This is a genomic window from Candidatus Kinetoplastibacterium sorsogonicusi, from assembly GCF_003072465.1.
In the GTDB taxonomy this organism is placed as follows: Bacteria; Pseudomonadota; Gammaproteobacteria; order Burkholderiales; family Burkholderiaceae_B; genus Kinetoplastidibacterium; species Kinetoplastidibacterium kentomonadis.
In genome coordinates this window covers 207,501-265,171 of record NZ_CP025628.1, presented here as the reverse complement: position 1 = coordinate 265,171, position 57,671 = coordinate 207,501, and the positions used below count along the sequence as shown (strand labels likewise).

The window sequence follows — 57,671 nt, the reverse complement described above, 5'->3', positions numbered from 1 at the left end:
GTGCACCAGATAAACCTGGTCCTACAGTATATGCTATTAAATCAATATCTGTTATTTTTATATTTGCAATTTTAAGAGATTCTTTTATAGTTGGTATAATATTAATCATGTGATCTCTAGAAGCAAGTTCAGGTACTACACCTCCATATTTACTATGTAAATTAACTTGACTATTTATAACATTAGCTATCACAATATTTTTTTCTGTGCAAAATACAGATATACCAGTTTCATCACAAGAACTTTCAATTCCTAGAATTATCATTTTAAATTTATCAAAAATAATATTATTATAACAAACGAATTTATATTTATTTAAATACAATATATAATTGTTAAAATATATTAATAATTATATAGGATAAATAAAATATTATGGAAAATATAAAAAATTTGGATAAGCAATCATTTGACGAAGTTATCAAAAATAACAATATTGTAATAATAGATTTTTGGGCTCCTTGGTGTAATCCTTGCAAAAATTTTTCGCATATATTTGCACAGGCAAGTATTGAAGAAAAAAATTCAGATATAACATTCTGCAAAGTTAATACAGATACGGAAGTAGAATTATCTATTGAAATGCAAATAAAATCTATCCCAACCATTATAATATTTGTTAATGGAAAAAACATTATATCACGATCTGGTGTATTATCACCATCTCAATTAGATGATTTATTAATAGAATCTAGGAAATATATTTAAATTATTTTTTATATAGACTTTTTTCAAAATTTCTAAAATCATATATTTTAGTTTTTTCAATTTGAATAGTAATATATACCATATTATATTCAAAAATTTTTGATAATATTTTGATATTATTATTTTGAAGCCAGTTTGAAAAATATTTAAAAAAAGAGATATTTAATTTTATATTTAATATCTCATTTATTTCAATTTCTGATTTTTTGCCATTTTTTAAACATTCTGATGTACATGTGAAATAAGCTTTACTTAATTTAGTACCAAGTTTAATCCCACCAAACCAACGAGAGATTAAAATACATATGAAATCAAATTCATGTGCTAAAATTGCATTAAGTATTTGTTTACCTGCTGTTCCGTAAGGTTCATTATCATCAAAAAATTTAATTTTTTCTCCAATACGATATGCCCAACAATTATGTGTAGCTTTATGATTTTTTTTATTTTTTAAAAAAAATATAGCTTGTTCAATATCATGAACATGCTTTGCATGAGTTATAAAAATACTATTTTTTATACATTTTTTATATTCTATTTCAGAATCTATTATATACATAATAATTATTTTATATATTTCTTATTTTTTCTTAATGATTTGAAGAAGTTAATCAAAATTTCACTACATTTACATGATAGAATCCCTCCTTTACTAGTAGCATGATGATTTAATTTTTTTAAAGATATTGCATTTATAACACTACCACAAGCTCCAGTTTTATAATCATATGCACCAAAAAATATAGATTCAATTCTAGAATGAAACAATGCTCCTATACACATTAAACATGGTTCTAAAGTCACATATATATTTAAATTATTCAAACGATAATTAGATATTTGTTTTGCTGCATTTCTAATTGCTACTACCTCTGCATGCGCTGTTGGATCATTATCTATAATAGTCCTATTATATCCTTTTGATATAATCATACCATTAGAGTCAGTAATTATAGCACCGACAGGAATTTCTCCTAATTGCTCTGCAATCTCTGCTTGTTGTAATGCAAATAACATTAAATAGTTATCATCTACCATATTATATTATATTAAATTAAAAATATTTTATTTGCATAACCAGTTTATTTTGAATATTCAGACCAACATGTTGGGGTTTCATATAAAGTTATGCTTTTTAAAAATAAAATATTAGAAAAATGTTTTTCATATAATGGTTCTAATATTTTATATATTTCTTTAGCTAAATTTTCTACAGTTGGTACATTTGATAAAATTACTGTTTTATGGTTAGGTATTGATTTTAAAAAATCTAGTACTAATTGATCTTTTTCATATACTAAAAAAGCATGGTCCCATATATCTAATATATATTTCTGTGCAATATTTTTTATATTAGAAAAATCTATTAACATACCATAATCTGATTCACCAAAATTATCATTTAAAAATCCACTAATAGTTATCTGTAAAATATACCTATGTCCATGTAAATTATTGCACTTACCTTTATGATGAGGAATACGATGTCCTGCATCAAATTCTAATTTTTTAGTGACATTAATCATTGTATACCTATTAATTTATGGGTTTGCAAACTTAATTTCCATTTAGCATTATTCATACAAAAATTTACGGTTAATTCTATATTATTATCAATTTCATTGTTATACATTGGTTGCAAAAAAAAATGTTTAAATTTCAAATTTTCAAATAAACTAGGATGCAAATGATTTTGTGGATAAATTAATTTAATTTCATCTCCACTAGTAACAACTAATTTATCATAAGATTTTGGACTAACACATATCCAATCAATAGATAAATCTATATTAATTGTTCCATTAGTTTCTATAGCTATTTGAAATCCTAAATTTTTTACTGCATTTACTAATGCATGATCTAACTGTAAAAGTGGTTCTCCACCAGTAAAAACTACATATTTATGTATGGATTTATAATCAGATCCCCATTCTTTATTTATTATTTCTGCTAATATTTCAGCATTTTTAAATTTTCCTCCATTTTTTCCATTGGTACCAATAAAATCAGTGTCACAAAAATTACAAATTGCATTTTTTCTATCTTTTTCTCTACCTGACCATAAATTACAACCTGAAAAGCGGCAAAAAACAGCAGTTTTACCAGTTTGAGCTCCTTCACCTTGTAATGTTTTAAAAATTTCTTTCACTGAGTAAGTCATATATAATATTTATAATTAAAAAAGTGATAAATGATTGTATAAATTCTTTTATATAAAAATAAATAATTTTATACTTTAATTTTCATATTATTTTACATAATACTATTTATTTAATAAAAATAATTTATTTAAAAAAATAAGGTTATATCAATGGATAATGAAATACAAAATAATATTATAGAAATGATATATGAATATCAAAAAAGAGAAGCTCTTCTCAGGAGGTATCTTTGACTATGATCAAAAAAAAAATAATCTTAATATAATTAATTTAGAATTAGAAAACCCTGAGATATGGAATAATGTAGAAAAAATTCAAAACCTTTTAAAAGATAAAAAAAATTTAGAAAAAATTGTAAATAAGTTAGATTTTTTAAAAAATAATTTTGAGGATTATAAAGATATTTTTTTATTAGCTCAAAATGATAAAGATTATAATACTATGAATTTAGTTAAAGAGGAAATCAATAAATTTAAGTCTGATATAGAAGAATTAGAATTTAATATGATGTTCACTAATTCTTATGATTCATTAAATTGTTTTATAGATATTCAATCTGGTGCTGGTGGTACTGAATCTCAAGACTGGGCAGCTATGCTTATGAGACAATATATTAGATATGCTGAAAGAAAAAATTTTCAAATAGAAATTTTAGAACAATCTAATGGAGAAATTATTGGAATTAAATCTGCAACATTAAAAATAATGGGAGATTATGCATTTGGCTATCTAAGAACAGAATCTGGAATACATAGACTTGTTAGAAAAAGTCCTTTTGATTCTTCAGGTAATAGACATACATCTTTTGCAAGTATATTTGTTTACCCTGAAATAAATGATTCTATTAATATTAATATTAATATTAGTGATTTAAAAATAGATACTTATCGTGCTAGTGGAGCTGGTGGACAACATATTAATAAAACAGATTCTGCTGTTAGAATAACTCATATACCAACTAACATAGTAGTACAATGTCAAGGAGATCGTTCTCAACATAGAAATAAACAAGAAGCTATGCAAATGCTTAAATCTAAGTTATATGATTTAGAATTAAAAAATCGCAATTTAGAACAAAAAAAGTTAGAAGATTCTAAATCTGAAGTAGCTTGGGGACATCAAATAAGATCTTATGTTTTAGATCAAAGTCGTATAAAAGATTTACGTACTAATATAGAAATATCTGATACACAAAAAGTTCTAGATGGAGATTTAGATATTTTTATTATGGCTAATCTAAAACATAATATATAAATTTTTGTAAAACATAATTCCATTATTTTAAATATTATGAATAATAATCAAACAATTGAAAATATGCACAGATTAATTTCTGAAAGATATGAGAAATTAAAAAAACATAAAAAAACTGAAAATGCTTACCCTAATAATTTTTTTCCAAGCCATAATACAAAAGAATTACATGAAAATTTTAATAATTCTACAAGAGAAGAATTATTAATGAATAATATATTCGTCAAAATATCTGGCAGAATTATGTTAAAACGCATAATGGGTAAAGCTAGCTTTATAAATATTCAAGACGAATCTGGACGTATTCAAATATATATTGAAAAAAACATACTTGGACAAAATGAATATGATAATTTTAAACAACTTGATATTGGAGATATAGTTTATATAACAGGTTATATTTTTAAAACCCATAAAGATGAATTATCTATTAAAGCAGAATTAATAGTTTTGCTTGCAAAATCTTTAAGACCATTACCTGATAAATTTCATGGAATATCTGATAAAGAATTACGCTATAGACAAAGATATTTAGATTTAATTATGCATGAACAAGTTAAAAATATTTTTTTTATTAGAAGTAAAACTATATCTTTGATTAGACAAATTATGACTAGGGAAAAATTTTTAGAAGTAGAAACTCCTATGTTACATATAATTCCTGGTGGAGCAAATGCTAAACCTTTTATAACTCATCATAATGCATTGAATACAGATATGTTTTTACGTATAGCACCAGAGTTATACCTTAAAAAGTTAATAGTAGGTGGTTTTGAAAGAGTATTTGAATTAAATAGAAATTTTAGAAATGAAGGTATTAGTACTAGACATAATCCAGAATTTACAATGATAGAATTTTATGCTGCTTATACAGACTATAATTGGATGATGACATTTACTGAAAATTTAATAAAAGAATTAATGATAACAATCATGGGTTCTTTAAAGATAAAATATCAAGATATTTTATTGGATTTTTCTAAATCTTTCGATAAATTAACTATTTGTGAAGCAATTATTAAATATTCTAATCAATATGATTTTGATAAAATTAATGATATTTCATTTTTGAAAAAAGAAATAAAAAGATTAGATGCAAAATACCAATCAATTTCATTAGAAGAAATGGATATATATTCTTTACAATTAATTTTATTTGAAAATCAAATAGAAGAAAAAATTTATTTTCCAACATTCATCATAGATTATCCACTTGAAATTTCTCCCTTAGCTAAAGCTTCAAAAAACAAACCAAATATAGCAGAAAGATTTGAATTATTTATTGCTGGAAGAGAGTTAGCAAATGGTTTTTCTGAATTAAATGATCCTGAAGAACAATCTTTAAGATTTAAACAGCAAATAGCATCTAAAAGTTTAGCTGATGATGAAAAAATGTTTTACGATGATTCTTATATAAAAGCATTAGAATATGGTATGCCTCCTACAGGAGGATGTGGAATAGGAATAGATAGACTTATTATGTTAATGACAAATAGCCCAAATATAAGAGATGTAATATTTTTTCCACATTTAAGACCAGAAATTTAAAAATTCTTAAAAATTTAAGAAATTTCATCAATCCAAGTCATTTGGATTGATTCTAGTATTTTTTCATTGCAACGGTTTTTATCGCCTTTAAAATTTGGTAAATTCACTATTAATTCACGTAATTTAACAAAACTAATTGTTTTAGGATTTTCATTACTATGTAATTGTATTAATAAATCTACAATTTGATATATATCAATCCAATTAATTTCACTATTCTTTTGCATGATTTATACTATATTTAGGTATTTCTAATATTAAATCTACATTTGGCATTTTAATTTGACAAGCTAATCTGGAAATAGGAGATAAACCCCAAGCTCGATCTAATAAATCTTCTTCATCTTCTTCCATATCTAATAATTCATTATACCCCTCTCTAACTAAAATATGACAAGTTGTACAAGCACAAGACATTTCACATGCATGTTCTATATTTATATGATTTTCAAGTAATATTTTACATATAGAACTACCTACAGGAACATTATCTATTACTTTTCCTGAAGGACATATTTCAATATGTGGTAATACAGTAATTTTAGGCATATTAGTCCTTATAGTTTTTAATCAATATTGTTATTATTTAAATTTTTAATTGAATTATGAAAATTAGAAACAAAAATGTTTTTAGCTAAATTAGATAATTTTTTTGTAATATCCTGAATTATTTCTAAAGAGGAAGAATTTTCTAAAATATCTTTTGCAAAAATAATATATTTATCGATTTCTTGTTTTTGTGTTAAATCATTTTCTAATAATACTTTATCTGAAAGCGAAAATATCAATTTATTGAGATTATTTTTAGCCTCAACAATAGATTTTTTTTGCAAATCCATTTCTTTATTTTCAATACTATCTTTTAATATATTAGATATATCTTTTTTAGATAATCCATATGATGGTTTTACAGAAATATGACATTCTTTTTTTGTAAATTTTTCTATAGCTATAACATCAAGTATACCATCAGCATCTATTTGAAATTTTACTGTAATACGCGGAATACCTGCAGGCATAGGTGGAATATCTAGCTTAAATTTAGCTAAAGATCTACAATTTTCTACAAGCTCTCTTTCACCTTGTACAATATGAATTTCTATTGAGGTTTGCCCATCACGAAATGTAGTAAATTCTTGAGATCTAAAAGTAGGAATCTTACTATTTCTAGGTATAATTTGTTCTACTAAACCTCCAAAAACTTCAATACCTAAAGTTAATGGAGAAACATCTAATAATAACCATTTTTGATCATTATTATTCCCTGATAACAAATCTGCTTGTAATGCTGCACCTAATGCTACTACTTTATCTGGATCAATATCAATAAGTGGAGATTTACTAAAAAAAGATTTAACATTATTATAAATAATTGGCATACGTGTTGCTCCACCAACCATTACTATATCTTTTATATCTTTTATGGTTAAATTAGATTCCTGTAATGCAATTTTAAGATAATTTATAGTGCTTTTAATCAAATTTTGGCTAATATTTTCTAGCCATTCATTATCTATTATTTTATCAATATGTATATTATTGATATTAAATTGAAATTTAAAACAATCTTTTTTTGATAATGTTTCTCTAGCTATTTTTGCTAACATCAACATTTCATGTTTAGAAGTAATTGATATTTCTTTAATAGAATATTCTTGAAGAATATTATTAACTATATTCATATCAAAGTCATTACCACCTAAAGATGTATTTCCTTTTGTAGCAATCACTTCAAATATACCTTTACTTAAACGCAAAATAGATAAGTCAAAAGTACCACCACCTAAATCATATATAGCATATAAACCTTCATAATTTTTTTCTATGCCATATGCTATTGCTGCAGCAGTTGGTTCATTTAAAAGTCTCAAAACATTTATACCAGCTATATTAGCTGCATCACGAGTAGCTTGACGTTGAGAGTCATCAAAATATGCAGGAACTGTAATGACAGCACCAAATATATTTGAACCTAACGTTTTTTTTGCAATATTTTTTAATGTTGATAATATTTCAGATGAAATCTGTATAGGATTAAATACACCATAATCTGTATGTATTTCTAATAGATTATTTTTATTTGTTAATTTACAATGATAATTGTTTAATTCAGATAAGTCTTTGCCTATTAATCTTTTAACAGAAGATATAGTATTTAATGGATCTTTATATTGATTTAATAATGCAAGTTCACCTATTACCATATCTCCACTAGAATTAAAAGATACAATAGATGGCATCATATATTTACCATTAGATATTTCTAATATTTCTGGTTTACCATTTTTTATATAAGCTACTAAAGAATTAGTAGTTCCTAAATCTATACCAATAGTTTTGCGTTTATTATTTTTACTATCAGATTCTGATATTTGTATTAATGACATTATTTTAATTTTTAATAGAATTATTTTCTATTAGTTTAACCTATGAATAATTTTATGAAGTAATTTATCAATAAAAATAAATTCTGATAATTTAGAACCTGCTAAATAGTAATTTTTATCACTATCTAAAATATTTCCTAACTCTAATAATCTTATATCATATATTTTTTTTAAATTATTATATAAATTTTGTATGATTACATTATCATTACTACTTAATTGTTCCATCCAGACCATTTGTTGTTCTAAAAAATCTTTTGATAATGATATTGATTCTACATTAACGTTATTTTCATTACATATATAAGTTGCTCTTTTGATTGGATTTAATAATTCAAAATATGCTTGATTAATATATGCAGAATATTCTAATGATAATTTTTGTTCAATATCTGATAAATTAGCAAAGCTATCAGGATGTATATTTTTTATCATAGACATCCAACGATTCTTTAAATTCACTAAGTCAATATTGAATTTTTTTTCTAATCCAAATAAACTGAAATAATTGATATTTAACATATTAAAACATAAAAGATTCACCACAGCCACAAGATGCTTTTTCGTTAGGATTATTAAATTTTAACCCCTCACTAAATCCTTCTTTTACATAATCTAGTTCAGCACCATTGAAGTATGACAAATCATTTGCATCAATAAAAATTTTTATACCTAAAGATTCAAAAATGAAATCATTATAATTGGGTGAACTAACACTTTCAATAATATAAGAGAAACCTGAACAACCAGTTTTTTTAACACCAACACGTATACCAATATTATTCTGCTTTTTATATAAAAAATTTTTTATATGTTGTGCAGCTTTTTCAGTAATAGTAATCGACATCATTTATCCTTATATAATTAAATATTATTTTTCTTTTTTTGAAAATCCTCTATTGCAGCCCTAATTGCATCTTCAGCTAAAATTGAACAATGTACTTTTACTGGTGGCAAAGATAATTCTTCAGCTATATGAACATTACGAATTTGCATTGCTTCATCTAAAGTTTTTCCTTTTACTAATTCTGTTAATAAAGAACTTGATGCTATTGCAGAACCACATCCATAAGTTTTAAATTTTGCATCTTCAATGATATTATCTTTATTAACTTTAATTTGTAATTTCATAACATCTCCACATGCTGGAGCACCTACTATACCAGTACCTACAGATATATCATCTTTATTTAAAGATCCAACATTTCTTGGATTTTCATAATGATCTATAACTTTATTGCTATATGCCATAATAACCTCGTAATTATTTATTTAACTAAGACCAATTAACATTATTTAAATCTATACCTTCTTGCGCCATTTCCCATAAAGGTGACATATCTCTTAATTTTTTAATTTTTTTATTTATTAAATCTACAGCAAATTCAACTTCTTCCATGGTAGTAAATTTTCCTAATGTAAATCTAATAGAGCTATGTGCTAATTCATCACTACGACCTAAGGCTCTTAATACATAAGAAGGTTCTAAACTTGCAGAGGTACAAGCAGAACCACTTGATACTGCTAGATCTTTTATAGCCATCATAAGAGATTCACCTTCAATATAATTAAAACTAACGTTTAAATTATGTGGAATGCTATTCTTAATACTACCATTTAAATATACATTAGGAATTTTAGAAATTTTATCCCACATATAATTACGTAATTTTAAAATTCTTTCATTATCAAGATGCATTTCATCTTTAGCTATTTTAAAAGCTTCTCCCATACCAACTATCTGATGTGTTGGTAATGTACCTGATCTTAGTCCTCTTTCATGACCTCCTCCATGAATTTGAGCCTTTATTCTAACACGTGGTTTACGACGTACATATAATGCACCTATGCCTTTAGGTCCATATATTTTATGTGCTGAAAAAGACATTAAATCCACTTTTAACTTTTGTAAATCGATTTCTACTTTACCATTAGCTTGAGCTGCATCAACATGAAATATTATTTTTTTATCTCTACAAATTTCTCCTATAGAAGCAATATCTTGTATTACACCTATTTCATTATTAACCATCATAATAGATACCAAAATAGTATCTTTACGTATATTGCTTTCCAAATTTTTTAAATCTATTAATCCTTCTTCATTAACATCTAGGTAAGTTACCTCAAAACCTATATTTTCTAATTCTCTACAAGTATCTAAAACAGCTTTATGTTCTGTTTTACTAGTAATAATATGTTTACCTTTATCAGAGTAAAACTCTGCAGCTCCTTTTATAGCAAGATTATCTGATTCAGTCGCACCAGAAGTCCAAATAATTTCTCTAGGATCTGCATTTATAAGATTAGCAACATTTGTTCTTGCATTTTCTACAGCATTTTCTGCTTCCCAACCGAAACTATGACTACGTGAAGCTGGATTACCAAAATTATTATATAACCATGGTAACATACTTTCTACAACCCTTTTATCTACTGGTGTAGTAGCAGAATAATCCATATAAATTTGATTATGTTTCATGTGAAAATTTCCATTTCTTTTTTAAAGTTATTTATATTATTAAGTTTATTATTTATTAAGTCATGTAGAGTTATTGATTTTAAATAATTCCAAATAATTTTATTTAAAGAAGTCCATAAATTATGAGTAATACAAATTTTTGAATTTTTCATTTTACCAATGTTACAATTCATTTTGCCATGACAACTAGTAGTATCTAGAGATTCTTCTATAGCAAATATAATATCTGCTATCTTAATATCTTTATCAGATTTGTTAAGTAAATATCCGCCTTTAGGTCCTCTCATACTATTTAACAAACCACCATTCCTTAGTTTTCCAAGTAATTGTTCCAAATAAGACATAGAGATATTTTGTCTTTTACTTATATCTGAAACATTCACTCTTCCATCACGCTGAAAAATAGCTATATCTATCATAGCTATAACAGCAAATCTACCTTTAGTATTTAATTTCATTAATGTTCTTGTTTAATAATAAATGCATTTATTATTAAATATAATATCAAAATTCCGATTAAATTACTAGGGAATTAAAATATAATATTAATATCAAGCAATTATTTAATAAATTTTTCATATATATTAATATAAAAGTAAAGATTATAAATAAAAAAAATAAAAATTTTTAACAAACTTATTCATAAATTTTCTATCTAGGAAAATAATATTTTACTTTTTAAATGTTCGATTAATTCTTTAATAGTAGCAGCTTTTTCAAATTCAAGATTTTTTGCATGTTTCATCATTATTTTTTCTAATTTTTCTATCTCTTTTAAAATTTTTTTTGTATTAGTTAAATTACTATATTTATTTAAAATATTATCTACATTAGAAAAATTATTATTTTTATTATCATTAGATATTTCTATCATATCTTTTACGTCTTTTATGATTCCTTTGGCAACTATATTATTTTTTATATTAAATTCTATCTGTTTTTGACGACGTCTATTAGTCTCATTAATTGCTTTTAACATAGAATCAGTCATATTATCAGCATACATAATAACATAGCCTTTTAAATTACGAGCTGCACGTCCTATAGTTTGAATTAAACTTCTCTCAGACCTTAAAAAACCTTCTTTATCTGCATCTAATATAGCAACTAATGATACTTCTGGGATATCCAATCCTTCCCTTAATAAATTAATACCTATTAATACATCAAATATACCTAAACGTAAATCTTTAATAATCTGTACTCTTTCTATAGAATTTACATCAGAATGTAAATATCTAACTTTAATATTATTTTCTAATAAAAATTCTGTTAATTCCTCTGCAATCTTTTTTGTTAATGTGGTTACTAAAATTTTTTCTTTTTCTTGAATTCTTATTTTTATTTGACTGATTAAATCATCAATCTGATTAATAGCTGGACGTACTTCAATAACTGGATCTAGTATTCCTGTAGGTCTAACAATTTGTTCTATTATCTGTTCAGATTTTTGTTTTTCATATTCTGATGGAGTAGCTGAAACAAAAATACATTGATGAACTTTACTTTCAAATTCTTCAAGTTTTAATGGCCTATTATCTAATGCTGAAGGTAATCTAAAACCATGTTGAATTAAATTATTTTTACGAGAAAGATTTGCAAGATACATACCACGTAATTGGCCTACAGTAATATGACTTTCATCTATAAAGATTAACACATCTTTAGGCAAATAATCTATTAATGTTGGTAAAGCTTCACCAGCTTTACTGCCATACAAATGACGAGAATAATTCTCAATACCTTTGCAGAAATTACATTCCACTAATGATTCTATATCTAGCATAGTTCTTTGCTCTAATCTTTGTGCTTCTAAGAATTGATTATTTTTCATAAAATAATCAATTTGTAGTTTCAATTCTTCCTTAATTAATTTTATAGCATTTTTTATAGTCTCTTTGGGTGCTACATAATGGGAACTTGGATAAACAGTATATCTTAATATATTAGAGTTTATTCTCCCATTCAATGGATCAAAATTTTGTAAATTATCAATTTTTTCATCAAAAATAGTGATTCTAATAGCATTTTCAGCATTTTCTGAAGGAAATATATCTATATAATCTCCTCGAACTCTAAATTTTCCTCTAGAAAATTCAATATCATTTCTTTCATATTGCATAGAAACTAATTTTTCTAAAATTTCATATCTAGATATTTTATCACCTACACGTAAAAATAATACCATAGACAAATATGCTCTTGGATTTCCTATACAGTATATACATGATACAGTACTTACTATAATAGTATCACTCCGTTCCATTACACTTTTAGTAGCAGATAGTCTCATTTGTTCTATATGTGCATTTATAGAAGCATCTTTTTCAATAAACATGTCTTTAGATGGAACATATGCTTCTGGTTGATAATAATCATAATAAGATACAAAATATTCTACTGCATTATTAGGGAAATAATTTTTCATTTCTGAATAAATTTGTGCTGCTAATGTTTTATTTGGTGCTAAAATTATTGCAGGGCGATTTACAGCAGCAATAATATTTGCCATAGTATATGTTTTTCCTGAACCTGTAACTCCAAGTAAAGTTTGATATTTAAAGTTATTTTTCAATCCATATACAATTTTGTCTATAGCTTTAGGCTGATCACCAGAAGGCAAATAAGTTTTATATAATGAAAATTGATTCTTTGAAAAATTTGCTGATCTTAAATATGTCATAATCCTATACTTTATTTATATTTATAAAAGATATATATTAATTTAGTTATATTAATAAATTTGTAAACTATTTCAACTAACAATTATATTAAATTATGGAAACTATATTTAAATCAATAGAACTTGCTCCTAAAGATCCAATATTAGGACTAAACGAACAATATAAAGAAGATAATAGAAAAGATAAGATCAATTTAGGAATTGGAGTTTATTACAATGAAAGTGGTAATATACCAACACTATCTGTGGTATCTCAAGTAGAAAAGGAACTAGTTAAAATATCATCATCTAGAGCATATTTACCAATAGATGGAATCCAAAATTATAATAAATCTGTCCAAAAACTTTTATTAGGAGATTATCAAATTCAATATAGTAATCAAAATAGAATAGTTACAGTACAAACATTAGGTGGTACTGGTGCTTTAAAAATTGGTTCTGATTTATTATATACTATTCTACCTAATTCTAAAGTATATATTAGTAATCCTAGTTGGGAAAATCATAGAACAATATTTGAAGGTTCAGGTTTTGAAGTTAAGCAGTATAAATATTATGATAAAAATAGTCATAATTTAGATTTTAATGGAATGTTAAAAGATTTTGAGACATTAGATGAACACTCAATAGTTATTTTACATGCATGTTGTCATAATCCTACAGGAGTGGACCCTTCTAATACACAATGGAAAGAAATAGCTAACATTATAAAACAAAAAAAATTAATTCCATTTATTGATATAGCTTATCAAGGATTTGGTAATAATCTTGAAGATGATTCTGCTATTATAAGAATCTTTGCTGAAATGGATATACCTATTTTAATAAGTTCGTCTTTTTCAAAATCATTTGCTTTATATGGAGAAAGGGTTGGTGCATTAACTGTATTAACAGGTAATCAAAAAGAATCAGATTGCTTATTAAGTCAAATAAAAAGAATTATTCGTTCTAACTATTCTAATCCTCCTACTCATGGAGCAAAGATTGTTTCTACTATTTTGAATGATCAAATTTTATTTAGTAAATGGAAAGATGAATTAAGTATCATGCGCAATAGAATTAAAGATATGCGTAATAAATTAACTAATAAACTTAATGAAATTTCTAATAAAGATTTTAGTTTTATTAATAAACAAATAGGCATGTTTTCTTATTCAGGATTAAATAAAAATGAGGTAGATAAACTTATTTCTGAATATGCAATTTATATAATAGGTAATGGTAGGATATGTATTGCTGCTATTAATGACAGTAATATAACAAAAATTGCAAATAGTATTTCTCAAGTTATTTCAAAATAAATTTTAAAATAACAAGTATAACTATACTTGTTATTTTAAAAAAATATTACATTTTTAAATTATTGATTATATAAAGATAATTCTAAAACTTGATCTATCCATCTTACAGGTATTATTTTTAAACCTTCTTTTACATTATTAGGTATTTCAGATAAATCTTTTAAATTATCCTCAGGTATTAATACTGTTTTAATTCCACCTCTTAAAGCAGCAAGAAGCTTTTCTTTTAACCCACCTATTGGTAAAACTTCACCTCTCAATGTTATTTCACCAGTCATAGCAACATCAAAAAGTACTGCTTTATTTGTTAAAGAAGATACCATAGCAGTAGTAATAGCAATACCGGCAGATGGACCATCTTTTGGTGTTGCACCTTCAGGAACATGTACATGTATATCAAATTTTTCAAAAATTATATTATCTATATTTAATTTAGCAGCTCGTGATCTGACGACTGTTAATGCAGCTTCTATAGATTCTTTCATTACATCACCAAGAGATCCTGTTCTTTGTACTACACCTTTACCTGGTACATTTGCCACTTCTATCGTTAATAAATCCCCACCTGTTTCTGTCCAAGCTAATGCAGTCACTTGTCCTATTTGATTTTCTTTTTTAGCTATACCATAATCAAATTTATATATACCTAAAAAATCTTTCAAATTTGAAGAAGAAACATTGATATTTTGTTGATATTTCTGTAATAAATTATTTTTTACAAATTTGCGACATATCTTTGCAATTTCTCTTTCTAAAGAACGTACTCCAGCTTCTCTAGTATAGTAACGAATTATATCTAATATAGCTTCATTTTCTATTGTTAATTCATTTTTTTCAATACCATTATTTACTTTTTGCTTAGGGATTAAATAATTTTTTGCAATACTAGATTTTTCTTCTTCGGTATAACCAGAAAGATGAATGATCTCCATTCTATCTAATAATGGAGATGGTATATTCATAGTATTACTAGTAGCTAAAAACATTACATCTGATAAATCAAAATCTACTTCAATATAATGGTCTTGAAATGCATTATTTTGTTCTGGATCTAAAACTTCTAATAAAGCAGAAGATGGATCACCTCTATAGTCCATTCCCAACTTATCTATTTCATCTAATAAAAATATTGGATTTTTTACTCCGACTTTAGAAATATTTTGCATAATTTTACCAGGCATAGATCCTATATAAGTTCTTCTATGACCTCTAATTTCAGCTTCATCCCTAATTCCTCCTAAAGCAATACGAGTAAATTTACGATTTGTAGCTTTTGCTATGGATTGACCTAAAGAAGTTTTTCCTACTCCAGGAGGACCAACTAAACATAATATAGGAGCTTTAACATGCTTAACTCTTTGCTGCACAGCAAGATGTTCTAGAATACGCTCTTTAACTTTTTCTAAACCATAATGATCTGCATCTAGAATAGCTTCAGCATCATCTAATTTATAGCTAACTTTACTCTTTTTTTTCCACGGTAGTGATATTAAAGTTTCTATAAAATTTCTTACAACTGTTGATTCTGCTGACATAGGTGGCATAAGACGTAATTTTGATAATTCAGATTCTGCCTTTTTTTTAGCTTCCTTTGACATTTGAGCAGCAATAATTTTTTTTTCTAATTCATCAAAGCCACTAATATCATCATTATCACCTAATTCTTTTTGAATTGCCTTTAATTGTTCGTGTAAATAATAATCACGTTGACTTTTCTCCATTTGTTTTTTTACTCTACCCTTAATACGTTTTTCAATTTGGAGAATGTCAATTTCTGATTCTATTTTAGATAATAACTCATTAAATCTATTTACTAAATTCGTATTTTCTAAAAGATTTTGTTTTTGTTCTAATTTTAAAGGAAAATGCGCTGATATTGTATCTACAATACGTTCTGGATCTTCTATATCACGCAAAGAAGATAAAATTTCAGCCGGAATTTTTTTATTTAACTTAATATATTGTTCAAATATATCTATTAATGTTCTACGTAAAGCTTCTATTTCAGCACCAGTAGAATAATCAGTATTAAAATCTTTTCCTTCACATTCAAAATATCCATTACTTTCATCTATATTTTCAATGGTAATACGTTTAACCCCTTCAATTAGTACTTTAACAGTGCCATCTGGTAATTTAAGCATTTGAATAACATTGGATAAACAACCAATATTATATATATCATTGATACCAGGATCTTCTTGTCCTAACGTTTTCTGAGCAACTAAAACAATTTTTTTATCTGCTTCCATTGAAATTTCTAATGCTTTAATAGAACGAGTACGTCCCACAAACAATGGAATAACCATATGAGGAAATACCACGACATCACGCAATGGAAGCAGAGGTAACTTAATTTGTTCTGAAGTTGTAATCTGGCTTTCAGGCATAAAATATCCTCAATTTATTTTTTAAAATTTTTAACATATTAAGTTGTATATGGGATCTATAATATATAATTCAATGTATAATTTAATATAACTTAACTTAATATTTTTATCTTAATTATGATAAAAAATTACAGGTAAGCAAGAGTTTTCTACATGACCTTTATCTATTACTACTTTTTTAATATTTTTATTTGTAGGTATATCAAACATGATATTGAACAATAATTTTTCTACTATAGATCGTAATCCCCTAGCACCTGTTTTTCTAGTAAAAGCTTGATGAGCAATAGACTGCAATGCATGTTCTGTAAATTCTAATTCAACATTATCCATTGAAAATAATTTGATAAATTGTTTAACAATAGAATTTTTAGGTTCAGTCAAAATTCTTATCAAATCTTTTTCATCTAGATCTTTTAACTTAGTAATAATAGGTAATCTTCCAACTAATTCAGGTATTAATCCAAATTTAATTAAATCTTCAGGTTCAATATCTGATTTATTATTATTTCTATTATTAATATTAGAAATAAATCCTATATTAGAGCTGTCTATTCTACTATCTATAATCTTATTAAGACCATCAAAAGCACCACCAACTATAAATAAAATATTAGTAGTGTCAATATTAACAAAATCTTGATTGGGATGCTTTCTTCCACCTTTTTTAGGAACAGATGCAATTGTACCTTCTATAAGTTTTAATAAAGCTTGTTGTACTCCCTCACCAGAAACATCTCTAGTAATTGAAACATTTTCTGATTTACGAGAAATTTTATCAATTTCATCTATATAAACAATAGCTTTTTCTGTTTTTTCTATATCATAATCACAACTTAGTAATAGTTTATGAATGATATTTTCAACATCATCTCCTACATAACCAGCTTCAGTTAATGTAGTCGCGTCAGCTATCACAAATGGTACATTTAATATTTTTGCCAATGTTTGAGCAAGCAATGTTTTACCAGAGCCTGTAGAACCTAATATTAATATATTGCTTTTTGTGAGTTCTACATCGTTTTCAAAATCAGAATAATTAATTCTTTTATAATGATTATACACAGCAACAGATAATATACGCTTAGCTTCTTCTTGTCCAACTATATATTGATCAAGAATTGCATTAATTTCAGAAGGAGTTAGAAATGATTCTTGTAAATTTTTATTATTTTTATAAGATTTTTCTTTAAGAATATTATCACATTCTAAAACACATTCATTACAAATGAAAACAGCAGATTGTCCTTCTATGAGATCAATCACATCATTTTTAGATTTATTACAAAATGAACATCTCAGCAAATAAGATTCCTGTGATTTATTTTTTTCAGACATATTTAATAATTTCCGATATATTAATGATATTCTAATAATTAAAATAAATTTAAAAATTGTATTTTAATAAAATTTGAAATAATTAAGATCTAGACAATAAAACTTTATCTATGATTCCATAAGACACAGCATCATTTGCTGACATAAAATTATCTCTTTCAGTATCAATAGATATTTTTTCTTTAGATTGACCTGTCATTTCAGATAAAATAGCATTTAAACGTTCACGCAAATCAATAATTTCTTTCGCATGTATTTGAATATCACTAGCTTGACCTTCTGCTCCACCTGATGGTTGATGTATCATAATTCTTGAGTTTGGTAAAGAAAATCTTTTTCCTTTTTTACCAGCTGATAACAAAAAAGCGCCCATACTAGCAGCTAATCCTACACAAAATGTAGAAACATCTGGTTTAATAAATTTCATAGTATCAAAAATAGATAATCCAGCATATACAGAACCACCTGGTGAATTTATATATATATATATGTCTTTATCTATATTTTCAGATTCTAAAAATAATAATTGCGCAACTACTAAATTAGCAGAATAATCATTAATTGGACCTACAATAAAAATTATCCTATCTTTCAATAAACGAGAATATATATCATAAGACCTTTCACCATATCCAGACTGTTCTACAACAACTGGAACATATCCAGCAGTAGTTTTACGTAAAAAATCTTCACTATATAATGAAGCATAAAAATCTGTAAATTTCATTTTGTTTATATTCTCATTAAATTTTCAAAATTGATAATTTCATCATTCATTTTAGCTATCTGAGATATGTATTCAATAACTTTATCTTCAGAAATTATTGCCTTTATATTAGATATAAAATTAGTATCAGATGAATATTTTTTTATAAATTTTTCAGGATGATCGTAATTTTTTGATAATGTATTAATTCGTTCTTGTATTTCTTCAAATTTAACAGATAAATTATATTCCTCTATTATTTTTGACAATAATAGTCCAATTTTAACTCTACGACTGGCTTCTTCAACAAAAATATCTCTTGGTATTTCACGATTTTGATTTTCATTATAATTTTTCATTTCTGATTGCATTTGTGAAATACAATTATCTATCTCTTGATCTATTAATGGTTTAGGCAAATCAAATTCAGTATTACTTATTAATTCAGAAAATATAGCAAATTTATTTTTATTTTTAATTTGAATCAAAGATTCTTTTTCTATATTATTTTTTATAATTTGTTTAAAATGTTCCAAGTCAATATCTTTGTAACCAAAAGATTTTATAAAATTTTCATCAAAAGGTGGTAATAATGGTTCAGATATAGATTTTAAGCTTACATTAAATTTAGCAATTTTTTGCGATAATTCTTTGTTATGATAATCTGCAGGGAATTGCAATGAAAATGATTTTTGTTCACCACTGAGCATTCCAATAATTTCTGATTCAAATTGTTCTAACATTTGTTTCTGACCAATAATAAAAGAAAAATCTTTTGCTTGTCCACCTGCAAATGCTATATTATCTATAGTTCCTTCAAAATCAATAACGACTTTATCTTCATGTTTAGCTGCTCTATTATTAATCACAGAATATTTGGCTTGTTGCTTACGCAATATATCTATTGTTTTATTTACATCTTCATCTGTAATATTACATATATAATGCTTTATAGATAAATTTTTAATATCAGGTAAACTAATTTCTGGATAAATATAAAATTTTGCATCAAAAATCAAATTATTATCTTGATTACTATCTATAGGCTTTATATCCGGTATTCCTACTATCTTTAAACCACTAGAATCAATTTGTTTTTTAAATTGATCATTAATCATATTTGTAATTACATCATATCTTATATTTGCAGCATAAGTATTAGACAAAATATTGATTGGTACTTTACCTGGTCTAAAACCTGAAATTTTTGCTGTTTTAGATAATTTTTTTAATTGATTCTGTACTTCTTTTTTAACATCACTTTCGTTAATAGATAACTTTATACGACGTTCAAGACCAGATACTATTTCAATCATTGACTGCATTTTAAAACCTATAAGAGTGTTATAATAAAATCTAATAAAATTATTAGATAATGTATTGTTTATTTAAATAAATAACAAAATTTAAAAATTATTCAATGATATTCCAGTTAATTTTTAATATTATACTGATTCATTGTGGTGCGAAGGATGGGATTCGAACCCACATGCATTTAAGCGTCAGGACCTAAACCTGGTGCGTCTACCAATTTCGCCACCTTCGCTTTTTATATGTTTTTATATGTATTTAATGAATAAATACATAATATAAAAAATTTTGTATATACATTAATCATATTACTTATATTATAAGTCTATAATACTGATAATCAAGTTAACATTACAATATTTTATTATAAATCATTATGTTTTACTAATTTAAATTTATCTATAAACTCAATAACTATATATTTTATTTAAAAAAATTATGAATAATAAATTATCAAAATTACATCCATATCCATTTGAAAAATTACGTATATTATTAAATCCTGTTGAGAAAATCAAAAATATAAAATTGCACCAAATAGATTTATCTATAGGAGAACCTAAACATGCTACACCTGATTGTGTAAAATTAGCTATAAAAAAAAATTTAGAAGGTATTTCAGTTTACCCTGCAACTAAAGGAAGTAATAAATTTCGTGAAACTGTATCTCAATGGATTGCTAAAAGATATAATATTATAGCTCCTGATCCAAATAATGATATTTTACCTGTTTTAGGATCTAAAGAAGCTTTATTTTCTTTAACTCAAACTATAATAGATTCTAATAATAAAAATCCTTTAGTTATTTGCCCAAATCCTTGTTATCAAATATATGAAGGTGCAGCAATATTAGCTGGAGCAGATGTTTATTATACATCTATTAATGAAAATAATAAGTTTGCTTACAACTTAGATGAAATACCATCCAATATTTTGAAAAATACTCAATTACTATTTGTATGTTCTCCTGGTAATCCTACTGGTAATGTTATTGATTTAGATACTTGGAAAAAAATATTTAACTTATCAGAAAAATATGGTTTTGTTATAGCATCTGATGAATGTTATTCTGAAATATATTTAGATGAAAAAAAACCAACTTTAGGTGCATTGCAAGCAGCTTCTTTATTGAATAAAGATCATAATAAATTAATAGTACTATCTAGTCTTTCTAAAAGATCTAATGTGCCAGGATTAAGATCTGGTTTTGTAGTTGGTGATAGAAAAATTATTAATGATTTTTTATTATATAGAACTTATCATGGAAGTGCTATGAGCAAATTAATTTCTGAAGCTAGTATTGCAGCTTGGTCAGATGAGCAACATGTAATAGAAAATAGAATATTATATAGAAAAAAATTTAGTGAAGTAATACCTATTTTAAATAAAGCTATAGATATAAACAAACCAGAAGCTTCATTTTATTTGTGGATTAAAACACCAATTTCTGATGAAATTTTTGCTAAAGAACTTTATAAACAATATAATGTTAAAGTAATACCAGGTAGTTTTTTATCCAGAGATTTTAATGGTATCAATCCAGGTAAAAATTATATAAGAATTGCTTTAGTAGATACTATAGAAGACTGTGTTGAAGCTGCAAATAGAATGGTAAGTTTTATTAATTCTATATCTTGATATGAAATTAAATAATATTTAATAAATCATTAATGAGTAAATTATGAAAATAGAAAATATGCAAAATATCATAGAAACATCTTGGAATCATAGATCAAATATTTCTCCAAATAATGTCTCAGAAGATTTATCACAAACTATTGAAAAAATTATTTCTTTGTTAAATTTAGGAAAAATTAGAATAGCAGAAAAACAAAATAATCAGTGGATAGTGAATGAATGGATAAAGAAAGCAGTGCTACTTTCTTTTAGAATAAAAAATAATAAAAAAATCGGTCAACATCCTAATGTTTTTTATGATAAAGTTGAATTAAAATTCTCTAAATATAGTGAAGAAGATTTTAAAGATGGTGGATATAGAGTTGTACCTTCTGCGGTAGTAAGATCTGGATCATTTATAGGAAAAAATGTTGTACTTATGCCTTCATATGTAAATATAGGTGCATATATAGATGAAGGCACTATGGTTGATACATGGGCAACAGTTGGTTCTTGTGCTCAAATAGGTAAAAATGTACATCTTTCTGGAGGTGTAGGTATAGGAGGAGTTTTAGAACCATTGCAATCTAATCCTACTATAATTGAAGATAATTGCTTTATTGGTGCAAGATCTGAAATAGTAGAAGGAGTTATTATAGAAAAAAATTCTGTTCTATCAATGGGTGTTTATATTTCTCAAAGTACTAAAATTTATGATAGAGCTACAGGAAAGATTACATACGGTATTATTCCTTCTGGTTCTGTAGTAGTACCTGGATCTTTACCATCTTCTGATGGATCACATAGTTTGTATTGTGCTGTAATTGTGAAAAAAGTTGATGCTCAAACACGTTCTAAAACTAGTATAAATGATTTATTGAGAGATTAATGAGTAATTTAGTACTGAAATTAGTTAAAGATTTAATAAATTGTCCTTCAATTACTCCAGATGATCATAATTGCCAAAAAATAATCGTTGATAAATTAAGTTCTATTGGGTTTAAAATTGAATTTTTTAATAAAAATGGGGTAACTAATCTATGGGCAGTTTATGGAAATAATTCTCCGTTATTAGTATTTGCTGGTCATACAGATGTAGTACCTCCAGGTCCTTTAAATTGTTGGAATAGTGATCCTTTTCATGCTACTGAAAGAAATGGTTTTTTATATGGAAGAGGTGCCGCAGATATGAAAAGTTCTATTGCTGCATTCATAATTGCAATAGAAGAATTAATAAGAGATAATGGTAATAATTTTTTTGGCTCAATAGGAATTTTATTAACTTCTGATGAAGAAGGTCCTGCCAAAGATGGTACATTACATGTATGTCAACAATTAAAACAAAGAAATTTAAATATAGACTATTGTATAGTTGGAGAACCTACTTCGGAATTTATTTTAGGTGATACTTGTAAAAAAGGCAGAAGAGGGTCTTTATCAGCGCATTTATCAGTAAAGGGAATAGAAGGACATATAGCATACCCTAAAATTATAGATAATCCAATACATAAAATTTCAATAATTATTTCAGACTTGGTAAATACAAAATGGGATAACGGTAATGAATATTTTGAACCAACATCTTTCCAAATATCTAATATTCATGCTGGTAATGGAGCTACTAATGTTGTTCCTGGAACTGTGGAATTAGATTTTAATTTAAGATTTTCTTCTGAAATTGATGACATTAAAATTAAAAATATTGTTAATAATATTTTAAAAAAATATAATACTATTTATGATATAAATTGGAATTTAAATGCTAAGCCATTCATAACAAAATCAGGTCTTTTGACTAAAAGTATTATACAAGCTATAAAATCAGAAACAGGGATAGAAACTAAATTATCTACTTCTGGTGGCACATCTGACGGTAGATTCTTAATAGATATTGCAGATGAAGTTATTGAGTTTGGACCATGTAATAATACAATACACAAATATAATGAATGTATCAAAATTTCTGATTTAGAAAAAATGAAAAATATATATAAACATACTTTAGAGTTATTATTAATTTAATAAATATGATAAGAAATATTCCAGAATTAATATGTATTAGAGATATTATTCGCTATGCTGTGACACAATTTAATAAAAATCAAATTTTCTTTGGTCATGGTAATGATAATTCATTTGATGAAGCAGTAAATTTAATTCTGCAAACACTTAAGTTAGAACCAGATTTATTAGAAATATTTTTAGATGCAAGATTGTTAGAAAAAGAAATATCTTTAATTTTAGATTATATAGAAAAAAGAGTTAAAGATAGAATACCTATAGCATATTTAACTAAAGAATCTTGGTTAAATGGATATAAATTTTTTGTAGATGAAAGAGTAATTATACCAAGATCTTATTTAGCAGAAATTTTGCTGGACAAAGATATTATTGATAATAATATAGAAGATATATTAGATCTTTGTACAGGGTCTGGTTGTTTAGCTATTCTTGCCGCTATTAAATTTAAAAATGCTAATATAGATGCAATAGATATATCAGAAGATGCTTTAGAAGTAGCAAATAAAAATATAAATCTATATAGATTAAATCAACAAATCAAAACATATAAAAGTAATCTGTATAGTAGTTTAGAAAAAAATAAAAAATATGATTTAATTATTTGTAATCCTCCATATGTAAATATGGAATCAATGAATATTTTACCTAAAGAATATTCATACGAACCAAAAATAGCTCTATATGGAGGGATTAATGGTATGGACTTAATAGAAAAAATTATTAAACAATCTAAACATTACTTAAAAGATAATGGTATTATCCTATTAGAAATAGGAAATGAATTTAATAATTTTATGAAAATGTTTAAATATTTAAAACCTCATTGGTTTCATGAAGATCATTTATATAAAAAAATACTTATGTTAAAATATGACCAATTATAGAAATCTTTATATAATACATAATTTATTATTCTAATTTTGCAAATTCTAATAATAATTCTTTTATTCCAAAATTATCAAATTTAATTATTATTTTTGTATTTTTACCATTACCAATTATATTTAATATAATACCTTTTCCAAATTTGAAATGTTTTACTTGCTGACCAATATTATATAAATTTCTTGTATTATTAAATGTTGGTGCTATCTTTTTAGTATTAGAACAATTTTCATTAAATTGGTGATTAAAATTATGAAAATGTAAATTTATATTCTTTATTTCTGATAAGAATCTTGATTTAAGAAAATGCCTTATTTGCCCATTTAACATTCTATTTTTAGAATATGTGATGTATAATTTTTTTCTTGCTCTGGTAATAGCAACATACATTAGTCTCCTTTCTTCTGCAATACCGTTTTTTTCATTTATGCTATTCTCATGAGGAAATAATCCTTCCTCTAATCCAGTAATAAATACAGTATCAAATTCTAAGCCTTTTGCAGCATGTACTGTCATCATTTGTACTAATTTTTGATTGTCATTATCACTACTTCCTGCCTCTAAAGATGCATATGAAAGAAAAAGTAACAAAGGTGTTTGATTAATTTCATTATAATTATCATTATGATAATTTATTCCTGCAGGCAAATTTTCACAATTTTCTTCAATAGAAAAAGTTTTAGCAGCTGTTATTAATTCGCTAATATTTTCTAATCTATTGTTACCATCACGTGTATTATTATAGTAATCATTTAATCCACTATATTCCAAAACTTTTTCTATTAAAGTAACTAAATTAACTTTTTTAGAGTATTCAAATAAATAATCAATGATATTAGAAAATTTTTTTATAGCATTTTTATATTTGTTATCTATATAATTTATAGATTCATAAAAACTAATATTTTTTTCTTCAACTATTGAAGCTTGTATTTCTAAAGTTTTCGATCCTATACCTCTAGGTGGAAAGTTTACTACACGTAACCAAGATATGTTATCATTTTTATTTGCTATTAATTTTAAATAAGCAAGTATATGTTTAATTTCTTGACGCTCAAAAAATCTTAATCCACCATATACTTTATATGGTATATTAGCTAAAAATAAAGCATGTTCAAATATACGAGATTGAGCATTGCTCCTATACAATATAGCAATATTACTCATATCTGTTCCATTTTTAACTAAATGTAAAATTTCATTAGATATATACTGAGCTTCTAATGTATCATTTTTATTTTCAATTACATGAATTTTTTCACCATCACCTTGATCTGTCCATAATTTTTTGCCTAATCTATCCTCATTATGTTCAATGAGAGAATTAGCTGCATTCAAAATGTATCCTAATGATCTATAATTTTGTTCTAAGCGTATAACTTGTTTTTTTGCAAAATTATTTTCAAAATCTGTCATATTTCCTACATTTGCTCCACGGAAGGCATAAATAGATTGATCATCATCACCCACAGCAAATATAGAAGATTTTTTTCCAGATAATAATTTAATAAAACTATATTGTAATTTATTGGTATCTTGAAATTCATCTATAAGAATATGTTTAAATTTTTGATTATAAAATTCTCTAATATTTTGATTATTTTTTAAAAGTTCATAAGATTTTAATAAAAGTTCTGAAAAATCTACTAAACCTTCATTTTTACATTTTTGTTCATATATAGAATATATTTCGCATAAATATTTATAACTATTTTTATTAATAAAAATTAAATCTTTACAACGTATACCATTTTCTTTTTGTAAATTTATAAACCTCTGTGCATCTTTAGGATTACAAATTTTGTCATCGATATTTGAATCTTTATATATTTTTTTTATAACAGATAATTGATCAGATACATCAAGTATTTGAAATGATGATGGTAAATCAGCAAAAGCATAATTAATTCTTAACATTTTATGGCATAAACCATGAAATGTACCTATCCATGTATCTTTTGTAGAAATATATAAAGATTTAGATAATCTCATTACTAATTCTTTAGCTGCTTTATTTGTAAAAGTAACTATAAACATATCAGATTGAATAGCTTGTAATGTATCTATTAACCAAAATATCCTTGTAGTTAGGACTTTTGTTTTTCCACTACCAGCACCAGCCAAAACAAGTGTATGTCCAGATTTGATAGTAACTGCTTTGTATTGTTCATTATTTAGAGAATTGAGTAATTTATTATGAAACATAATGTTTTTATTTTATGAGAAAAATTTTAATATTGAATTAATACTCTAAGAATTAAAAATTGCTATATTCATTAAAATTTTATCTAATTATATAGTTTATTGCTATTAAAAAATTTATTTTATTTTTTTCAAAATTGCTATAAAAAAACCATCTGTATGATGTATATCAGGCCTTAATTCTAAAAATGGGCCTTTGCAAGGTAAATCAATCTTAAGATTTTTTAATAAAGTTTTAATATCAATAATTTGAAAAGAATCATTTTTATCAATAAATTTTGCAATTTGCAGTTGATTTTCTTCTGGAAGAATACTACATGTCGAATATATTAAATAACCATCTTTTTTAACGCATTGTGATGCTTTTATTAAAATTTTAGTTTGTAATTTAATAATTTTATTAATACTTTCATTTGTATGTAACCATTTTAAATTTGGATATCTACGTAAAGTACCTGACCCTGTACAAGGAATATCTACCAAAACTTTATTAGCTTTACCAAAGAATCTATTAATTTTTTGATCACATTCATCTTTTATATGTATGAAGGAAATATTATTTAATTTTGATCTGTCAAATCTTTTTTTTGCTTCTAATAATTTTTTATTAGATATATCAAAAGCATAAATATGTCCACTAGAATGCATTAAAGCACTCATTAGCAAACTTTTACCACCTGAACCAGCACAAAAATCAATAATTAATTCATAACGACGAGGATTTACTAATATTGAAATTAATTGACTGCCTTCATCTTGAATTTCTATATCACCATCAAAATAGTATTTCCATTTATTAATTTTTATATTTTTATTAAAGCGAATACCAAATGGTGAAAATTTAGTTATTACAAAATCTTCATTTTCTATTAAATTAAAATCTTGTTTAATATTTTTAACAAAAGATTTTCTATTAATATTTATAGGATTTACTCGAATATCTAATTTAGCTCTAGAATTCAAACTATTAAATAATGCTTCACTATTGAAAATATTATCATATGATTTATATATCCATTCTGGAATACTATACTTTATATTAGCATTCAAACTTGATATATCATAGTTGTATATTTTATCAATCCATTCTTTTTGATCATTGTCTAGATAATTGTATAATCTATTATTAGTATTTATCAAACCTAGAATTGCTAAACAAATATTTTTTTCTAAATTAGTTTTTTTACTATTAACTAAATAATTATACAAAGTTAAATGGCGTAAAATATCATAAATGGCATTATTAATTTCATTTCTATCATATAAACCAATGTTTTTGTGAGATCTAAAATAATTTTCTATAACATTGATATCAATAACATTATTAAAACTTAATAATTTATTTAATATATTTACAATTTGAGATATGCGAATATTGATATTTTTTATTTCCAATTTTTAATTATTCCATAATAAATAATTTATGTTTTTTATTCTTAATTTTCACAATATTTCCATTTAATTGAATATAATCATATATTAACCATTCAACAGTATTAACTAATGTTATATGTTCTATTTGTAATACTCTATTTGATAAAGTATCAATAGTATCATCTAAATATACTGGTACTATGCCTTGAGCTATTATTGGTCCATCATCTAATAAAGGAGTAACAAAATGTACAGTACATCCATGAAAGCATAATCCAGAATTTAAAACTCTTTCATGAGTATTTAATCCCTTAAATAATGGTAATAATGAAGGGTGTATATTAATTAAACGTCCATAATAATATTTTACAAATGTTTCTGTTAAAATTCTCATAAAACCAGCTAAAATAATATAATCTGGATTGCTTTTATCTATTTCTTTTAATAAAGCTTCATCAAATTCTTCTCTGCTGTTATAATCAAGATGATTTATTATTTTAGTATTTATACCCAAGGATTGGGCAGACTTAATACCTTCAGCATTTAGATTATTAGATATTACACAACAAATTTCAGCTGGCCATTTATTTGTAATGTTTGCCTTTAGTAAAGCAAGCATATTACTACCACGGCCTGAAATTAATATAACTAATTTTTTTCTATTTTGTTGAGTGTTTATAGTCATGTAATATTCCCATCCCATACTTAATTAAATTAATATAACCTTTTAATGAAGAAAAAGATTAGTGAAAATATATAATAAACTAACATTTATAAAAAAGAAACAAAGAGCTATTACTATAGGTAATTTTGATGGTATACATTTAGGACATAAAAAAATACTAAATACACTTTATATTGAAGCTAAAAAAAGAAATTTAGTATCCTCAGTTATGACTTTTTATCCTCATCCTAAAAATTATTTTTCTAAAAAAAATAATAATTTTACTATAAGTAATCTTAGAGATAGAATTTATGGAATTTTAGAAACTAATATAGAAGAAATTATAATTAAAAAATTCAATGAAAGTTTCTATAAAATTTCTGCTTTAGAATTTATAAAAGATTTAATACATAAATTAAATTTAAAATTATTAATTATAGGCAAAGATTTTCATTTTGGATATAACAGAGAAGGGAATATACATTTACTAAAATCTTTAGCAAAAAAATATGATTTTGAAATAATAATATTAGATGATTTTATTAATGCATATAAAGAACGAATATCAAGTTCCTTATTACGAAAAGAATTAATTAATGGAAATATTGATAGGGCTAAGTATTTAATTGGTAATAATATTTATATTAGTGGACATGTTGTTCATGGTAATAAAATTGGTCGTCAAATAGGTTTTCCTACTATCAATATTAATGTACCACAAAATATAGCTATCAAACATGGGGTATATTGTGTATATATACATAATATTTATAAATTCCCTATAATGGGAGTAGCTAATTTAGGAATTAGAAAAACATTAGGTGATAATGGTAAAGTTTTATTAGAAATATATTTATTAAATAATACAGTTAATGTATATGGAAAAATCATAAGGGTTGAATTTTTATATAGACTACGCAATGAAGAAAAATTTTGTAATATGGAAGAACTTACTATTGCAATTCAACATGATGTTAATAATGCTTTAGAATACTTTAAAAAAATTATGGACTATAAAAATACTTTAAATTTAACAGAAACTCCTTTTCCAATGAAAGGTGATTTACCAAATAAAGAACCAATTATTATTAAAAAATGGGAAGAAGAAAATATATATAATATACTATCTGAGTTAAATAAAAATAAACCAAAATTTTTGTTACATGATGGTCCTCCTTATGCAAATGGAGATATTCACTTAGGTCATGCAGTAAATAAAATATTAAAAGATATTATTTTAAAACATAAAAGATTATTAGGATTTAATGCATGTTATATACCTGGATGGGACTGCCATGGTATGCCTATAGAAATTCAAATAGAAAAAAAATATGGTAAATATTTGCCTACAATAGAATTACAAAAAAAAGCTAGAGAATATGCTTTAGAACAAATAGAGAAGCAAAAAAAAGAATTTAAAAGATTAGGTGTATTAGGGCAATGGGATGATCCATATTTAACGATGAATTTTCAAAATGAATCTGATGAGGTCAAAGTTTTATCTAAAATATTAGAGTATGGTTATGTTAACCGTGGATTAAAACCAGTCAATTGGTGTTTTGATTGTAAATCAGCTTTAGCAGAAGCTGAAATAGAATATAAAGATAAGTTAGATTATGCTATATATGTTGCTTTTAAATTTTCAAATAATAATAGTATTTTAAAAAAATTTGGTATTAATTTCAAAAATCAATTTTATGGAGCTATTGCAATATGGACTACAACACCATGGACTATACCTGCTAATCAAGCTCTTATAATAAATGCAAATATAAAATATTCTTTATTAAAAGTTAATTCTTCTTATAATAATCATGATTTACTATTAATCGTAGCAAAAGATCTTGTAGAAAATTATTTAAAAACACTTTCTTTAAAAGGAGAAATTTTATCATCAATACAAGGAAAAGAACTTTTAGGTGAAGAGTTTTATCATCCTTTATATGGAACTGATATTATATACAATCGTACTGCTAAGATTTTTCATGGAGACTTTGTTAATATAGATAATGGTACTGGTATTGTGCATTCTGCGCCAGCTTTTGGAATAGAAGATTTTGAATGTTTTAAATCTAATGGTTTTACAGATGATGAAATTATTAATCCTATAGATGAAAATGGTTTTTTTGTAAATTCTTTACCATTTTTTGGTAATATGAAAATATGGGAAGCTAATGAAAAAATAATCCAATTTTTAAAAACAAATAATACTTTATTATTTTATGAAAAATATAATCATAGTTACATGCACTGTTGGAGACATAAATCTCCATTAATTTTTAGGTCTACCCATCAATGGTTTGTAAATATGGATATTATTCCTAAAAATAGTAATAAATCATTACGAGAAAATGCATTAAGTGCTTTAAATAATGTTAAATTTTATCCAGAATGGGGTAAATCAAGATTATATTCTATGATATTTAATAGACCTGATTGGACAATTTCTAGGCAACGTCAATGGGGTGTTCCAATACCATTTTTTATACATAAAAAAAATGGTCAATTACATCCAAATACCATAAGCATCATAAAATTAATATGTAAAAAAATAGAGCAATATGGAATATCTGCTTGGCAAAATATAGATATTCAAGAATTATTAGGCAATGAAGTTAATGAATATGAAAAAAGTAAAGATACTTTAGATGTATGGTTTGATTCAGGATCAACAAATATTACTGTTTTGGGAGGAAAAGAATTAGCTTCTTTGAAAAATCTTACTTGGCCAGCAGATTTATATTTAGAAGGATCTGATCAACATAGAGGTTGGTTTCATTCTTCATTATTAATCGGATGTATGCTATATAAACAGGCTCCATACAAAGCATTACTAACTCATGGTTTTGTTGTAGATGGTAATGGTAAAAAAATGAGTAAATCTATTGGTAATGTTATTTTACCTAAAGAAATTACTAATAAATTTGGTGCAGAAATATTACGATTATGGGTAGCTACAACAGATTATTCTGGAGAATTATATATATCAGACGAAATATTAAAAAGAGTTGTAGAAAGTTACCGTAGAATTCGTAATACTATAAGATTTTTACTAGCTAATGTATCTGATTTTGATCCTATATCAGATGCATTACAAAATGATCAATTATTAGAAATAGATAAATATGCACTATTAATAACTAAAAATTTACAAAATGAAATTATTCAATATTATAATAAATATGAATTTCATAATGTTATATCAAAGTTACAAAATTTTTGTTCTGAAGATTTAGGATCTTTTTATTTAGATATATTAAAAGATAGACTTTATACAACTAAATCTAATGGCAAAATTAGACGTAGCGCTCAAACTGCTTTATATAATATAGCTTTGATATTATTAAAATTAATGTCACCAATATTATCATTTACTACAGAAGAGGCATGGCAATATTTATTAAATAATAATTATAAACAATCAAAAACTATTTTTATAGAAAATTATCATGAAATGAATATTTCAGATAATGCTAATATTTTGCATAAATGGAACCAAATTAGAATAATAAGAAAAAATGTACAAAATAAATTAGAAAAATCAAGAATGACAGGAGCAATAGGATCATCTTTACAAGCTGAAGTAGAAATATATGCTAAATCTAATGAAAAAATATTATTAGATAGTATTGGTGAAGAATTAAGATTTGTTTTTATAGTATCTAAAGTTACAATTAAAGAAACTGATAATGATTTGAAAATAGTTATTACTCCATCTAATGGTATTAAATGTGAGCGTTGTTGGAATTTTTGTAATCATAATGATTTACATAAAGAACATCAAAAAATATGTAATAGATGTTTTGAAAATATTTTTGGTGCTGGTGAAATTAGATATTTTTCATAATTTTTATGATATATAAAAATTTAATTTTTAAAAATAACTTGTATATTAGTATTCTTATAGCTTTTTTTATAATTATTATTGATCAAATTACAAAAAATTATGTTGAAAATCATATTCAATATAATCATATACTCAATATATCCAATATATTGAGTATTACTTTAATATATAACTATGGTGCTGCTTTTAGTATCTTATCTGATCAAAATGGATGGCAAATATGGTTTTTGATAATTATTAGTTCAATAGCCACTTTAATATTTTTGATTTTAATAAATATAGAAAAAAATAATATTAAATATTATGCTTTATCAATATCATTAGGTGGAATTATTGGAAATTTAATTGACAGAATGAGGCAAGGATATGTAATTGATTTTATTTTTGTTCATTATAAAGATTTATATCTTCCAATATTCAATGTTGCAGATATATGTATTAGTATTGGAATAACTATCATTATAATCAATGATTATATAATTAATAAAACATTTAAAAATTAATATTTAATCAAAAAATAAGCTATGAATATTATAAAAAATAAACGCATAATTATTGCTTTAACAGGTGGTATAGCTTGTTATAAAGTAGTCGAATTAATACGCATATTAAGAAAATATGATGTAATTATTACTGTCATAATGACAAAAAACGCAACTAATTTTATTACACCTTTAACTATAGAAACAATATCATGTAGCAAAGTATATATAAATGATGATACTGTAAAATATAATATGGATCATATTAATCTTACAAGAAATCATGATTTGATTATTATTGTTCCAGCTACGGCCAATATTATAGCAAAACTTGCAAATGGTATAGCTGACGATTTTTTATCTACAATGATATTAGCTAGATCATGCCCCTTAGTATTAATTCCTGCTATGAATAAATTTATGTGGAATAATAATAGAACAAAATCAAATATATCAATATTATTAAATGATAATGTAATTTTAATAGGTCCTAATTTTGGAGAACAAGCTTGTGGTGAAATAGGAGTTGGTAGAATGGTTGAGCCAGAAGAAATATTAGAATATTTAATAGAATTTTTTTCTCCTAAAATTTTAAAAAATATGAATATATTGATCACAGCTGGTCCAACTATAGAGCCTATAGATCCTATTCGATATATAAGTAATCATTCTTCTGGAAAGACTGGTTATGCTATTGCTAACTCTGCAAAAAATGCAGGAGCAAAAGTAACTCTTGTAACTGGACCTACTTATTTAAAAACTCCTAATAATATTAAAACTGTTTTTATTAATACTGCTAACGAAATGTATGAATCAGTAATAAAAAATATTGATAATATAGACGTTTTTATTTCAGTAGCAGCTGTATCAGATTGGTATATAAAAAATATTAATATAAATAAAATTAAAAAAAAATCAAATTATATACCAGAATTTATACTACATCCTACTGTAGATATATTATCTACAGTATCAGAAACATATGATAAGATTTTTTGTATTGGATTTGCTGCAGAAACTGAAAATATTGAAGAATATGCCATTAAAAAACTAAAAGAGAAAAAAATAGACATGATAATTGCTAACATGGCCACCCAAGTAATGAATAGTGATATGACAGAATTCATTATTTTTAATAAAGATGGTCAAAGAGAATTCATAAGCAACACTAGCAAAATTGATGCTGCTATGAAATTAATAGAAAAAATTGCTATGAAAGTTAATAAATAAAACTATTTAATAATATGAATACAATTGAATTAAAAATTAATGATGAACTTGTTAAAAAATTTGGTATACCAAAATATCAAACTCAAAAAGCTGCTGCTTTAGATTTATATGCATGTATAGAAAATCCAATAAAAATATTTCCTTGTAAAAATGCAAAATTAATTTCTACTGGCATAGCTATATCTATATCTAATCCAAATATTATGGCAATGATAGTTCCTAGATCTAGTTGTGGTCATAAAAAAGGATTAATATTGGGTAATTCTATTGGAATAATAGATGCTGACTATTTAGGAACTATTTTTATCAGTGTATGGAACCGTAATCCTAAAAATACTATACCTATAATAATAGAACCTGGTGAAAGAATAGCACAATTAATATTTGTACCTATTATAAGAACAAATTTTAATATAGTAGAAGCTTTCTCAGAGAATTCAGTTAGAGGAGAAAAAGGATTTGGTTCTACAGGATAGTAATTTAATAAAGATAGCAACTAAATAGATATTTAGTTGCTAGCAACTTATGAAATACAAAAATTATAATGATGTATGTAATTTTCTATTTTTTCTTAGGTGATAAGATCATTACTATTTGACGCCCTTCTAATTTAGGCATAGCTTCAACAGTGATATGTTCTTTTAAATCTTCTCTAATTCTTTCTAGCATTTTAACACCTAAATTTTGGTGTGCCATTTCTCTACCACGAAATCTCATTGTAACTTTAGCTTTATCTCCTTCATCTAAAAATCTACGTAAATTTCTTAATTTAACTTGATAATCACCTTCATCTGTTGATGGTCTAAATTTCACTTCTTTAATCTGTACTACTTTTTGTTTTGTTTTTGCTTCAGCTTGTTTTTTTTGTTCTTGATATTTAAATTTACCATAATCCATTATACGACAAACAGGTGGACTGGCATTTGGAGCAATTTCCACAAGATCTAAATTATTTTTTTCTGCAAAACGTAAAGCTTCTGCAGTTTTCATAACGCCTAATTGTTCTCCATCAACTCCTATGAGACGTACTTCAGAGATTCTAATTTCTCCATTAGTACGATTAGCTTTTTCGGTAGCGATATTAACCTCCAATAAAAAAATATTATTTTTTAGTATAAAATATTAGATTATAAAATACAACGCTTACTATTAATATCTTCTTTTAGTATTTTGATAAATGCTTCTATAGACATAGATCCTAAATTTAAATTTTTTAAGCCTCTAACTGATACAGTATCTGTATTCATTTCTTTTTCACCAATAATTAATATATATGGAATTTTTTGTAAACTATGTTCTCGTATTTTTTTATTAATTTTTTCTGATCTTAAGTCTGTAATAGATCTAAAATTTTCTTTCAAAAATAAATGATTAAGTTTTTCTACATATTCTGAATATATATCAGAAATACAACATATAACTACCTGAATAGGAGCTAACCAAGTTGGCATAGCACCAACATAATGTTCAATTAACATTCCTATAAACCTTTCAAAAGATCCTAAAATAGCACGATGTATTATAACTGGGTTTATGCGTTGATCATGTTTATCAATATACTCTGCTCCAAGTAATGAAGGCATAGAAAAATCAACCTGTAAAGTACCACATTGCCAAAAACGCCCTATTGCATCTTTAAGAGTATATTCTATTTTAGGGCCATAAAATGCACCATCTTCCGGCATAATTTCAAAATTGCAATTAGATTTTTTTAAGCTATCTACCAAAGCTTTTTCAGATAAATCCCAAATTGCATCTGTACCTATTTTTTTCTTAGGTCTTGTAGCAACTCTATATAAAATATCAGTAAATCCAAAATCTCTATATACTTTCTGCAATAATAATGTAAATTTTATGCATTCTTCTTGTATTTGATCTGGAGTACAAAATATATGTCCATCATCTTGTGTAAATCCACGTACTCGCATAATTCCGTGCAAAGATCCAGAAGATTCGTTACGATGACATTGTCCAAATTCTCCATATCTAATTGGCAATTCACGATATGAATGTAACTTTGATTTAAAAATTTGTATATGACCAGGACAATTCATCGGTTTAATTCCATAAATACGATTTTCTGATTCAGTAGTAAATATATTTTCTCTATAATTATCCCAATGACCTGTCTTTTTCCACAAAGATATATCTATAATTTGAGGTGATTTAACTTCTTTATAATCATTATTTTTATAAATTCCTCTCATATATAATTCTATTTGCTGCCAAATTACCCAACCTTTTTCATGCCAAAAAATTAATCCTGGAGCTTCTTCTTGAAAATGAAATAAATCTAATTCTTTTCCTATTTTTCGATGATCTCTCTTTTCTGCTTCTTCAAGCATATGTATATAATTGTTTTGATCTTCTATACTATTCCAGGCAGTACCATATATACGTTGTAACATTTCATTTTTACTATTGCCTTGCCAATAAGCACCAGAAATTTTAGTTAATTTAAATACTTTTAAAAAACCAGTAGATGGCACATGTGGTCCTTTACATAAATCTATAAAATCACCTTCTTGATAAATAGTAATTTTTTCATTATTAGGTATATTAACAATTAGTGATACCTTATATGTTTCATTTAAAGATTCAAAAAGATTAATAGCATCTTCTCGAGATAATTCTTTTTTTATGATCGGTTCATTTTTTTTTGCTAGCTCTTTCATTTTATTTTCTATTAAAATAAGATCATCTGGAGTAAAAGAGCGTTTATATGAAAAGTCATAAAAAAAACCATCTTTAGTAGTTGGACCTATTGCAATTTTAATATCATCAAATAAGGATTTAACAGCATAAGCTAATAAATGAGCAGTGGAGTGGCGAATTATATCCAATCCTTCAGGATCTTCTGCTGTGACTATTTTTATGTTAATATCTTCTTTTATTAGATAATTAACATCTACTAAAGGATAATTTTTATTAGATAAAATAATAGCACCTAAAGCTTTTTTAAAAAGATCTTTACTTATCATATGGGCTAAATGTGAAACAGTCACTGGATGAGAATATTCAAAAATAGATCCATTATGCAAAGTAATCTGTATCATAAATAATATTTCCCAGAAATATGAATGTAAAACACTTAATAGTGTGCCTTTAGTTTTAAAAATTGATTTTTTATTGGTGGGTGGTATTGGATTCGAACCAACGACCTCTACGATGTCAACGTAGTGCTCTAACCAACTGAGCTAACCACCCATTATGATATTTAAGATTTTACATTTGATTTATAAGAAATTCAAATATTTTCAATGTATATATTCTTTATAAACGAGAATTATTAATATCTATATGATATAGTTTGGAAATTAAATCTTTCATTTTGTTTTTTGACTTTATTCCACATGACGACTCTACACCACTACTTACATCAATAGCCCATGGTTGGATATTTTTTATGGCTGTCTCTAAATTATCATGATTTATACCACCAGATAATATTATAGGACAATTTATTTTCTTATCAAGATTTTTAATTAAATCATGTTGAAAAATTTTACCACTACCACCGTAATTGTTAGTATAACTATCAAATAATATTCCTGAAGCATTATTATATTTTTTACATTCTAAATAAATTTGTTCTGTACTATTTAGATGATCTGAACCAATTCTGATAGCACGAATAAATTTTTGATGAAAACTTTCACAAAATTGTTGAGATTCTATATCTCCATGAAATTGAAGTATATCAGGACAAACTTTATCTTGTACTTTCATAATGAAATCTTTAGTAGCATTTACAAATAAAGCCACACAATTAACGAATATAGGAATTTCTTTTCTTAATTTGATTGCTTTATTAATATCTACAAATCTTTTACTTTTTTCATAAAAAACTATACCAATTGCATCTATACCAATTTTTACTGCTTCATAGATATCATTTTCTTCTGTAAAACCACAAATTTTAACTCTAGTTCTCTTCATATTAAATTTTTATTGAAATTTGAAAATAGAAAATAAGTTATTATTTTCTATTCTAGATTCTTGTAAATTAAATTTATCTGGATATATAATGGATGATAAATATAAACCATATGGGGAGAATGTACATATAGGTTTTTTATTGTATGGATCATTAATTAAATTAATAAACCAATCTTCATTTTTTTTATCTGATGCAACCTGTAATAATGCTCCTATAATGTTTCTTACCATATGATATAAAAAAGCATTACCTTTAATATTAAAAATTATAAAAGAACCATATTCATATATATTGAAATCATATATAGTTTTTATAGGATTTTTAGATTGGCATCCTGATGATCTAAAATTATTAAAATTATGAGTTCCTAGTATATTTTTAGATAAATTATGAAGTTTATTGATATTTATATCTTTAAATGTCCAACCTACTTTTTTATATAGAATACTAGGTCTAATCTTACCTCTATATAAAATATATGTGTAGTTTCTAGCAATAGCACTAAATCTTGAATGAAATTCAAAACTTAAATTACGTGCCCATAATACAGATATACTACTTGGTAAAAAAGCATTAGTGCCTCTTATCCATGATTTCATATCTCTATTAATTATAGTATCAAAGTGAATAACTTGTATTATTGCATGTACACCTGCATCAGTTCTACCAGCACATATTATAGAAACTTTATGTTCACAAGAAGACGAAATAAATTTACTTATAGCATATTCTAAAACATCTTGAACAGTATTTTTATGTTTTTGAGTTTGCCATCCTAACCATTTAGAGCCATCATATGAAATGCCCATTACTATTCTATTCATAATATATTATCCTAAAAAATATTTAATATATTTTTTAGGAAATTTTTTTGTTAATACATTAATTTAATTTTCTAAAGCTATACGTAACATACGACGTAAAGGCTCAGCAGCACCCCACAATAGTTGATCACCAACAGTAAAAGCACTCAAATATTGTTTACCCATCGATAAATGTCTAATACGGCCTACAGGTATATTTAATGTACCTGTAACAGCTACAGGAGTTAATTGTGTAATGGAAGATTGCTTATTATTAGGAATCAGTTTAGACCATTTTGTACTTTTAGATATAATATCTTCTACTTCATCAATAGGAACATCTTTTTTCAGCTTAATTGTTAAAGCTTGACTATGACAACGCAAAGCACCAATACGTACACATAATCCATCAATAATAACTGATGATAACCCCTTATTTTTTCTATTCAAAATTTTATTAGTTTCAACGCTTGCTTTCCATTCTTCCTTAGAAATACCATTTTCAAGATCTTTATCAATCCATGGAATCAAATTTCCTGCTAACGGAATACCAAATTGTTTTACAGGTAAACTAATATCTTTTTGTGTAGATAAAACTTCTCTATCGATATCTAATATAGCAGATGCAGGATCATCTAAAAGACCTTGTATAGATTTATTAATGATTCCGAATTGTGTTAATAATTCTCTCATATGTTGAGCACCACCACCCGATGCAGCTTGATAAGTCATAGAAGAGACCCATTCTATTAAATCAAGATGAAATAAACCAGCTAATCCCATTAACATACAACTAACAGTACAATTACCACCTATGAAATTACGTATACCAGATTTAAGAGAATTTTGAATTACATCTAAATTTACTGGATCTAATACTATTACTGAATTATCTTCCATTCTTAAAGTACTTGCTGCATCTATCCAAATTCCATTCCAACCAGATGATCTTAATTTTGGAAATATTTCAGATGTATAATCACCTCCCTGAGTACTGACAAGAATAGGTAATTTTTTAAGTGACTCTATATCATAGGAATTTTTAATTTTTTCTGTACCTTCTAGCCATGATGGCTTACAAATACCAGAATTATTACTTGAAAATAATACTGGATTTATAGAGAAAAAATCACCCTCTTCTCTCATACGTTGTAAAAGTACAGATCCGACCATACCACGCCAACCAATAAATCCTACTGATTGATTCATTTTAATCATCCTTATTTGATAATTATTATTGTTATAAAAATTGATAAATATAATTAATTATTTATTAGATAATTTTTTTAAAATGGCATCACCCATTTCTTTTGTACCAACTTTATAATATCCTTCTTCATAAATATCAGAAGTTCTTAATCCATCATTAAGAACTTGTTGTACTGCATTTTCTATTTTTAATGCATCTTTTTCTCTATTTAAAGAATAACGCAATAACATAGCTGCTGATAATATTGTTGCTAATGGATTAGCTATATTTTTTCCAGCAATATCAGGAGCTGATCCATGACTTGGTTCATATAATCCTTGTTTATTTGCATTTAATGATGCTGATGGTAACATACCAATAGAACCAGTTAGCATAGAGGCTTCATCTGATAATATATCTCCAAATAAATTACCAGTTACAATTACATCAAATTGTAAAGGATTTTTTACTAATTGCATCGCAGCATTATCTATATACATATGTGATAATTCAACATCAGGATAATTTTTAGAAACATCTATTATGATGTTTCTCCAAAATTGCGATGTTTCTAAAACATTAGCTTTATCAATACTACATAACTTTTTGTTTCTAGAACGTGAAATTTCAAATGCTATTTTTGCTATGCGACGTACTTCTGATTCTGCATATCTCATGGTATCGAAACCTTCTAAATCATCTATAAATTCACCATCTATTACTTTTCTAACTCCACGAGGCATACCAAAGTATACATCACCTGTTAATTCTCTAACTATTAATAAATTTAATCCAGAAACAATTTCTTTTTTCAATGTCGATGCATTTAATAATCCAGGATATAAAACAGCAGGCCTTAAATTAGCAAATAATTTTAAAGATTTCCTTAATCCTAAAATTGCTTGTTCTGGGCGTAAATGTCTTGGTAAATTATCATATTTCCAATCACCAACAGCACCAAATAAAACTGCATCACTTTTTTTGGCTAATTCCAATGTAGATTCTGGTAACGGATGTCCTAATAAATCAAATGCTGCTCCACCAATAGGTGCTTCATTTAGTATTAATGTAGGATCTATAAATTTAATAACACGAATAGCTTGTTCGATAATTTCTGGTCCTATACCATCACCAGCTAATACAGCAATATTTTTACTCATTTAAAATTCCAAAAAATTTAAAAAATATAATTTTTAACTTATATTAAAATACATTTTTCAACCATATATTTTTTTTAAAATAATTTTCTTCAAATGATTTGATTTTTTCAGCATAACGTAATGTTAATGCTATATCATCTAAACCATTTAATAAGCAATATTTTCTAAAATCATCTATATTAAAAAATATTTCTTTACCAGAAGGTAAAATAATAATTTGTTTTTCTAAATCAATACTTAATTTTAATATATCAGATAATGCTTCTTTAAAAAGATAATCAATTTCATCATCTGGCAAAATAATAGGTAATAGACCATTTTTAAAACTATTATTAAAAAAGATATCTGCAAAAGAAGGCGCTATAATTACTTTAAATCCATATTGTATTAAAGCCCAAGGAGCATGCTCTCTACTAGATCCACATCCAAAATTTTTACGAGTTAATAAAATAGATGCATTATTATATGGAATTTTATTTAAAATAAAATCTGGATTAATAGGTCTAGAGCTATTATCCATTCCTGGTTCACCATGATCCATATATCTTAATTCATCAAATAAATTGGGACCAAAACCTGTTTTTTTTATAGATTTTAAAAATTGCTTTGGAATAATTAAATCTGTATCTATATTTTCTCTGTCTAAAGGTGCAACTATACCATAATGATTTTTAAAAGCTTGCATATTACATGAAACCTTTTTATTTTTAGTTAATTAAATTTACGAATATCTACAAAATGTCCAGCTATAGCAGCTGCTGCAGCCATAGAAGGGCTTAATAAATGAGTTCTACCTTTTTGTCCTTGACGTCCTTCAAAATTTCTATTAGATGTAGAAGCACATCTTTCTTCTGGATTTAACCTATCTGCATTCATTGCAAGGCACATAGAACAACCTGGATCTCTCCATTCAAAGCCAGCATCCATAAAAATTTTGTCTAAACCTTCCTGTTCTGCTTGTTTTTTGACTATTCCTGATCCAGGAACTACCATTGCTTGTTTGACATTATTTGCAATTTTTTTACCTTTTATTGTTTTTGCTGCTAATCTTAAATCTTCTATACGAGAATTAGTACAAGATCCAATAAATACCCGATCTATATATATATCGGTTAAAGGTATATTAGGTTTTAATCCCATATATTCTATAGCTCTTTCAATACTTTTTTGTTTAACAGGATCTTTCTCATGCATTGGATCTGGAACTTTTGAATCTATAGATAATACCATTTCTGGTGATGTACCCCATGTTACTTGAGGAGTAATATCTGCTGCATTTATATTAATAATAGAGTCAAAAATAGCATCTTTATCACTATGAAGATTTTTCCAAGATTCTACTGCTAAATCCCAATTTTTATCTTTAGGAGCAAATGGTAAGTCTTTAAAATACTCTATAGTTTTATCATCTACAGCTACTATACCTGATCTAGCACCTGCTTCTATAGCCATATTGCAAACAGTCATACGACCTTCTAATGATAAATCCATAATAGCCGAACCAGAAAACTCTATTGCATAACCTGTACCACCAGCTGTACCAATTATTCCAATAATATATAATATAATATCTTTAGCAGTACACCCTATTGGAAGTGCTCCATTAACATTAATTAACATGTTCTTACTTTTTTTCATAAGAAGAGTTTGAGTAGCTAATACATGTTCTACATCTGATGTACCAATACCCAAAGCTAATGCACCAAAAGCTCCATGTGTACTAGTATGAGAATCACCACAAACAACTGTCATTCCAGGTAGTAAAATGCCTTGTTCTGGACCTATTACATGAACAATACCTTGCCTAATATCATTCATACTAAACTCTTTTATATTATATTTTTTACAATTATTTTCTAGAGTTTGTACTTGTAATTTGGATATAGGATCTGATATACCATTAATCCTATTAATAGTAGGAACATTATGATCAGCTACTGCTATATTAGATTCAATACGCCAAGGTTTTCTATTAGCAATAGATAATCCTTCAAAGGCTTGAGGACTAGTTACTTCATGTAACAATTGACGATCTATATATAATACAGATGTACCATCTGATTCTTGATAAATTACATGAGAATCCCACAATTTATCATATAAAGTTTGGTTCATAAAAATCTCTTTATAAAAACGAAATAAGAATAAATAGATAAATAAATCTAATTTGATATTTTTTAATAAAATTAATTTTAATTATCCACATTGACCTCTATTTAATAAAAAATGATCCATAAGAATAATAGCTAACATAGCTTCTGCTATTGGTATGGCTCTTATTCCAACACAAGGATCATGTCTACCAAAAGTCTGTACTATAACTGGATTATTATTTATATCTATTGAATGTCTAGGTATTCTTATACTAGAAGTTGGTTTAATAGCTAAAGAAACATTTATAGGTTGTCCAGTAGAAATACCTCCTAATATACCTCCTGAATGATTGGTTTTAAATCCTTCAGGATAAATTTCATCACCGTGTTCTGAGCCTAATTGTTCTACACAATTAAAACCAGAGCCTATAGATACACCTTTTACTGCATTTAATCCCATCATAATATATGCAATATCTGCATCTAAACGATTATATATTGGTTGTCCTAAACCAACAGGTATATTTTCTGCTATTATTTCAATACGAGCACCAATAGAATCACCTTTTTTTCTAAGTTGATCCATATATTCTTCAAGTTTTGATATTATTTCAATATTTGGTGCATAAAATAAATTTTTATTAACATGATCCCAAGATATAAAAGGTATATGAATTTTACCAAGTTGACTCATATATCCACGGATAATAACATTATTATTTTCTAATAACCATTTTTTTGCAATAGCACCTGCAGCAACAGTAGGAGCTGTCATTCTAGCAGATGATCTGCCACCACCTCTTGGGTCCCTAATTCCATATTTTTTATAATATGTAAAATCAGCATGACCAGGCCTAAATGAGTTAGCAATATTAGAATAATCATTACTTTTATGATCAATATTTTTAATCACCATAGCTATTGGGGATCCAGTTGTTACTCCATTATAAATACCTGATAATATCTCAACTTTATCAAGTTCTTGCCTTTGAGTAACATGGCGTGAAGTACCTGGTCTCCTGCGATCTAATTCTTTTTGTATATCATCAATATCCAATTGTAGCCCTGGCGGACAACCATCTACTATACATCCTATAGCTGGACCATGAGATTCACCAAAATTTGTAATACGGAATAAATTACCTAATGAGTTACCTGACATAAAAGATATGATATAAGTTAATTTTTAAAATGAAAATGATAAAATACTATACTAAAAATTTTTGTATAAAAATACATACAAGTTAATATGTATATTAACTTGTACAAAAAAACAACACTAATGAATAAATTTGTTAATTTCAAATAATTCATTCCAACTATCTAATGCTACCATATAGTCATGAGATGAACAATTTGTAAGATTTTTTCTCCAAATTTTACTACCTGGAATACCACTTATAAATTTAGAAAGAACTTTAGCTATTGGTTTTATATTATATGTTTTATAATATTCTCTTTTCATATATTCTGTCATTATTTGAATAACTTCAATATCGCTCTTTAGTTTGTCTTCTTCCCAAATATATTTAGCAATATTTGAAATAATACGTGGATTATTTACAACTGCTCTTCCAAGCATAATTCCATCTAATTTAGATAATTCTAATATAGATTGCTCTACATTGTTTAGCCCACCATTTAAAACAATAGTAGCATTAGGAAAATCTCTTTTTAATTTATATACAAAACAATAATTTAATGGTGGAATCTTTCTATTTTCTTTAGGAGACATCTTATCTAATATTGCATTTCTAGCATGTACTATAAATATTCTACATCCAGTATCATAAATTTTACCTACAAAATCACACAAATAATCATATGAGTAATTATGATCCAGCCCAATACGATGTTTAATAGTGATTGGTATATAGTTAACAGCATCCATCATTGATTTTATGCAATCAGTTATAACAGATGTATGCTTCATTAAAATAGCACCAAATAAACCATGTTGCACTTTATACGAAGGACAACCACAATTTAAATTGATTTCATCAAAACCAATTTTTTCTATTATTTTAGCTGCTTTATACATCATAGATGCATTATTACCTCCCAATTGCAAAGCAACAGGATGTTGTGATGGACAAAAATCGAAATCTTTAATAATCTTATTTGTATTTAAAACAGCATTTACATGCAACATTTCAGTATATAAACGAGTATTTTTAGATAATAACCTTAAAAAAAACCTATAATGAACATCAGTAATACCCAACATAGGAGCTACACATAGTTGCCATTTGTTTTTATTATTCATTACAATTTTGTTAAAAATATTAACTTTTATTAGAATTTTCAATATATTTTTTATGGCTATCAAGAATTTCTTTATGAGCTATATCAATATTTTCCCATTTATTTACTTTTACCCACTTACCCTTTTCTAAATCTTTATAGTGTTCAAAAAAATTTTGAATTTTTTCCAGCTCATATTTAGATAAATCTAAATAACTAATTATTTTGTTATATGGAGGATAAATTTTACCAATAGGTAATGCTAAAATTTTTTTATCCTGACCTGATTCATCTTCCATATCTAATAAACCTATAGCACGACATTTAATTGCAGTACCAGTTTGTATTGGATAAGGAGTAATTACTAATACATCTGATGGATCACCATCATCAGATAATGTTTCAGGTATATATCCATAGTTACAGGGATAACGCATAGAAGTTAACATAAAACGATCAACAAACACTACACCTGAATCTTTATCAACTTCATATTTCACAGGATCAGAATTCATTGAAATTTCTATAATTACATTAAAACTATCTGGCAATTTAATGCCAGAATCAATATACTTTAAACTCATATATCACCTTATAAAAATTTAATCAAATAATTAATATTATAACGGATTATTTTTAATATCATCTATTGGTAATATTAAATTAGAAAAATCTAAAGGCAAATTGATTGTATAACTAAATAATAGCTTCCAGTATTTTTCAAAATCATTTTTGCGATCAAGTATTTTATATAAGTTACAAAGTAATATAATAGAATTTATTTTTTTAGTTTTATTAATATTGCTTGATATACTTTTAATAAGAAAATATTCAGTTTGCCCCCATAATTGATTTAAAAAACATAAATAACCAATATAATAAAATAAAATAAAATTATTTGGTTTTTTTGATAATAATGATTCTAATATTGCTAATTTTTTAGGAATTCTTTTAATACTATCATTAGTATATTGATCTAATATTTTTGTATCTAATATTTTTGTATTTTCATGAAATAAATAATCTTCTATTAATCTTGAAGAAGAATCATAATATCCAAAATTTTTGTAAGTACAAGAACCTGCTAATACTATTTCTGGTAATATTTTTTCATATTTTTGTAAACTATCCCATATTTTGATAAATTCTTCATAAGATTGACTATCATAAATTAATTTAGGAATTAATAATTTATTATTAATAATATAAGTATCTTTATTAATAATTTTCATATGCAATTGTTTTTTATTTAAAATAAATGCTTCTTTATAATTTTTCAAATGTAAATTAATATTTAACATTGTCATCATTGCAAAAGATTTAAATTCTTTTTTTTTCATTAGAAAATTTAATATCAATAAACATTCATCAAATTTTTTTTCTTTAAGTAGTATATGTGTTAAAAAAATATTGTTTATTGTTTTATAGTATTTTTGATATGTAAAATTTTGAAAGTCTTTTAATCTATTATTAACATCTTGTAAGTTATTTATTTTCAAATTTAATTTGATCAATAATATCAAAGCAATATATTTAAAATATTGATAATTATTTAAATTATATAATTTTTCTAAAAAAGTTTTAGCTTCCAAATCTTTATCAATTATTAATAATATGATTGATTTTTCTAATAAATTTATACTATTTTGAAATATGTATTTTTTTCTCAAATTAGAAATTTTTCTAGGAATCTTAAATAAATCAAAAAATATTTTAATTAAAATATTTGATATATAGAAAAATAGAATTATAGAAAATAAAAATGAAAACAAGGAAAAATGAATATACCATGGATCTAATATTATCCATATATTACCTGGATTAAATTTCAATAAAATTGAGCAAAAAATTGTAGATATTAATATCATTAATAAACGATAATATGACATATAATAAACCTATGTAAATTAAAACTTGATATAGAATATCAGATTTGATTCACAATCATGCAATTGATTGAAACTAATAAACAATATTATTTTGATAAAGTAGATAAATTTTTAAAAAATTATTAAATTTATTCAAAAAAATTAAAAAATTTAATTTTATTGATAATACATATTTCATATTTGTTAAAAATTAAACATATATGTTTAATTTTTGCTATTTAAAAATGCTTGAAAATTATAAATTTTCATATTTTAAAATTTAAATAAATACTCAAATAATTGTTATTTTCAGGTTATTATTAAATATTAAATTTATAACTATCACATAATTTTTTTATAATTATAGATAATTTGCTTTATAATAAATTTAGCAAGTATAAAAATAAAGCATAAATTTTAATTAATAAAATTTATGCTTTATTTTTTACAAATTGATAAAATTGATAACTTTGTTAAATTATTGATTTTAATAATTTACCCATTTCAGAAGGATTGCGAGTAGTTTTTATTCCACATTCTTCCATGACTTTTAATTTAGCATCTGCAGTATCAGCACCGCCAGAAATTAAAGCACCAGCATGACCCATTCTTTTTCCTGCTGGTGCTGTCACACCAGCAATAAATCCTACAATAGGCTTACGCATATTATTTTTTGCCCAAATAGCAGCCTCTACTTCATCAGGGCCACCTATTTCACCAATCATTATTACAGCTTCAGTATCTGGATCATCGTTAAATAATTTAAGAATATCAATATGTTTCAAACCATTTATTGGATCTCCACCAATACCAACAGCACTTGATTGACCTAAACCTAATTCAGTAACTTGAGCTACTGCCTCATAAGTTAAAGTACCTGATCTACTAACAATACCAATTTTACCTTTACGATGTATATGCCCTGGCATAATTCCTATTTTTATTTCTTCTGGAACAATTAATCCAGGACAATTTGGTCCTAAAAGTAACGTTTTACTATTCATATGACGCATATGATTTCTTACTTCTAACATATCTTTAACTGGAATGCCTTCAGTAATACATATGACTAAATCTAACTGAGCATTAACTGCTTCTAATATAGCTGCTGCTGCACCTGATGGTGGCACATATATAACTGATACAGTAGCACCTGTAACTTTTTTAGCTTCATTTACAGAAGAAAAAATTGGTATTCCTTCAAAATCTTCACCAGCTCTTTTAGGGTTAACACCAGCTACAAATGCTGATTTTCCATTAGCATAATCACGACACATGCGTGTATGAAACTGACCTGTCTTACCAGTAATACCTTGAGTAATTACTTTAGTGTTTTTATCTATCAGAATTGACATTTTATAAATCCTTTGGAATTTATTTAGTAGCTGTTACTATTTTATTTGCAGCATCTGCCATAGTATCTGCGCTAATAATAGGTAATCCAGAATCAGCAAGCATTTTCTTGCCTAATTCTTCATTTGTTCCTTTCATTCTTACTACAAGAGGAACTTGCAAATTTACAGCCTTACATGCTGATATTATACCCTCTGCAATTACATCACAACGCATTATGCCACCAAAAATATTTACTAAAATAGCTTTGACACTTTTATTTTTTAACATAATTTTGAAAGCTTCTGTTACTTTTTCTGCTGTTGCTCCTCCACCAACATCAAGAAAGTTTGCAGGTTCACAACCAAATAGTTTGATTGTATCCATAGTAGCCATAGCTAATCCAGCACCATTAACCAAACATCCTATATTACCATCAAGTTGTATATAAGCTAAATCAAATTTACTAGCTTCTATTTCAGCTGAATTTTCTTCGTCTAAATCTCTATATTCTAGTATATCTTTATGTCTAAATATTGCATTTGCATCAAAATTAAATTTTGCATCAAGTGCTATAATTTTTCCTTTGCTATCTAAAATAAGAGGATTAATCTCCACTAATGAAGCATCTGTATCCCAATAAGTTTTATAAAGTTTTTTGAATTCTTTAATGGCGTTTTCTAAGGAAGTATTTGGTATACCAATACTTTTTGCTAAATATTCTGCATCTTTATCATTCAATCCATTTATTGGATCGATAAAAATTTTAACAATTTTTTCAGGAAATTTATTAGCTACTTCTTCTATTTCCATACCACCTTCACTAGAGGCCATCATACAAATTTTTTGTGAACTACGATCAGTTACTATGCCTAAATAATATTCTTTTTGAATATCAGCACCTTCTTCTATTAATAGACGACGAACCTTTTGTCCATCACTACCTGTTTGATGAGTGACTAATTGCATTCCTAAAATTTCAGAAGCATATTTTTGAACTTCTTCAATAGATTTAGCAATCTTTACTCCACCACCTTTACCTCTTCCTCCAGCATGTATTTGAGCTTTCACTACCCAAACTGGACCACCTAGTTTTTTAGCAACTTTAACTGCTTCATCTACAGAAAATGCTGCCATGCCTTGTGGTACTGTCACATCGAACTTTCTAAGCAATTCCTTAGCTTGATATTCATGGATTTTCATTTGTTACCTACAATATTTTATTAAGAACTAAATAATAGCAAAGACATAATTAATATGTCATGAAAATTTTCTTATGAAAGAAAATTAATATATAAAAAATAACATTAAACAAAATATGTATAATTTAATTGTACCAATGCATGTATATTAAATTCAAGCAAAACAGTGATTTATTAAAATATAATTATTTAATAGTTTAAAATATCAAGTCATATATAAAACTTCTTGATAACAAAAATTTTACTTTTTTAATATTCTAATTTATTTATAAATCTTACATAAAAACGTTTATTTAAAATTATCTTTATACGCTCATATTCATTTAATTCAGTCTTTATTTTTTATGTCTGAACTATATAAAAATACTATATTTAATTTTTTTCTATCAAGTGATAAATTTGTTGCAAATCTATCACTTGATAGAAAATTATTTTAGTCTAATGTATCTAATAAAAATTTTATATCATCATTTTCATAATTAAAAATTTTTAGTTTTAAAAACAATTAATATATAGAAAAATCTTTTTTAGATAATAAATTTAATTTTATAGAAATGAATAATTGATTCATTATATAAAAAATTCTTAATCTAAGTAGTCTTTTCATCAATCATATTATCTAATAATATTACCTTACGCACTTGTGTACTATAATGTTCTCTGATCATATTTTCTATTTCTAGAGAAATTTCTTTATTTGTTCTTAAAAATTCTCTAACATTATCTTTACCTTGACCAATTTTATTACCTTTATAACTATACCAAGAACCTGATTTATCTATAATATTTAAATTAACTCCTAAATCTATGATTTCTCCTTCTTTTGAAATACCTGTCCCATATAAAATATCAAATTCTGCTTGTTTAAAAGGAGGAGCTACTTTATTTTTTACTACTTTGACTCTAGTTTCACTACCAATTACTTCATCTCCTTTTTTAATAGAGCCAATGCGTCTAATATCTAAACGTATTGAAGAATAAAATTTCAAAGCATTACCTCCTGTAGTTGTTTCAGGACTTCCAAACATTACGCCTATCTTCATTCTTATTTGATTGATAAAGATAACTATACAATTTGTTTTTTTGATATTAGATGTTAATTTACGTAAAGCTTGACTCATTAATCGTGCTTGTAATCCAGGTAAAGAATCACCCATCTCTCCTTCTATTTCAGCTTTTGGTACTAAAGCAGCAACAGAATCTATTATTACTAAATCAACTGATCCAGATCTTACTAAAGCATCTGTAATTTCTAATGCTTGTTCACCAGTATCAGGTTGAGAAACAAGTAGATCAACTAAATTAATACCTAATTTAGAGGCATATTTTACATCTAAAGCATGTTCAGCATCTATAAATGCACAAATACCACCTGTTTTTTGCATTTCAGCTATAGTATGTAAAGTTAAAGTTGTTTTACCTGATGATTCAGGTCCATATATCTCTATAACTCTACCTCTTGGTATGCCACCAACACCTAAAGCTATATCTAAACTGATAGAACCTGTAGAAACAACTTGTATATCATTTTGTATATTATTATCTCCATAAATCATTACAGAGCCTTTGCCAAATTGTTTTTCAATTTGAGAGATAGTTGTTGCTAATATCTTACTCTTATCATTATTTGTTTTATCGATCATTTACAATATGTTCCTTATTAATTTTATAGATGTTTATACAAAAAATATTTTTTAAAATTTAATATTAAATAGGACGTAAAATTTTTGGACTTTTCCATTTTGCATCTTTCATAGACCTTTCTATTAAATCATCTACTTCTAATAAAGAAGAAAATATTGCCATTCTTATATTAATACCATTATCTGCTTGACGAAATATTGCTAATCTAGGATCTTTATCAAGATCTGTACTAAGATCATAAGATCCAGGCCTACTATCTCTAGGTAAAGGATGCATAACTATAGTATCTTTCTTACAATATAAATTTAATTTTGCTAAATTAATTTGAAAACTAGATTCAGAATCAATATCTATCTCAGAAGTAAAACGTTCTTTTTGTAATCTTGTAGCATATATCACATCAACATTTTCTAGTCCACTAGTTATAGAATTTTTTTCCTCTATTACATTACCTTTAGTAGAAGCTTGGTCTATTAAATATTTTGGCATTTTTAAAATATTAGGTGAAATTAATGAAATTTTAAGACCTTTATAAAGAGATAATAATTTTATAAGTGAATGTACAGTCCGACCATATTTTAAATCTCCTACTATAGCTATATGGGATCCATCTATAGTTTTATTTAATTTATCAAATTCAGTTAATATGGTATATAAATCTAATAATGCTTGACTAGGATGTTCTCCAGGACCATCTCCACCATTTACTACTGGAATATTTGTTGCATTAGCAAATTGAGCTACAGATCCAATTTCTGGATGTCTAATTACCATAATATCAACATAGCCACTAATAACTTTGCTAGTATCACTAATAGATTCTCCTTTAGCCATCGAAGAAAATGTAAATCCTGTAGTATCACATACAGATCCTCCAAGTCTACAAAATGCAGCTCCAAAACTTACTCTAGTTCTAGTGCTAGCTTCAAAAAATAAATTCCCTAATACTGCTCCTTCCAAAACTCTACAAATTTTTTGTCGAGTTGTAATAGGTTTCATCATATCTGCTATTCTAAAAAGTTTTTCAACACTATCTCTATCAAATTGGTCAATAGATAAAAGATGGTTTGTGTTATTATAACTAATAGTATTTTTCAAAGTTTTATTCCTATTTTTAATAATTATAATATTTATATAAATTATAAACTATCAATATAAAGTAGTAATATATAAATTAGTTATTGATTATATGTGAATTATTTTTTTAATATTAATAATACAAATCATATACTGATAGAAGTATAATAAACATCTATCTATAGATAAATAGATTTTTTATGATATATTTTTAATCAATTATATGTTTTAGGTAAATTATGGCTGGACATAGTAAATGGGCTAATATTCAACATCGTAAAAATCGTCAAGACTCCAAAAAAGGAAAACTTTGGACAAAATTAATTAGAGAAATTACAATTGCAGCACGTGAAGGTGGTAAAGATATTAATAATAATTCAAAACTTCGTATAGCATGCGAAAAAGCTAATAATGTAAACATGCCAAAAGATAATATACAAAGAGCGATTAAACGTGGTATTGATAATACCCAAATGGATTATATTGAAGCTAGGTATGAAGGTTATGGTATTTCTGGATCAGCTATTATAGTTGATACTATGACTGATAATAAAATTCGTACTACCTCAGAAGTAAGAAGTATTTTTAATAAATACCAAGGTCATTTAGGTCAAGAAGGTTCTGTATCTTTTTTATTTAATTATTGTGGACAAATTGTATTTTCACCTAATATTATAGAAAATGCAGATATAGAAAATAAAATTATAGATATTGCCTTATTTCATGATGCAGAAGATATTATTGTAGATGATGATGGGTTTATTGAAATAATTTGTGCTCCTAAAAAATATAGTGAATTACATTTAGATTTTAAAAATTTAGGATTAAAAACAGAAATAGAATGCTTGACTATGAAACCTATTAATGAAATTAGACTTAATGATAATGATCTTATTAAATTTAAAGAAATGATAGAAAATTTACAAGCTCTTGATGATATAAAAGAAGTATATTCAAATGTAATTTTTTAAATTGTTAAATATAGCATAATAATTACATTCTAATTTTATGTCTATTATTAATTATATTAAAAAATTTTTTTTAAATTAAAAATTGTGGTTAATTATGAAATTACTAGTTATAGGATCTGGTGGTAGAGAGCATGCTCTTGTTTGGCGTTTATCTTTATCACCAAGAGTGAAAAAAATTTATGTATCACCAGGAAATGCTGGTACTGCTAATAATGACCGTATAGAAAACATATCTGAAACAGATATAAACGATCTAATTAATTTTGCGAAAATACATAATATAAATATGACAATTGTAGGTCCAGAAGCTCCTTTAGCTGCTGGAATAGTTGATAATTTTAGAGAAGCAGGATTAAAAATTTTTGGCCCAACTAAAGCAGCAGCACAGTTAGAAAGTTCAAAAATTTTTGCTAAAAATTTTATGATAAAACATAAAATTCCTACTGCTAAATATGCTTGTTTTGAAAATGCTGTTGAAGCACATAACTATATAGATAATGAAGAAATGCCTATAGTAATAAAAGTTGATGGGTTAGCTTCAGGAAAAGGTGTAGTGGTAGCTAAAAGCAAAGAAGAAGCACATGATGCTATTAATAAATTTACTAATAATTTTTATAGCCAAAATATATTAATAGAAGAATATTTAGAAGGAGAAGAAGCATCATTTATAGTAATGTCTGATGGAACTAATGTATTAGCTTTAGCAACAAGTCAAGATCATAAAAGACTATTAGATGAAGATTTAGGTCCAAATACTGGAGGTATGGGAGCATATTCACCAGCAAGTATAATTACTCCTGATATATATAATAGAATTATGAGAGATGTAATTTTACCAACTATTAATGGTATGTCTAAAGATGGTATACCATTTACTGGATTTTTATATGCTGGCGTTATGATATCAAATAAATTAAATAATTCTGCTGAAAAAGATATAAAAATATTAGAATTTAATTGTCGTATAGGAGATCCAGAAGCTCAACCAATCATGATGAGGATGAAAACAGATTTAGTAGATATTTTTGAGCATGCTATTAATAATTCCCTTGATAAAGCAGAAATTATGTGGGATCGTAGAACTGCTGTAGGTGTAGTTATTGCTTCAAAAGGATATCCAGATAATCCTGAACTTGGATTTCCTATAACTGGGTTACCAAAAGATACTGATGAATGTGTAGTTTTTCATTCAGCTACAAAAAAATTAAATAATGAAATTATTACTTCTGGTGGTAGAGTATTATGTGTTACTACATTGGGAGATTCTATTCGTATAGCTAGAGAAAAAGCTTATGATATTATTAGTAATATTCATTTTGATGGAATGCAATATCGCAAAGATATAGGATGGCGAGCTATGAAATCTAACAAAAAAAATAATTAAAATATATAAAAAATTTATTAAGAATATCAAATTATTTTTATATTGATATTTTTAATAAATTAAAATATCAATATATTATGTCTTTACTAAAAATCAATTAAATAATTTCAATTGTAATGGTATTTAATATATTAAGTTTTAATGAAATAAAAATTTTTTAAATTTATTTTATTTGATAGAGATCAATTTTTAGTATAGAATCAATCGTCAAAATATATTTTTTATTTGAATTTTCTTTAAATTTTATTAAAAAAATATGAATTCTTCAAAAAATTTATAACAAAATGGAATGTATAAAGAACATATAGGAATTTTAGGCGGCAGTTTTGATCCAGTACATAAAGGTCATATAGCTATAGCAAGAAGTGCTATTAATATTTTAAAACTTAATAAAATATTATTAATACCATGTGCTATACATTCTCAAAAATCTCAATTAATAGCTTCTATTAAACATAGACTATCTATGTTAAAAATAGCCGTCCAATATGAAAATAATATTTATGTTGATGAAATAGAAACTAAAGTTAATGAAATTAACTATACTATAGATACTATAAAATATTTTTATACTCAAAGAAAAAATCATATATATTATTTAATAATAGGATCAGATCAATTAATTAATTTTTGTTCTTGGCTAGAATGGGATAAAATTATTGATTTAGTAGATTTAGTTGTTTTTTCACGTGCTAATAAAAAAATATTTATACCAAATGATCTAAATCGTAAATTACTAGAAAAAAATAAATATATAAGATTATTGCCAAATCTATTTCACAAAATTTCATCAACTTCTATAAGACATAAAATAAATAATAAAAAATTAAACTTTGATAAAATTAATGAACTTGAAAAACCTATAATAGAATATATAAAAAAATTTAATTTATATATTAATAAATAAAATAAATCATATGAATATAGACAAAAATATCAATAAATTAGAATTCACTATAATAAATGCTCTATCTGATATTAAAGCACAAGATATTAAAGTATTTGATACTAATAGAGAAACAAGCGTACTTTTTGATAAAGTTATTATTGCTACTAGTACATCAAATACTCATACACGTGCTTTAGCATATAATACTATAAAACAAATCAAGAAAAAATTAAATTTAAAATCCATTAGAGTAGAAGGTGAAAAAAATGGTGAATGGATTGTAATTGATACAAGCTATATTATTATACATATAATGCAATCTAAATGTAGATCATATTATAATATAGAAGAATTATTTAATACATTTTAAGAACCATAAAACCATTAAAGCATAAAAAAACCCTAATATAATTTAATATATTAGGGCTTTTAATTAAAAAAAGAAGCCTGACCATAACCTACTTTCACAGATGTACATCTACTATCATCGGCGCAAAAGCGTTTAACTTTCCTGTTCGAGATGGGAAGGAGTGGATCAACTTTGCTATAGTGATCAGGCAAAACCTTTAAGATTATATAAAATTATAATCCTTAAATCAATTCGAAGAAACACAACTTCTATATATTAATTAATTTAATTAATAAAAAATAGATCGCATTATATTATACAATTTTCTTAAAATATATAATCAATATAACCTTTAGAGTTATAGGATCAAGCCTCACGGGCAATTAGTATCGGTTAGCTGAATACATTACTGTACTTACACACCCGACCTATCAACGTTCTGGTCTTGAACGACCCTTTAGGGAGATCTAGTCTCCGGGATACCTTATCTTCAGACGAGTTTCCCGCTTAGATGCTTTCAGCGGTTATCTCTTCCATACTTAGCTACCCGGCTATGCCATTGGCATGACAACCGGTACACCAGAGGTATGTCCACTCCGGTCCTCTCGTACTAGGAGTAGCTTCTGTCAAGTATCCAACGCCCACGGCAGATAGGGACCAAACTGTCTCACGACGTTTTAAACCCAGCTCACGTACCTCTTTAAATGGCGAACAGCCATACCCTTGGGACCTGCTTCAGCCCCAGGATGAGATGAGCCGACATCGAGGTGCCAAACACCGCCGTCGATATGAACTCTTGGGCGGTATCAGCCTGTTATCCCCAGAGTACCTTTTATCCGTTGAGCGATGGCCCTTCCATTCAGAACCACCGGATCACTATGTCCTGCTTTCGCATCTGTTCGACGTGTCAGTCTCACAGTTAAGCACGCTTAT

At 25.6% G+C, this 57,671-nt stretch carries 52 protein-coding genes, 2 tRNA genes, 2 rRNA genes and 2 pseudogenes (2 of these 58 cut by a window edge); 17 read left to right on the top strand and 41 right to left on the bottom strand.

The window, feature by feature from the left end; translation table 11 throughout:
* Positions 1–265: the 5' portion of a tRNA (adenosine(37)-N6)-threonylcarbamoyltransferase complex transferase subunit TsaD gene (gene tsaD / locus CKSOR_RS01265; RefSeq protein WP_108673792.1), read on the bottom strand. It extends 773 nt beyond the left edge of the window; the window shows 265 of its 1,038 coding nt (coding positions 1–265); it begins with the start codon at positions 263–265; its stop codon lies beyond the left edge, outside the window.
* Positions 266–375: 110 nt separating this feature from the next.
* On the opposite strand from tsaD, the gene trxA reads away from it, so the two are divergent.
* A complete protein-coding gene (gene trxA / locus CKSOR_RS01260; RefSeq protein WP_108673791.1) occupies positions 376–708 on the top strand; it encodes a thioredoxin in 333 nt (110 codons plus the stop codon).
* A gap of 1 nt (position 709) precedes the next feature.
* Here trxA and CKSOR_RS01255 read toward each other — a convergent pair whose 3' ends face one another.
* Genes CKSOR_RS01255 through queE form a run of 4 tightly spaced genes read right to left on the bottom strand, consistent with a single transcriptional unit; the run spans position 710 to position 2,869 of the window.
* Entirely contained in the window at positions 710–1,267 is a 558-nt protein-coding gene (locus CKSOR_RS01255) for an IMPACT family protein (RefSeq protein ID WP_108673790.1), read from the bottom strand.
* Positions 1,268–1,272: 5 nt separating this feature from the next.
* A complete protein-coding gene (gene tadA, locus CKSOR_RS01250) occupies positions 1,273–1,746 on the bottom strand; it encodes a tRNA adenosine(34) deaminase TadA (protein WP_108673789.1) in 474 nt (157 codons plus the stop codon).
* Between the two features lie 44 nt (positions 1,747–1,790).
* Positions 1,791–2,234, bottom strand: a complete 444-nt coding sequence (gene queD / locus CKSOR_RS01245; protein ID WP_108673788.1) for a 6-carboxytetrahydropterin synthase QueD — start codon at positions 2,232–2,234, stop codon at positions 1,791–1,793.
* Positions 2,231–2,869, bottom strand: a complete 639-nt coding sequence (gene queE / locus CKSOR_RS01240; RefSeq protein ID WP_108673787.1) for a 7-carboxy-7-deazaguanine synthase — start codon at positions 2,867–2,869, stop codon at positions 2,231–2,233. Before queE ends, queD begins: the two co-directional genes overlap by 4 nt.
* A gap of 150 nt (positions 2,870–3,019) precedes the next feature.
* On the opposite strand from queE, the gene prfB reads away from it, so the two are divergent.
* Together prfB and lysS are read left to right on the top strand one after the other, a co-directional pair.
* Positions 3,020–4,124 (top strand): peptide chain release factor 2 gene (prfB, locus tag CKSOR_RS01235; RefSeq protein WP_199919612.1). Its coding sequence is split into 2 segments (ribosomal slippage): positions 3,020–3,100 and positions 3,102–4,124, totalling 1,104 coding nucleotides; the frame shifts between segments, so codons are not numbered across the junction.
* A gap of 36 nt (positions 4,125–4,160) precedes the next feature.
* On the top strand, positions 4,161–5,672 hold the full coding sequence (gene lysS, locus CKSOR_RS01230) for a lysine--tRNA ligase (RefSeq protein ID WP_108673785.1): 1,512 nt from the start codon (positions 4,161–4,163) through the stop codon (positions 5,670–5,672).
* 14 nt (positions 5,673–5,686) lie between these two features.
* Here the strand turns inward: lysS and iscX are convergent, their stop codons facing one another.
* From iscX to uvrB, 9 genes are all read right to left on the bottom strand, one after another.
* A complete protein-coding gene (gene iscX / locus CKSOR_RS01225) occupies positions 5,687–5,899 on the bottom strand; it encodes a Fe-S cluster assembly protein IscX (RefSeq protein WP_108673784.1) in 213 nt (70 codons plus the stop codon).
* Entirely contained in the window at positions 5,886–6,221 is a 336-nt protein-coding gene (gene fdx, locus CKSOR_RS01220) for an ISC system 2Fe-2S type ferredoxin (RefSeq protein ID WP_108673783.1), read from the bottom strand. Before fdx ends, iscX begins: the two co-directional genes overlap by 14 nt.
* Positions 6,222–6,238: 17 nt before the next feature.
* Entirely contained in the window at positions 6,239–8,059 is a 1,821-nt protein-coding gene (hscA, locus tag CKSOR_RS01215) for a Fe-S protein assembly chaperone HscA (protein WP_108673782.1), read from the bottom strand.
* A 30-nt stretch (positions 8,060–8,089) separates the two neighbouring features.
* Positions 8,090–8,581, bottom strand: a complete 492-nt coding sequence (hscB, locus tag CKSOR_RS01210) for a Fe-S protein assembly co-chaperone HscB (protein WP_108673781.1) — start codon at positions 8,579–8,581, stop codon at positions 8,090–8,092.
* 1 nt (position 8,582) lies between these two features.
* Entirely contained in the window at positions 8,583–8,906 is a 324-nt protein-coding gene (locus tag CKSOR_RS01205; RefSeq protein ID WP_108673780.1) for a HesB/IscA family protein, read from the bottom strand.
* Positions 8,907–8,923: 17 nt separating this feature from the next.
* Positions 8,924–9,310 (bottom strand): Fe-S cluster assembly scaffold IscU, encoded by a 387-nt coding sequence (iscU, locus tag CKSOR_RS01200; protein ID WP_108673779.1) that lies wholly within the window; start codon positions 9,308–9,310, stop codon positions 8,924–8,926.
* Positions 9,311–9,335: 25 nt separating this feature from the next.
* Positions 9,336–10,541: an IscS subfamily cysteine desulfurase gene (locus tag CKSOR_RS01195; RefSeq protein ID WP_108673778.1), complete on the bottom strand. Its 1,206-nt coding sequence runs from the start codon at positions 10,539–10,541 to the stop codon at positions 9,336–9,338.
* Positions 10,538–10,999 (bottom strand): Rrf2 family transcriptional regulator, encoded by a 462-nt coding sequence (locus tag CKSOR_RS01190; protein WP_108673777.1) that lies wholly within the window; start codon positions 10,997–10,999, stop codon positions 10,538–10,540. The genes CKSOR_RS01195 and CKSOR_RS01190 overlap by 4 nt, the downstream gene beginning before the upstream one ends.
* 197 nt (positions 11,000–11,196) lie before the next feature.
* Positions 11,197–13,224: an excinuclease ABC subunit UvrB gene (uvrB, locus tag CKSOR_RS01185; RefSeq protein ID WP_108673776.1), complete on the bottom strand. Its 2,028-nt coding sequence runs from the start codon at positions 13,222–13,224 to the stop codon at positions 11,197–11,199.
* Positions 13,225–13,319: 95 nt separating this feature from the next.
* Here uvrB and CKSOR_RS01180 point away from each other — a divergent pair, with 95 nt between their 5' ends.
* The gene (locus CKSOR_RS01180; protein ID WP_108673775.1) at positions 13,320–14,525 is read left to right on the top strand and encodes an amino acid aminotransferase; all 1,206 of its coding nucleotides are present in this window, start codon (positions 13,320–13,322) and stop codon (positions 14,523–14,525) included.
* Between the two features lie 71 nt (positions 14,526–14,596).
* Here CKSOR_RS01180 and lon read toward each other — a convergent pair.
* The 5 genes and pseudogenes from lon to CKSOR_RS01155 all read right to left on the bottom strand — a co-directional run.
* Positions 14,597–16,915: pseudogene (lon, locus tag CKSOR_RS01175) on the bottom strand (endopeptidase La); the annotation flags it as partial.
* 111 nt (positions 16,916–17,026) lie between these two features.
* A complete protein-coding gene (clpX, locus tag CKSOR_RS01170) occupies positions 17,027–18,253 on the bottom strand; it encodes an ATP-dependent Clp protease ATP-binding subunit ClpX (protein ID WP_108673773.1) in 1,227 nt (408 codons plus the stop codon).
* 82 nt (positions 18,254–18,335) lie between these two features.
* Positions 18,336–18,980 (bottom strand): ATP-dependent Clp endopeptidase proteolytic subunit ClpP, encoded by a 645-nt coding sequence (gene clpP / locus CKSOR_RS01165; protein ID WP_108673772.1) that lies wholly within the window; start codon positions 18,978–18,980, stop codon positions 18,336–18,338.
* 5 nt (positions 18,981–18,985) lie between these two features.
* Positions 18,986–20,284, bottom strand: a complete 1,299-nt coding sequence (tig, locus tag CKSOR_RS01160) for a trigger factor (protein WP_108673771.1) — start codon at positions 20,282–20,284, stop codon at positions 18,986–18,988.
* Between the two features lie 136 nt (positions 20,285–20,420).
* Positions 20,421–20,505, bottom strand: a tRNA-Leu gene (locus CKSOR_RS01155).
* A gap of 203 nt (positions 20,506–20,708) precedes the next feature.
* On the opposite strand from CKSOR_RS01155, the gene dapC reads away from it, so the two are divergent.
* Genes dapC through prmB form a run of 4 tightly spaced genes read left to right on the top strand, consistent with a single transcriptional unit; the run spans position 20,709 to position 24,793 of the window.
* Positions 20,709–21,908 carry a succinyldiaminopimelate transaminase gene (dapC, locus tag CKSOR_RS01150; protein ID WP_108673770.1) on the top strand — a complete coding sequence of 400 codons (1,200 nt, stop codon included), beginning with the start codon at positions 20,709–20,711 and terminating at the stop codon, positions 21,906–21,908.
* A 43-nt stretch (positions 21,909–21,951) separates the two neighbouring features.
* Positions 21,952–22,776, top strand: coding sequence for a 2,3,4,5-tetrahydropyridine-2,6-dicarboxylate N-succinyltransferase (dapD, locus tag CKSOR_RS01145; protein WP_108673769.1), 825 nt, complete (start codon positions 21,952–21,954; stop codon positions 22,774–22,776).
* A complete protein-coding gene (gene dapE, locus CKSOR_RS01140; RefSeq protein ID WP_108673768.1) occupies positions 22,776–23,909 on the top strand; it encodes a succinyl-diaminopimelate desuccinylase in 1,134 nt (377 codons plus the stop codon). The genes dapD and dapE overlap by 1 nt, the downstream gene beginning before the upstream one ends.
* 5 nt (positions 23,910–23,914) lie before the next feature.
* Positions 23,915–24,793, top strand: coding sequence for a 50S ribosomal protein L3 N(5)-glutamine methyltransferase (prmB, locus tag CKSOR_RS01135; protein ID WP_108673767.1), 879 nt, complete (start codon positions 23,915–23,917; stop codon positions 24,791–24,793).
* Between the two features lie 25 nt (positions 24,794–24,818).
* Here the strand turns inward: prmB and CKSOR_RS01130 are convergent, their stop codons facing one another.
* From CKSOR_RS01130 to purN, 3 genes are all read right to left on the bottom strand, one after another.
* The gene (locus CKSOR_RS01130; RefSeq protein WP_108673766.1) at positions 24,819–26,999 is read right to left on the bottom strand and encodes a UvrD-helicase domain-containing protein; all 2,181 of its coding nucleotides are present in this window, start codon (positions 26,997–26,999) and stop codon (positions 24,819–24,821) included.
* Positions 27,000–27,113: 114 nt separating this feature from the next.
* Complete coding sequence (locus CKSOR_RS01125; protein ID WP_108673765.1) at positions 27,114–28,391, bottom strand: RsmB/NOP family class I SAM-dependent RNA methyltransferase; 1,278 nt, start codon at positions 28,389–28,391, stop codon at positions 27,114–27,116.
* 7 nt (positions 28,392–28,398) lie between these two features.
* Entirely contained in the window at positions 28,399–29,055 is a 657-nt protein-coding gene (gene purN / locus CKSOR_RS01120) for a phosphoribosylglycinamide formyltransferase (RefSeq protein WP_161539532.1), read from the bottom strand.
* Positions 29,056–29,116: 61 nt separating this feature from the next.
* On the opposite strand from purN, the pseudogene ribF reads away from it, so the two are divergent.
* From ribF to dut, 5 genes and pseudogenes are all read left to right on the top strand, one after another.
* Positions 29,117–29,986: pseudogene (ribF, locus tag CKSOR_RS03615) on the top strand (riboflavin biosynthesis protein RibF); the annotation flags it as partial.
* Positions 29,987–30,040: 54 nt separating this feature from the next.
* A complete protein-coding gene (gene ileS, locus CKSOR_RS01115) occupies positions 30,041–32,881 on the top strand; it encodes an isoleucine--tRNA ligase (RefSeq protein WP_234411233.1) in 2,841 nt (946 codons plus the stop codon).
* 5 nt (positions 32,882–32,886) lie between these two features.
* The gene (gene lspA, locus CKSOR_RS01110; protein ID WP_108673762.1) at positions 32,887–33,384 is read left to right on the top strand and encodes a signal peptidase II; all 498 of its coding nucleotides are present in this window, start codon (positions 32,887–32,889) and stop codon (positions 33,382–33,384) included.
* Positions 33,385–33,405: 21 nt separating this feature from the next.
* Complete coding sequence (gene coaBC / locus CKSOR_RS01105) at positions 33,406–34,593, top strand: bifunctional phosphopantothenoylcysteine decarboxylase/phosphopantothenate--cysteine ligase CoaBC (protein WP_108673761.1); 1,188 nt, start codon at positions 33,406–33,408, stop codon at positions 34,591–34,593.
* Positions 34,594–34,607: 14 nt separating this feature from the next.
* Positions 34,608–35,069 carry a dUTP diphosphatase gene (dut, locus tag CKSOR_RS01100; protein WP_108673760.1) on the top strand — a complete coding sequence of 154 codons (462 nt, stop codon included), beginning with the start codon at positions 34,608–34,610 and terminating at the stop codon, positions 35,067–35,069.
* Positions 35,070–35,154: 85 nt separating this feature from the next.
* Here the strand turns inward: dut and infC are convergent, their stop codons facing one another.
* From infC to CKSOR_RS01015, 17 genes are all read right to left on the bottom strand, one after another.
* On the bottom strand, positions 35,155–35,673 hold the full coding sequence (infC, locus tag CKSOR_RS01095) for a translation initiation factor IF-3 (protein WP_108674212.1): 519 nt from the start codon (positions 35,671–35,673) through the stop codon (positions 35,155–35,157).
* Positions 35,674–35,720: 47 nt separating this feature from the next.
* Positions 35,721–37,649: a threonine--tRNA ligase gene (gene thrS / locus CKSOR_RS01090; RefSeq protein WP_108673759.1), complete on the bottom strand. Its 1,929-nt coding sequence runs from the start codon at positions 37,647–37,649 to the stop codon at positions 35,721–35,723.
* A gap of 74 nt (positions 37,650–37,723) precedes the next feature.
* Positions 37,724–37,800 (bottom strand) — tRNA-Val (locus tag CKSOR_RS01085).
* Between the two features lie 66 nt (positions 37,801–37,866).
* Positions 37,867–38,532 carry a phosphoribosylanthranilate isomerase gene (locus tag CKSOR_RS01080; RefSeq protein ID WP_108673758.1) on the bottom strand — a complete coding sequence of 222 codons (666 nt, stop codon included), beginning with the start codon at positions 38,530–38,532 and terminating at the stop codon, positions 37,867–37,869.
* A 9-nt stretch (positions 38,533–38,541) separates the two neighbouring features.
* Positions 38,542–39,357 carry a tRNA pseudouridine(38-40) synthase TruA gene (gene truA / locus CKSOR_RS01075; protein WP_108673757.1) on the bottom strand — a complete coding sequence of 272 codons (816 nt, stop codon included), beginning with the start codon at positions 39,355–39,357 and terminating at the stop codon, positions 38,542–38,544.
* A gap of 63 nt (positions 39,358–39,420) precedes the next feature.
* Positions 39,421–40,545, bottom strand: coding sequence for an aspartate-semialdehyde dehydrogenase (gene asd, locus CKSOR_RS01070; RefSeq protein WP_108673756.1), 1,125 nt, complete (start codon positions 40,543–40,545; stop codon positions 39,421–39,423).
* Positions 40,546–40,602: 57 nt separating this feature from the next.
* A complete protein-coding gene (gene leuB, locus CKSOR_RS01065; protein WP_108673755.1) occupies positions 40,603–41,685 on the bottom strand; it encodes a 3-isopropylmalate dehydrogenase in 1,083 nt (360 codons plus the stop codon).
* Positions 41,686–41,728: 43 nt separating this feature from the next.
* Positions 41,729–42,370 carry a 3-isopropylmalate dehydratase small subunit gene (gene leuD / locus CKSOR_RS01060; RefSeq protein ID WP_108673754.1) on the bottom strand — a complete coding sequence of 214 codons (642 nt, stop codon included), beginning with the start codon at positions 42,368–42,370 and terminating at the stop codon, positions 41,729–41,731.
* A 26-nt stretch (positions 42,371–42,396) separates the two neighbouring features.
* Entirely contained in the window at positions 42,397–43,800 is a 1,404-nt protein-coding gene (leuC, locus tag CKSOR_RS01055) for a 3-isopropylmalate dehydratase large subunit (protein ID WP_108673753.1), read from the bottom strand.
* Positions 43,801–43,881: 81 nt separating this feature from the next.
* Positions 43,882–44,940 (bottom strand): chorismate synthase, encoded by a 1,059-nt coding sequence (aroC, locus tag CKSOR_RS01050; RefSeq protein WP_108673752.1) that lies wholly within the window; start codon positions 44,938–44,940, stop codon positions 43,882–43,884.
* A gap of 117 nt (positions 44,941–45,057) precedes the next feature.
* Positions 45,058–46,044, bottom strand: coding sequence for a tRNA dihydrouridine(20/20a) synthase DusA (gene dusA, locus CKSOR_RS01045; RefSeq protein ID WP_150130247.1), 987 nt, complete (start codon positions 46,042–46,044; stop codon positions 45,058–45,060).
* Between the two features lie 19 nt (positions 46,045–46,063).
* Entirely contained in the window at positions 46,064–46,606 is a 543-nt protein-coding gene (ppa, locus tag CKSOR_RS01040; RefSeq protein ID WP_108673750.1) for an inorganic diphosphatase, read from the bottom strand.
* Positions 46,607–46,642: 36 nt separating this feature from the next.
* A complete protein-coding gene (locus tag CKSOR_RS01035; RefSeq protein ID WP_108673749.1) occupies positions 46,643–47,911 on the bottom strand; it encodes a heme biosynthesis protein HemY in 1,269 nt (422 codons plus the stop codon).
* A gap of 452 nt (positions 47,912–48,363) precedes the next feature.
* On the bottom strand, positions 48,364–49,245 hold the full coding sequence (sucD, locus tag CKSOR_RS01030) for a succinate--CoA ligase subunit alpha (RefSeq protein WP_108673748.1): 882 nt from the start codon (positions 49,243–49,245) through the stop codon (positions 48,364–48,366).
* Between the two features lie 19 nt (positions 49,246–49,264).
* Positions 49,265–50,425 (bottom strand): ADP-forming succinate--CoA ligase subunit beta, encoded by a 1,161-nt coding sequence (sucC, locus tag CKSOR_RS01025; protein ID WP_108673747.1) that lies wholly within the window; start codon positions 50,423–50,425, stop codon positions 49,265–49,267.
* Positions 50,426–51,014: 589 nt separating this feature from the next.
* The gene (gene recA / locus CKSOR_RS01020) at positions 51,015–52,067 is read right to left on the bottom strand and encodes a recombinase RecA (RefSeq protein ID WP_108673746.1); all 1,053 of its coding nucleotides are present in this window, start codon (positions 52,065–52,067) and stop codon (positions 51,015–51,017) included.
* A 64-nt stretch (positions 52,068–52,131) separates the two neighbouring features.
* Complete coding sequence (locus CKSOR_RS01015; protein WP_234411228.1) at positions 52,132–53,166, bottom strand: aspartate carbamoyltransferase; 1,035 nt, start codon at positions 53,164–53,166, stop codon at positions 52,132–52,134.
* Positions 53,167–53,384: 218 nt separating this feature from the next.
* Between CKSOR_RS01015 and CKSOR_RS01010 the strand changes: the two genes are divergently transcribed.
* The 4 genes from CKSOR_RS01010 to rsfS all read left to right on the top strand — a co-directional run bounded on the left by CKSOR_RS01010 (position 53,385) and on the right by rsfS (position 56,759).
* The gene (locus CKSOR_RS01010; protein WP_108673744.1) at positions 53,385–54,116 is read left to right on the top strand and encodes a YebC/PmpR family DNA-binding transcriptional regulator; all 732 of its coding nucleotides are present in this window, start codon (positions 53,385–53,387) and stop codon (positions 54,114–54,116) included.
* Between the two features lie 94 nt (positions 54,117–54,210).
* On the top strand, positions 54,211–55,500 hold the full coding sequence (gene purD, locus CKSOR_RS01005) for a phosphoribosylamine--glycine ligase (RefSeq protein WP_108673743.1): 1,290 nt from the start codon (positions 54,211–54,213) through the stop codon (positions 55,498–55,500).
* A gap of 289 nt (positions 55,501–55,789) precedes the next feature.
* On the top strand, positions 55,790–56,407 hold the full coding sequence (gene nadD / locus CKSOR_RS01000) for a nicotinate (nicotinamide) nucleotide adenylyltransferase (protein WP_108673742.1): 618 nt from the start codon (positions 55,790–55,792) through the stop codon (positions 56,405–56,407).
* Between the two features lie 10 nt (positions 56,408–56,417).
* On the top strand, positions 56,418–56,759 hold the full coding sequence (gene rsfS / locus CKSOR_RS00995; protein ID WP_234411227.1) for a ribosome silencing factor: 342 nt from the start codon (positions 56,418–56,420) through the stop codon (positions 56,757–56,759).
* A gap of 75 nt (positions 56,760–56,834) precedes the next feature.
* On the opposite strand, the gene rrf is transcribed toward rsfS, so the two are convergent.
* Together rrf and CKSOR_RS00985 are read right to left on the bottom strand one after the other, a co-directional pair.
* Positions 56,835–56,947: ribosomal RNA gene (gene rrf / locus CKSOR_RS00990) — 5S ribosomal RNA — on the bottom strand.
* Between the two features lie 153 nt (positions 56,948–57,100).
* Positions 57,101–57,671 (bottom strand): 23S ribosomal RNA (locus CKSOR_RS00985) (it continues 2,306 nt past the right edge of the window).

What these genes read in the sequence shown, in the direction of transcription:
- iscU (WP_108673779.1), bottom strand. Translation starts at nt 9,310, where the DNA reads ATGGCATATAGCAATAAAGTTATAGATCATTATGAAAATCCAAGAAAT.
- ppa (WP_108673750.1), bottom strand. Translation starts at nt 46,606, where the DNA reads ATGAGTTTAAAGTATATTGATTCTGGCATTAAATTGCCAGATAGTTTT.
- CKSOR_RS01010 (WP_108673744.1), top strand. Translation starts at nt 53,385, where the DNA reads ATGGCTGGACATAGTAAATGGGCTAATATTCAACATCGTAAAAATCGT.
- lspA (WP_108673762.1), top strand. Translation starts at nt 32,887, where the DNA reads ATGATATATAAAAATTTAATTTTTAAAAATAACTTGTATATTAGTATT.
- dapD (WP_108673769.1), top strand. Translation starts at nt 21,952, where the DNA reads ATGAAAATAGAAAATATGCAAAATATCATAGAAACATCTTGGAATCAT.
- CKSOR_RS01205 (WP_108673780.1), bottom strand. Translation starts at nt 8,906, where the DNA reads ATGTCGATTACTATTACTGAAAAAGCTGCACAACATATAAAAAATTTT.
- clpX (WP_108673773.1), bottom strand. Translation starts at nt 18,253, where the DNA reads ATGTCTGAAAAAAATAAATCACAGGAATCTTATTTGCTGAGATGTTCA.
- leuB (WP_108673755.1), bottom strand. Translation starts at nt 41,685, where the DNA reads ATGAGTAAAAATATTGCTGTATTAGCTGGTGATGGTATAGGACCAGAA.
- tig (WP_108673771.1), bottom strand. Translation starts at nt 20,284, where the DNA reads ATGCAGTCAATGATTGAAATAGTATCTGGTCTTGAACGTCGTATAAAG.
- hscB (WP_108673781.1), bottom strand. Translation starts at nt 8,581, where the DNA reads ATGTTAAATATCAATTATTTCAGTTTATTTGGATTAGAAAAAAAATTC.
- sucD (WP_108673748.1), bottom strand. Translation starts at nt 49,245, where the DNA reads ATGTCAATTCTGATAGATAAAAACACTAAAGTAATTACTCAAGGTATT.
- CKSOR_RS01180 (WP_108673775.1), top strand. Translation starts at nt 13,320, where the DNA reads ATGGAAACTATATTTAAATCAATAGAACTTGCTCCTAAAGATCCAATA.
- leuC (WP_108673753.1), bottom strand. Translation starts at nt 43,800, where the DNA reads ATGAACCAAACTTTATATGATAAATTGTGGGATTCTCATGTAATTTAT.
- truA (WP_108673757.1), bottom strand. Translation starts at nt 39,357, where the DNA reads ATGAATAGAATAGTAATGGGCATTTCATATGATGGCTCTAAATGGTTA.
- uvrB (WP_108673776.1), bottom strand. Translation starts at nt 13,224, where the DNA reads ATGACATATTTAAGATCAGCAAATTTTTCAAAGAATCAATTTTCATTA.
- CKSOR_RS01130 (WP_108673766.1), bottom strand. Translation starts at nt 26,999, where the DNA reads ATGTTTCATAATAAATTACTCAATTCTCTAAATAATGAACAATACAAA.
- recA (WP_108673746.1), bottom strand. Translation starts at nt 52,067, where the DNA reads ATGATCGATAAAACAAATAATGATAAGAGTAAGATATTAGCAACAACT.
- CKSOR_RS01035 (WP_108673749.1), bottom strand. Translation starts at nt 47,911, where the DNA reads ATGTCATATTATCGTTTATTAATGATATTAATATCTACAATTTTTTGC.
- CKSOR_RS01080 (WP_108673758.1), bottom strand. Translation starts at nt 38,532, where the DNA reads ATGAAGAGAACTAGAGTTAAAATTTGTGGTTTTACAGAAGAAAATGAT.
- leuD (WP_108673754.1), bottom strand. Translation starts at nt 42,370, where the DNA reads ATGCAAGCTTTTAAAAATCATTATGGTATAGTTGCACCTTTAGACAGA.
- CKSOR_RS01190 (WP_108673777.1), bottom strand. Translation starts at nt 10,999, where the DNA reads ATGAAATTAAATACTAAAGGTAGATTTGCTGTTATAGCTATGATAGAT.
- purD (WP_108673743.1), top strand. Translation starts at nt 54,211, where the DNA reads ATGAAATTACTAGTTATAGGATCTGGTGGTAGAGAGCATGCTCTTGTT.
- tadA (WP_108673789.1), bottom strand. Translation starts at nt 1,746, where the DNA reads ATGGTAGATGATAACTATTTAATGTTATTTGCATTACAACAAGCAGAG.
- fdx (WP_108673783.1), bottom strand. Translation starts at nt 6,221, where the DNA reads ATGCCTAAAATTACTGTATTACCACATATTGAAATATGTCCTTCAGGA.
- sucC (WP_108673747.1), bottom strand. Translation starts at nt 50,425, where the DNA reads ATGAAAATCCATGAATATCAAGCTAAGGAATTGCTTAGAAAGTTCGAT.
- lysS (WP_108673785.1), top strand. Translation starts at nt 4,161, where the DNA reads ATGAATAATAATCAAACAATTGAAAATATGCACAGATTAATTTCTGAA.
- ileS (WP_234411233.1), top strand. Translation starts at nt 30,041, where the DNA reads ATGGACTATAAAAATACTTTAAATTTAACAGAAACTCCTTTTCCAATG.
- queE (WP_108673787.1), bottom strand. Translation starts at nt 2,869, where the DNA reads ATGACTTACTCAGTGAAAGAAATTTTTAAAACATTACAAGGTGAAGGA.
- aroC (WP_108673752.1), bottom strand. Translation starts at nt 44,940, where the DNA reads ATGTCAGGTAACTCATTAGGTAATTTATTCCGTATTACAAATTTTGGT.
- CKSOR_RS01255 (WP_108673790.1), bottom strand. Translation starts at nt 1,267, where the DNA reads ATGTATATAATAGATTCTGAAATAGAATATAAAAAATGTATAAAAAAT.
- iscX (WP_108673784.1), bottom strand. Translation starts at nt 5,899, where the DNA reads ATGCAAAAGAATAGTGAAATTAATTGGATTGATATATATCAAATTGTA.
- dapE (WP_108673768.1), top strand. Translation starts at nt 22,776, where the DNA reads ATGAGTAATTTAGTACTGAAATTAGTTAAAGATTTAATAAATTGTCCT.
- coaBC (WP_108673761.1), top strand. Translation starts at nt 33,406, where the DNA reads ATGAATATTATAAAAAATAAACGCATAATTATTGCTTTAACAGGTGGT.
- hscA (WP_108673782.1), bottom strand. Translation starts at nt 8,059, where the DNA reads ATGTCATTAATACAAATATCAGAATCTGATAGTAAAAATAATAAACGC.
- purN (WP_161539532.1), bottom strand. Translation starts at nt 29,055, where the DNA reads ATGACTATAAACACTCAACAAAATAGAAAAAAATTAGTTATATTAATT.
- trxA (WP_108673791.1), top strand. Translation starts at nt 376, where the DNA reads ATGGAAAATATAAAAAATTTGGATAAGCAATCATTTGACGAAGTTATC.
- nadD (WP_108673742.1), top strand. Translation starts at nt 55,790, where the DNA reads ATGTATAAAGAACATATAGGAATTTTAGGCGGCAGTTTTGATCCAGTA.
- queD (WP_108673788.1), bottom strand. Translation starts at nt 2,234, where the DNA reads ATGATTAATGTCACTAAAAAATTAGAATTTGATGCAGGACATCGTATT.
- thrS (WP_108673759.1), bottom strand. Translation starts at nt 37,649, where the DNA reads ATGATACAGATTACTTTGCATAATGGATCTATTTTTGAATATTCTCAT.
- clpP (WP_108673772.1), bottom strand. Translation starts at nt 18,980, where the DNA reads ATGAAATTTACAGATTTTTATGCTTCATTATATAGTGAAGATTTTTTA.
- prmB (WP_108673767.1), top strand. Translation starts at nt 23,915, where the DNA reads ATGATAAGAAATATTCCAGAATTAATATGTATTAGAGATATTATTCGC.
- asd (WP_108673756.1), bottom strand. Translation starts at nt 40,545, where the DNA reads ATGAATCAATCAGTAGGATTTATTGGTTGGCGTGGTATGGTCGGATCT.
- CKSOR_RS01195 (WP_108673778.1), bottom strand. Translation starts at nt 10,541, where the DNA reads ATGAAACATAATCAAATTTATATGGATTATTCTGCTACTACACCAGTA.
- dapC (WP_108673770.1), top strand. Translation starts at nt 20,709, where the DNA reads ATGAATAATAAATTATCAAAATTACATCCATATCCATTTGAAAAATTA.
- dusA (WP_150130247.1), bottom strand. Translation starts at nt 46,044, where the DNA reads ATGAATAATAAAAACAAATGGCAACTATGTGTAGCTCCTATGTTGGGT.
- rsfS (WP_234411227.1), top strand. Translation starts at nt 56,418, where the DNA reads ATGAATATAGACAAAAATATCAATAAATTAGAATTCACTATAATAAAT.
- dut (WP_108673760.1), top strand. Translation starts at nt 34,608, where the DNA reads ATGAATACAATTGAATTAAAAATTAATGATGAACTTGTTAAAAAATTT.